This is a genomic window from Streptomyces deserti (assembly GCF_054782695.1).
Map to the genome: position 1 here is coordinate 57,061 of NZ_BAAGRZ010000004.1, position 56,883 is coordinate 113,943.

Below are 56,883 nucleotides of genomic sequence, written 5' to 3' on the forward strand. Positions count from 1 at the left end.
CAGTTCCTCCTTCAGGAAGGACTGGGAGGTGATCGCCGGGATGCCCGCCGCGATCAGCGTCTCCAGGTCGGCGAGGGAGCCGAGCCGGGTGACCACGCCCTGGAGGTCCTTGAAGGTGGCCGCGTAGGCGGCGTTGAACGGCCAGTTGCCGCAGCCGGCGTACTGGTAGTCGTAGGTGAACCGGGCCGCGTGGCACACCTGCGGGTCGGCGTACGCGGGGTTCACCCAGGCCAGCTGCTCCGGGGTGAGCCGCCGCCCCCAGTACTCGATGATCATCTGCGAGGAGGTGGGGCTGCACCAGGCCTCGCCGCCGTTGTCGTACTCCGGGTACTGCCCCTTGTGGATCTCCTGCGAGTAACGCGGGACGATCAGCTCCCTGGCGAGGCCGGGCGTGGAGGCCGGGACGGTGAAGCGGTCGGGGATGTCGGAGCCCATCGCGCCGAGCCGCCACACGGTGGGGGTGAGTTTCGTGCCCGGCCTGCGGTAGAGGGTCAGACGCAGGCGATACGAGGTGAGGCGCAGGCCCGTGGCCGGGTCGTCGACGGCGAGGGTGTCCGTCCAGACGGTGCTTCTGCCGTCGCTCTGGTCGCCGACCGAGGTCCGCCGGATGTCCTGGTCACCGGCCGCCCAGCGGCCCATCACGTACCAGGGCGTGGCCGTGCCGTCGGAGTACGTGCCCTTGAGTTCGACCTGGAGCCAGGTGCCGCCGGGGGTGCGCGCGTTCCAGGAGGCGATCACCTCCGTCGAGGGGACGGCGAGCCGGTGGACGGGGGACGTCCAGGTCGCGTACTCCCAGGTCGCGGTCTTCCCGGTGTGCGGGTCCCGGTACTCGGTGGTGCCGGCGGGAGCGTCGATCACGATGCCGGGACGGGCACCCGCGACGGCACGGGCGCCCTTGGCCGTACCACCGCGCCAGTCGCCGTACGAGATCCAGGCGCGGTAGTCGACGGGGCGGGCCGGGGCCCGGGCGGGGTCCACGGCATCGCTCCCCCTGTCGGCGGCGGCCGGGCCCGCGCCGCCGACCACGGCGGCCACAACTGCGGCGGCCAGAACGGTTCTGCGGGACGGCTGTTCGGCTCTGCTCATGGGCGGAAGACCCCCAGATGGTCGAGTCGGGGCAGGTCCAAGGGCACGCTCGGCTGCATGGATGTGCGCCACATATGAGCACAGCCGACCGGGACTGGCCAGCACCTCGGGCCGTGCCGCGGCCACCAATATTGGCCTCGACCAGTGGCACGACCTGCTGTGCGGTGGCACGCGCGCGTGCGGGCACTGGGCGCACGCGCGGGTGCAGCCGTGGAGCACGTGCGGGCGCAGCCGTGGAACACGTACGCGTGCGGGCCACTGGGAGCACGCGCGGGTGCAGCCAGCACGTGCGTGCGAGGCCGCGGGAGCACGTGCGGGTGCAGCCGTGGAACACGTGCGCGTGCAGCCGGTGCAGCACGCGCGTGCGCAGCCGTGCGGCACGCGCGTGCGCACCGCCGTTAGAGTGCTCGCGACACGCGCCCGCCCTTCCGCTCGCCTCGGGACCAGCCATTCACGACCTCGCCGCCCTGATCCGCCGCCTTCCCCCGTCCTGCGGCCCTGTCCGTCTGATCGGCATCGACGGTCACGCGGGCTCCGGAAAGTCCACGTTCGCGGGGCAGTTGGCCGCCGCGCTGGGCGGTGCTCCCGTGCTGCGCCTCGACGACATCGCCAGCCACGCCGACCTGTTCGGCTGGGCGGACCGGCTGCTGAGCCAGGTGATCGCACCGCTCGCCCGCGGCGAGATCGCGCACTACGCCCCCTATGACTGGCGGACCCGCCGCTTCGGACCGCCGCGCCCGCTGCCGCCCGCCCCGGTGGTCCTCGTGGAAGGGGTCGGCGCGGGCCGCCGGGCGCTGCGCCCGTATCTGGCGCTGCTGCTGTGGATGGAGATGCCGCAGGAGGAGGCGTGGGCCCGGGGGCGGTCGCGAGACGGGGCGGAACAGCGGGAGTTCTGGGACGCCTGGGTCCCGGCGGAACGCCGCCACTTCGCCGACGACCCCTCGCGGCCGTTCGCCGACCTTCTGGTACGGCAGTGCGAAAAGGGATATGAGGGGACAGCGGGGCCTGCGGGGAGCGTTGGACCGGACCAGCACTTCACGCTGGGTGACGGACCATCCGCAATGTGCTGAACTTGTGAAGAGGCTTGCGATTCAACTTCCGGGAGTGCTCCAACTCGGCTTGACCGGGGGGCCGTACAGGACTTACGTTCTCAATGTGCGGCCATTTGGAGCCGCCGCCTGACGCGAAGCCCCCGGTTGTTCCCCCGTGACCGGGGGCTTCGTTCTGCCCTCATCCGGTTTTCCGGGCGCCCCGAAGCGTGACGCGCTCACCCTCGGTCACCGGGCGGTCTGCGCCCCGTCTGCTCCCACCTCGCCAAACGGCCTGTGCGGCACCCTACGGGGGCGACGCCGCCGCAGGTACGATGCCCTCGGTGCGACCTACGGACGGCTGCTTCGCGCACCTTGCAACTCCGGTCCGCGGCACAGCGGTTCGACCAAGGCAGCCAGCGGGGGACGGCTCGTTGGCATACCGACGGGGGCACGGTTTGTGGGGGACGTGATGGACTTCGGCACGCAGGGCCCGCAGGCCCCGGCCGACCTCGCCTGGCTGCGAGGCGTGGACGCCTACACCATGGGCGCCTATCCGCAGGCGGAGGAGGAGTTCCGGGCCGCCGTACGCATGGACCCCGGGATGGCCGACGCCTGGCTGGGGCTGCATGCGCTGCGCGTCGACACCTCGACGGCGCTGCTGCGGATGTTCCGGCACCGGGACCGCTTCGGCGAACAGCGCGCCCGCCACCGCCGCACCCTCAACTCCTGGTACTGGCTGGGCTGGTGGGTGCAGCCCGTCCTGGAGAGCCCCCGCGACCTGCTGCTCGCGCACGCCTCCCACTGGCTGGACGGCCGCCACGTCCCCGAGCTCGACCGGGCCCTCGCGGGCCTTCCGCCAGTGGACACCGACCCGCAGGTCCGCTTCCTGCACGCCTGCCGCGCCTACCTGGTCAAGGACTGGGAACAGCTCGTACGGCACACCGATCCGCTGCTCGACGACCCCATGCTCGGCATCGAGGCGGGTCTGTTCGGCGGGATGGCCCGGGTCCGTCTGGAGATGTACGGGCAGGCCGAGCCCCTGTTGTCCGCCGCCCTGATGCGCTGCCGCAGCGAGCAGCCGCAGCGCAAGGAGCTGCGCTACTGGCTGGCCAGAGCCCACGAGGGGACGGGCCGCAGCGCCGCGGCGCTCCCGCTGTACCGGGCCGTGCACCGCGTCGACCCGGCGTTCATGGACACCTCGGCCCGGCTCGCCGCGATCGCCGAGGGCGACGGGTACGACGACTCGACCGACCTCGCAGCGATCACCCTCACCGGTGCCGGGCAGGACGCCGTGGACGGCCCCGACGCCCTCGACCCGCTCTACGGCACGGAGGGCCGCGACCTGAAGCTGTCCGACCCCGAGCCGCCGCCGTCCGCTCCCCTGCCGTCGATGGCGGGTCCCGCGTTCCGCGAGAAGGCCGGCGCCCCGGTGCCGTCCCTGCCCGCCGGGCCCACCGACCCGGCCTTGCTCGAGGAGGCACTCGCCGAACTCGAGCGCATGGTGGGCCTTGAGCCGGTGAAACGGCAGGTCAAAGCACTGTCGGCACAACTGAACATGGCCCGGCTGCGCGCCGGTCAGGGGCTGCCGGTCCAGCCGCCGAAACGCCACTTCGTCTTCTCCGGCCCCTCCGGCACGGGCAAGACCACCGTGGCCCGCATCCTGGGCCGCGTCTTCTACGCCCTCGGCCTGCTCGGCGGCGACCACCTCGTGGAGGCACAGCGGGCCGACCTGGTCGGCGAGTACCTGGGGCAGACCGCCGTGAAGGCCAACGAACTCATCGACTCCGCGCTCGGCGGTGTCCTCTTCGTCGACGAGGCGTACTCGCTGTCCAACTCCGGCTACGGCAAGGGCGACGCGTACGGAGACGAGGCGTTGCAGGTGCTGCTGAAGCGGGCGGAGGACAACCGGGACCACCTCGTGGTGATCCTGGCCGGCTATCCGGAAGGCATGGATCGCCTGCTGGCCGCCAACCCGGGGCTGTCCTCCCGCTTCACCACCCGCGTCGACTTCCCCTCCTACCGGCCCCTCGAACTCACCGAGATCGGCAAGGTGCTCGCCGCCGAGAACGGTGATGTGTGGGACGAGGAGGCGCTGGACGAGCTGCGGTCGATCGCCGGGCATGTCGTCGACCAGGGGTGGATCGACGAGCTGGGCAACGGGCGGTTCCTGCGGACGCTGTACGAGAAGAGCTGTGCGTACCGGGATCTGCGGTTGTCCACGTATCCCGGCACGCTGACGCGGGAGGATCTGGCGACGTTGCGGTTGCCGGACTTGATGCAGGCGTATGGGGAGGTGCTGTCGGGGAGAGGGCCGCAGGATCCGCCGGGGCTGTAGCGGGCGTAGCCCGCGGGCAGTCGTGTGACACCCGCCGGCGCGGTGAGCGATACCCACCCGGCCTCGGCTACGTCGCCAGTACCTCTTCCGTCGCCCCACTCACGCGCGGCTCCGTCAGCTTCACCTCCCGCACCTCCCTGTGCGCCGGATCCCGTACCTCGCCCACCAGCAGCTCCAGTACGTCCTCCAGCGCGACCAGCCCCAGCACCTTCCCGGACCCGTCGGCCACCTGCGCGAGGTGCGTCGCCGCACGGCGCATCACCGTCAGCGCGTCATCGAGCGGCAGCTCGGACCGCAGGGTCGTCATGGGCCGCCACAGCTGCTGCGGCACCGCCCGCTCGGAGTCCTCCAGGTCGAGGACGTCCTTCACATGCAGGTAGCCCATGAACGCGCCGTTCTCCGCGGCGACCGGGAAGCGGGAGTACCCGGTGCGGGCGGTGAGCTCGACGATCCGGCCCGGGGTGACCGAGGGGGGGACCGTCACCAAGGACTCGCGCTTCAACAGCACGTCCGTCACCGGGCGTGAGCCCAGTTCCAGGGCGTCCTCCAGGCGCTCGGCCTCCTCGGGGTCGAGCAGGCCCGCCTGGCCGGAGTCCTCCACCAGCCGGTTGAGCTGCTCGCTGGTGAAGACGGCCTCCACCTCGTCCTTGGGCTCCACGTGGAAGAGCCGCAGGATGCCCTGGGCGCAGGCACCGAGGGCGACGGTGATCGGCTTGCAGAGGCGGGCGAAGTAGACCAGGCCGGGGCTGAGCCACAGCGCGGCCTTCTCCGGTGCCGCCATCGCCAGGTTCTTCGGGACCATCTCGCCGATGACGAGGTGGAAGAAGACCACGGCGGCGAGGGCGATGACGTAGGTGAGCGGGTGGATCATGCCGTGCGGCAGGTGGATCCACTCGAAGACCGGCTCCAGCAGATGGGCGACCGTCGGTTCGGCGACCGCTCCGAGGGTCAGCGAGCAGACGGTGATGCCGAACTGGGCCGCGGCCATCATCTGCGGCAGCCGCTCCAGGCCGTACAGGACCTGCCGGGCACGGGCGGTGCCCAGCGGTTCGATCTGGCTGCGGCGGACGGACACGAGCGCGAACTCGGCTCCGACGAAGAAGCCGTTGGCGAGCACGAGCAGCGCGGCGAAGACCAGTTGGAGCATGCTCATCGGGCGGCCTCCAGGGCGGAGGCGGCCTCGACGACGGGAGCCGTCCGCACGATGCGCACCCGTTCGGCCCGGTAGTGGCCGACCTGGCGCACCGACAGCCGCCAGCCGGGCAGTTCGGCCTTGTCGCCGACGGCCGGGATGCGGCCGAGCAGGTCGGCGACCAGGCCGGCGACGGTCTCGTACGGCCCCTCCGGCACGTCCAGGCCTATGCGCTGCAGGGTGTCGACGCGGCAGCTGCCGTCGGCGTCCCAGGCGGGCCTGCCGTCCTCCGGCGCGGCGGTGGCGAGTTCGGGCAGGTCGTGACCGTCGTGCTCGTCGCGGACCTCGCCGACGATCTCCTCGACGATGTCCTCCAGTGTGACGACACCGGCCGTGCCGCCGTACTCGTCGACGACGACCGCGATGGGCTGCTCGCTGCGCAGGCGGGCGAGCAGCGGTCGTACCGGCAGGGTCTCGGGGACGAGCAGCGCCGGGCGGGCGATGCGGCCGACGGGAGTGCGCAGCCGGTCGTGCACGGGGACGGCCAGGGCGTCCTTGAGGTGGACCATGCCGACGATCTCGTCGATCTTCTCCCGGTAGACGGGGAAGCGGGACAGGCCGGTGGCGCGGGTCAGGTTGACGACGTCCTCGGCGGTGGCCGAAGACTGCAGGGCGCTGACTTTCACGCGCGGTGTCATGACGTGCTGCGCGGTGAGCTCGCCCAGGGACAGCGTCCGTACGAAGAGGTCGGCGGTGTCCTGTTCCAGGGCGCCGGCCCGCGCGGAGTGCCGGGCCAGCGAGACGAGTTCGTCGGGGGTGCGGGCGGAGGCCAGCTCCTCGGTGGGTTCGATGCCCAGGGCGCGCACGAGCCGGTTGGCGACCGCGTTCAGGCCGGCGATCACCGGGCGGAACAGCCGCGCGAAGACGTGCTGCGGGCCGGCGACGAAACGCGCGACCTGCATCGGCTTGGACACCGCCCAGTTCTTGGGCACGAGCTCGCCGATCACCATCTGCACGGCCGAGGCCAGCAGCATGCCGACGACGACCGTCACACCGGAGACGGCTCCCTCGGGGACGCCGATCGAGGTGAACGGGCCGTGCAGCAGCTCCGCGAGCGCCGGTTCGGCGAGCATGCCGACGACGAGGGAGGTGATGGTGATGCCGAGCTGGGTGCCGGAGAGCTGGAAGGACAGCTCCTTGAGGGACTCCACGACCCGGCGGGCCCGTCGGTCGCCCGCGGCGGCGGCCTGCTCGGCGTCCGGGCGCTCGACCGTCACCAGGCCGAACTCGGCCGCCACGAAGAATCCGTTGGCGAGAATCAGCAGGAAAGCGGCTGCCAGGAGCAGCAGGGGGATGGTCATGATGCCGCCGCCTCCGCACGGGCGCGGACCTGATGGGTGCGGTCCGCGCTATGTCGGCAGGGGGCGGCGCAGGTACTGCAGGACGATCCGTCCATCGCCGGAGGGGGTCACTCCTCGGGTAGCAGGAACCCCTGTGCACCGGGCGGGCAGCAGGGGCGGAGGCGCAACGGTTGCGCCTCCGGCAACAGATTAATCAAGACACGGGCCGCTGCGGCAGGGTGGACCGCCCTGAGGCGTCCCGGAGTCAGCCCTGACGCGTCTCGGGGTGCGCGGTGGCACGGGCCTCGACGAGGGCCCGCAGGGTGCGCGCGTCGGCGATGGCCCGCTGCTTGGCGATGCCCGGCTGGATGCCGAGCGCGGGCAGGCTGGTGCCGTCGCTGAGGTTGAGGAACACCCAGGGGTCGCCCGGACGGAGGTTCACCTGGAGGATCTCGGCCCACTCCAGGTGACGCCTGCTGGTGAGGTTGACGACGGTGACCCCGGACTCGTCGGCGACGACCTTCGGCCGGGACAGCAGGAGCAGCACCCCGGCCAGGAGGGCGGCCGTGAAGACGAAGCTGAGGCGCTCGCCCGGGCCGAGCTGCTTCAGCAGCATCGCGACCACGGTGATGACCACGAAGATCGCGACGGCCGCGGTGAGCAGGACCGCGCGGGTGCGGCCCGGCCGAAACGTGACGGGCAGGGCGGGCAGATCGGACATGCTGTACGGCTTCCCCGGAATCAGAGACGGCAGGCGTGGATGGCCGTGGTCAGGATGGCCCGGGCCCCGATGTCGTACAGGTCGTCCATGATCCGCTGCGCCTCCTTGGCCGGGACCATCGCGCGGACGGCGACCCAGCCCTCGTTGTGCAGCGGGGAGACGGTCGGGGACTCCAGGCCCGGGGTGAGCGCGACGGCCTTCTCCAGCTGCTCGACACGGCAGTCGTAGTCCATCATCACGTACGTCCGGGCCACCAGGACGCCCTGGAGGCGGCGCAGGAACTGCTGCACCTTGGGTTCCTCACCGTCCGTGCCGGTGCGGCGGATGACGACGGCCTCGGACTTCATGATCGGCTCGCCGACGACCTCCAGGCCCGCGTTGCGCAGCGAGGTGCCGGTCTCGACGACGTCCGCGATGACCTGGGCGACGCCGAGCTGGATGGCGGTCTCGACGGCGCCGTCGAGGTGGACGACGGAGGCGTCGATGCCGTGGTCGGCGAGGTGCCCCGCGACGATTCCCTCGTAGGAGGTGGCGACCGTCTTGCCGTTCAGGTCCGCCGGGCCGCTGACGGTGCCGGGCTTGGCGGCGTAGCGGAAGGTGGAGCGGGCGAAGCCGAGCGGGAGGATCTCCTCGGCGTCGGCGCCCGAGTCGATCAGCAGGTCGCGGCCGGTGATGCCGATGTCGAGCTGCCCGGAGGCGACGTAGATCGCGATGTCGCGGGGGCGGAGGTAGAAGAACTCGACGTCGTTCTCGGGGTCGACGATCCGCAGTTCCTTGGACTCGCGGCGCTGCTGGTAGCCGGCCTCATGCAGCATCTCCGCCGCAGGGCCGGACAGTGAACCCTTGTTGGGGACGGCGATGCGCAGCATGAGGTCGGCTTCCTTTGCGTGAAGGGGTGGGGTGTGGAGCTGGCGGGCTTTACAGGTGGGCGTAGACGTCGTCCAGCGTGATCCCGCGGGCGACCATCATCACCTGGACGTGGTACAGCAGCTGCGAGATCTCCTCGGCGGCCGCCTCCTTGCCCTCGTACTCGGCGGCCATCCAGACCTCGGCGGCCTCCTCGACGACCTTCTTGCCGATGGCGTGGACACCCTTTTCCACCAGTTCGGCGGTGCGGGAGGTGGCGGGGTCGCCCTGGGCGGCCTTCTGCTGGAGCTCGGTGAAGAGCTCCTCGAACGTCTTCTTGGACATGGTGGCGCCCACTTTACGCGGTGTGCCGGCCGACCTAACGCCACGGTTCGGATACTGAGCGGAGGGTGGCCGCGGTCGCCACCGCCGCCGTCACCGCCTCGTGCCCCTTGTCCTCGTTCGAGCCGGGCAGGCCCGCCCGGTCCAGGGCCTGCTCCTCGGTGTCGCAGGTCAGCACGCCGAAGCCGACGGGGACCCCGGTGTCGACCGAGACCTGGGTCAGGCCCTGGGTGACGCCTTGGCACACGTAGTCGAAGTGGGGGGTTCCGCCGCGGATGACGACGCCGAGGGCGACGATCGCGTCGTAGCCGCGCCCGGCGAGCACCTTGGCGACCACCGGGAGCTCCCAGCTGCCGGGGACCCGCAGCAGGGTCGGCTCGTCGATCCCCAGGTCGTGCAGGGCGCGCAGGGCGCCGTCCACCAGACCGTCCATCACCTTCTCGTGCCACTGCGCCGCGATGACGGCGACCCGCAGGTCCCCGACGTTGCGGACGGTCAGTTCCGGTGCACCCTTGCCGCTCACGTGCTCTCCTCGTGCTTTCTTACTGGTTGCCGCAGGCCGGCACGGTCGGCGTGTCCAGCCAGGGCAGGTCGTGGCCCATCCGGTCCCGCTTGGTGCGCAGGTAGCGGAGGTTGTGCTCGCCCGCCGTGACGGGCATCGGCTCGCGTCCGGTGACCTTCAGGCCGTGGCGGACGAGAGCGTCGGTCTTGTCGGGGTTGTTGGTCATCAGGCGCACGCTGCGCACGCCGAGGTCCCGGAGCATCTGCGCGCCGGCGCCGTAGTCCCGGGCGTCGGCGGGCAGGCCGAGTTCGAGGTTGGCGTCGAGGGTGTCGCGGCCGCGCTCCTGGAGCTCGTACGCCCGCAGCTTGGACATCAGGCCGATGCCGCGGCCCTCGTGTCCGCGCAGGTAGACCACCACTCCCCTGCCCTCGGCCTGGATACGGGCCAGGGAGGCCTCCAGCTGGGGGCCGCAGTCGCAGCGGGCGGAGCCGAAGACGTCGCCGGTGAGGCATTCGGAGTGGACGCGGGCGAGGACGTCCTCGCCGTCGCCGAGCTCGCCGTGGACGAGGGCGACGTGCTCGACGCCGTCGACGGTGGAGCGGTAGCCGTACGCGGTGAACTCGCCGTGGGCGGTGGGCAGCTGGACCTCGGCCTCGCGGCGGACGGTGGGTTCGGCGCTGCGGCGGTAGGCGATCAGGTCCTCGATGGAGATGATCGTCAGGCCGTGCTTGCGGGCGAAGGGGATCAGCTCGGGCAGGCGCAGCATCTGGCCGTCCTCGCCGGCGATCTCGACGATGGCGCCGGCCGGGCGCAGGCCAGCGAGGCGGGCGAGGTCGACGGCGGCCTCGGTGTGGCCGTTGCGGGTCAGGACCCCGCCGGGCTTGGCGCGCAGCGGGAAGATGTGGCCGGGGCGGACGAAGTCGCCGGCCTGCGCCGTGCCGCTCGCGAGCAGCTGGAGCGTGGTGGCGCGGTCGGAGGCCGAGATGCCGGTGGTCACACCGTGCGCGGCCGAGGCGTCCACGGACACCGTGAACGCGGTCTTCATCGACTCGGTGTTGTTCTCGACCATCTGCGGGAGCTGGAGCCGGTCCAGCTCGTCGCCCTCCATGGGGGCGCAGATCAGGCCGCGGCACTCGCTCATCATGAAGGCGACGATCTCGGGCGTCGCCTTCTCGGCGGCGATGACGAGGTCGCCCTCGTTCTCGCGGTCCTCGTCGTCGACGACCACGATCGGGCGGCCGGCCGCGATGTCGGCGATGGCCTGCTCGATGGGGTCGAGGGTGAGGTCCTCGAAGCCGTCGGTGCTGTACAGGATCGGTGCCGCGCTCATGCCGGCGCTCCTTCCAGGGCGGGCCGCGCCGCTTCGCGGGAACGCAGCCACCATTCGCGCATGCCCCACAGGACGAGCGCGCCGTAGATGACGTAGACCAAGCCGGAGAAGGCGTAGCCGTTGGCGAAGGTGAGGGGCACGCCGACCAGGTCGACGAGCAGCCAGGCGAACCAGAACTCGACCATGCCGCGCGCCTGGGCGTACATGGCGACGATGGTGCCGACGAAGATGTAGGCGTCCGGCCAGGGGTCCCAGGACAGGGTCGGGTAGGCCTTGAAGAGCAGGGCCACGGCGACCGTGCCCGCGGCGGCCGCGGCGGCCATCGCCGCGCGCTCGCGCCAGGTGGCGAACCGTACGGCGATCTGGCCGTCCTTGGCCTGTCCCCTGCCGCGGTTCCACTGCCACCAGCCGTACAGCGCGACGGCCATGACGACCGCCTGCTTGCCGGCGCTGCCGGTCAGGTGCCCGAAGAAGGCCGCGAAGAGGATGAGACCGGCGAGGAACTGCACCGGCCAGGTCCACAGGGACCGCCGCCAGCCGAGGGCGAGGGCGGCCAGGCCGAAGAGGTTGCCGACCATGTCCGACCACAGGATGTGCTGGCCGAACAGCGTGAACGCCTCGGAGTTGAGCCAGTTCACCGGGCCGCCCCCTGACCGGCCATCAGCCGCTCCACGTACTTGGCGATGACGTCCACCTCGAGGTTGACCGGGTCGCCGGGCTGCTTCACGCCCAGTGTCGTCAGGGCGAGGGTGGTGGGGATGAGGCTGACGGTGAAGTGGTCGGGGCCGGCGTCGACGACCGTGAGGCTGATGCCGTCGACTGTGATGGAGCCCTTCTCGACGACGTACCGGGACAGGTCGGCGGGGAGCGAGATCTTCACGATCTCCCAGTGCTCGGACGGCTTGCGCTCCAGGATCTCGCCGGTGCCGTCGACGTGGCCCTGCACGATGTGTCCGCCGAGGCGGTCGCCCACGGCCATGGGGCGTTCGAGGTTGACGCGGGAGCCGACGGTGAGGGCGCCCAGGCTGGAGCGGTTCAGGGTCTCGGCCATCACGTCGGCGGTGAACTCGTCGCCCTCGTGGTCGACGACCGTGAGGCAGACGCCGTTGACGGCGATCGAGTCGCCGTGTTTCGCGCCCTGGGTGACGAGGGGGCCGCGCAGCCGGAAGCGACAGGCGTCGTCGAGGGTCTCGACGGCGGTGATCTCGCCCAGCTCTTCGACGATTCCGGTGAACACTTCCCGGGTCCTCCTGCCTCTTCGGGCACGGACTCCGGGGCTGTCGATGACGACAGAAGGTACGGGCAACGGCACCGGGGGCGACGCCGGACGGAGCTCGCCACAGGGACGAACCGGTACGGCGGCGCGCACGTGTGCCCGCCCGCCGCGCACTGCCTCCCATCCGGACTTTAACCGTCGGTCCAGGAATTTCACCTGGTCAACCGGCCGCTGGAGGCGACCGGGTCGCGGACTGTAACCGCCGGTTCGGACTTTCACCGACCCCGGAGTGCGCTGCTACTGGTACAGGGCCAGTGTGCCACGCCTGATCGACGTCCATACGGGCGAGGGGTGTGGGCTGCCTCACAGGGCGTGTCGCTGGACTTACCGAGCGGACGGGAGGGCCGCAACTCCCGGGCGGGTACCCGCGCTTGAGGCCCCACGATTGGTCCATACCTATTGACGGTCTGGTCTAGTCCTCTTTAGGGTCTGCGCAACCCCGCAGACCGGCCCGGCGGCGGTGACGACGGCCCTTGCCCGCCGTCGGGCCTTCACGTCGGTCCGTCCAGTCGGTCCGTGCAGTCGGTCCGTGCAGTCGGGCCTTCACGTCGGGCCTTCGAGTCGGGCCTTCCAGCAGGCGCGGGGAGGCGGTCTGGCAGGGTGAGAAGCATGACGACCGCGACCGCCGACGAGTTCGAGACCCACCGTTCACGGCTGTTCGCCCTGGCCTACCGGATGCTGGGCTCGGCGGAGGAGGCCGAGGACACCGTCCAGGACGCGTACCTGCGTTTCAGCGGCGCGGACCGCACGGAGATCCAGCACCCGGGGGCCTGGCTCGCCAAGGTCGTCACCCACCTGTGCCTCACCCGGCTGACCTCCGCCCGCGCCCGGCGCGAGAGGTACGTCGGGACCTGGCTGCCGGAGCCCGTCGTCACCTCCGACGGCACGCTCGGCCCCCTGGAGTCGGCCGAGCAGCGCGACGCCGTGTCGCTGGCCATGCTGGTCCTGCTGGAGCGGCTCACGCCGACCGAGCGGGCCGTGTACGTGCTGCGGGAGGCCTTCGCGTACGGGCATCGAGAGATCGCCGAGGTGCTGGACCTGAGCGAGGCCAACTGCCGTCAGCTGTACCGGCGGGCGGTGCGGCGGGTGGGTGAGCCGCGGTCCCGTTTCGAGGCCGAACCCGAGCGTCAGGAGGAGCTGGTCACGTCGTTCCTGACGGCGGCCCGCGACGGTGACCTGGCGGGGCTGGAGAAGCTGCTCGCGGCCGACGCGACCTGGTTCAGCGACGGCGGCGGCAAGGTCACCGCGGCCCTGCGGCCGATCGAGGGGCGCGAGAAGATCGTCCGCCTGCTGGTGAACGGCGCCCCGAAGTTCACGGCGCAGTTCGGGGCGGCCCTGGACTTCACGGTGGCCGAGGTCAACGGCGCGACCGCGCTGGCCGCCTGGGCGGGCGACACGCTCATCGGGGTGGTGTCGTTCGAGCTGCGCGACGGGCTGATCGCGGGGGTGCGCGCCGTGGTCAATCCGGACAAGCTGGAGTTCGTACGACGCCAGCTCACACGGCCGTAAGTCCTCTGAGCGGTTTTTCTCCGCGCGTCTGTCACATTCGGCAGGGGCTGCTCCGTCTTCACTGACGAGGGGCGCTCCGGCCGGGAGCGCACGACGTCCGAAGGGGCTGAACTGCATGACCACGATCCTGGTGACCGGCGGCACCGGAACGCTCGGCCGGCTCGTCACCGAGCGGCTGCGCGCGGACGGGCACGAGGTCCGGGTGCTCAGCAGGCACGCCCAGCCGTACGCCGTCGACCTGCGGGAGGGCGGCCCCGGTCTGGACGCGGCCGTGGCGGGCGTGGACACGATCGTGCACTGCGCGAGTTCGCCGCGCGGCGGTGACGAGCAGGCGGCCACGCACCTGATCGCGGCGGCACGCCGGGCGGGTGTGGGGCACCTCGTCTACATCTCGATCGTCGGCGTCGACCGGGTGCCGTTCGGCTACTACAAGAGCAAGCTCGCGGTGGAGAAGCTCGTCGAGGAGTCGGGGCTGGGCTGGACCGTGCTGCGGACCACGCAGTTCCACGACCTGTTGTTCATGCTGTTCCAGGGGCTGTCGAAGCTGCCGGTCCTGCTGCTGCCGGCGGGGGTGCGGGACCAGCCGGTCGAGGTGGCGGAGGTCGCGGACCGTCTGGCCGAGCTGGCCCCGGGCGCGCCCGCGGGCCGGGTCGCGGACATGGGCGGGCCGGAGGTACGGACGCTGGAGTCGCTGGCCCGTGCGTATCTGCGGGCGACGGGCCGGCGCCGGGCGGTGGTGAACGTTCCGCTGTGGGGCGCGGCGTACCGGGCCTTCCGCGGTGGCGGCCACCTCACGCCGGAGCGGGCGGTCGGCAAGGGGACGTTCGAGGCGTACCTGGCGGCGCGGTTCGGCGGTGCGCCGCGCGGATGAGCAGGCGCCGGTGGCCGCGGGCGGGGCCGGGGCTGCTCGCCGGCGCGCAGGTGCTGCTCGGTCTGTGGACGCTGCTGCCGGAAGTTGTTCCGTCGCGGCGATGGACCGGCGGCTGGGGCTGACCGCGCCGGCGGCTCGCCCCAGCGGCGCCGGCAGCCCCGCGCCGCTCGCGGCCGGCGACGGCTCCACCCAGCGCTGCCGGCCGTACGGCTGTGGCCGGCGGCGGATCCGTCGGCGTACGCCCTGTCGAGCTACCGCCCGGGCGCGAAGAGCTCGTCCTGAGCGCGGTCCCGGGCGGTCAGCAGCGCGCCGCGCAGGACCGCGCCGCCGCCCAGGGTGCTCGGCCGTACCTCGGTGGGCAGCGGGGACATCCGGGCGACGCGTTCCTGTACACGGGCGGCGAGGGCCTCGCCACCGGCCTGCCCGATCTCACCGCCGAGCACCACGCAGCCGGGGTCCAGGACCGCGACGACCGAGGCGACGCCGACGGCGACGCGGTCGGCGAGGGAGTCGAGAAAGCGAGACGCCACCGACACAGGCGCCTCCGCCGAACCGCCCCCCGGCGCCCCCGCCGCCGCCCGTACCAGCCCCGCCACCGACGGTTCGCCCCCCGGTCCCGCCGATATCCCGCACTCCCCCGCAAGCTGGGCGATCGCCGCCGCTCCCGCCAGGGAGTGGAAGCCCCCCGCGCAGTCCGTCGCCGACGGCAGCGTGTCCGTGCCCGGTACCGGCAGGAAGCCGATCTCTCCCGTGCCGCCGGACGCCCCGCGGCGCAGCGTGCCGTCGAGGACCACGGCCGCGCCCGTGCCCTGGCCCAGCCACAGCAGGACGAACGTGTCCCGGTGCCGGGCGGCGCCGTCGCGCTGCTCCGCGAGCGCGGCGAGGTTGGTCTCGTTCTCGACGCTGACGCGTGCCTCGGGAAGCCGCTCCTGCAGGGCGGCGACCAGGCGGCGATGCCACTGCGGCAGGCCGCTGGAGACGCGGAGTTCGCCGGTGGCCGGGTCGATCAGACCGGGTGCGCCGATCCCGACGGTGTGCAGCCGGTCGGCCCCGGCCTCCTTCACCACCCGCTCGACCAGCGCGACGGCCTGCTCCACGGCCGGGCCCGTTCCCGTTGCGCCGTCGACGGGGCCCGAGGCCTCGGCGAGCACCCGGCCGACGAGGTCGGAGACGACCACGGCGACGCCCTCGGTGCGCACGTCCAGCGCGGCCAGGTGGGCCCGGTCGGCGACGATGCCGTACAGCTTCGCGTTGGGGCCGCGCCGCTGCTCGCCGGCCTCCCCGACGACCGCGATCAGCCCGGAGGCGGTGAGGCGTTCGACGAGGTCGGCGACGGTCGGCCGGGACAGGCCGGTCAGCTGCTTCAACTGCCCTGCCGTCAACGGGCCCTCCTGCTGGAGCAGGCGCAGGGCGAGCCGGTCGTTGATGGCCCGGGCGGTGCTCGGGGATGCGGGCATGCCGGGATCCTCCCAGATCGGCGGGCCGCGGGGCGCGCCTGCCCTCCCCTATCTATCAGGCAGGGTCCCTGATAGTTTACGCGGCGGCAGCGGGCCGGACAGCCGGGAGGGCGGGAGAAAATGGGTGCAGTGGTCTACACGGAACGGGAAGTGAGGCGGGCCCGGTACGCCGTGGCCGCCGTGTTCGCCGTGCACGGCGCCGTCACCGGCTCGTTCGCCACCCGGGTGCCGTGGATCCAGGACCACGCCGGGGTGAGCGCCGGTCAGCTGGGGCTCGCGCTCGCGTTCCCCGCGCTCGGCGCGTCCGTCGCGATGCCGCTGGCGGGCAGCATCAGCCACCGCTTCGGCGCCCGGAACGCCCTGCGCGGCCTGATGGCCCTGTGGACGCTGTCGCTGGTCCTGCCGTCCCTCGCGCCGAACCTCCTCACCCTCTGCCTGGGCCTGTTCGTCTACGGCGCCACGGCCGGCATGGCGGACGTCGCGATGAACGCGCTCGGCGTGGAGGTCGAGAACCGCCTCGGCCGGTCGATCATGTCCGGTCTGCACGGCATGTGGAGCGCGGGCGCCCTGATCGGCTCGGCGGCCGGCACGCTCGCCGCGCACCTCGGCTCGGACGCCCGGCTGCACCACGTGCTGGCCGCCGCCGTCCTCACGGTGGTCGGCGTGGCCGCCTGCGCGTGGGTGCTCGATCTGCAGCCCGCCGAGGACGAGGAGCCGCCGCCCCGGTTCGCGCTGCCGCCGCGCTCGGCGCTGCTCATCGGCGCCATCGGGTTCTGCGCGGTGTTCGCGGAGGGCGCGAGCCTGGACTGGTCGGCGGTCTACCTGCGGGACCAGCTGGAGGCGTCCGCCGGTCTCGCGGCCGCCTGCACGACGGGCTTCACCCTCACCATGGCCGTCGCCCGGATCGCCGGGGACAGGGTGGTGGACCGGTACGGCGCCGTACGGACGGTCCGCGCGAGCGGCGTGCTCGCCGTGCTGGGCGGGGTGCTCATCGTCGTGGCGAGCCATCCGGCGGCGGCGATGGCCGGGTTCGCGCTGATGGGCCTGGGCATCGCGGTGGTCGTACCGCTGTGCTTCGCGGCGGCGGGCCGCAGCGGCCCGAACCCCAGCCAGGCCATCGCGGGCGTCGCGACCATCACGTACACCTCGGGCCTGATCGCGCCGAGCGCGATCGGCACGCTGGCGCAGGTGACGAGTCTGGTCGTGTCGTTCGGCCTGGTGACGCTGCTGTCCTGCGGGCTCGCGGCCTTCGCGGGCGTCCTGCGCCCCGGCGACCGCGACCGCCCGAAGGTCGGCCGGCCGGAGGCAGCGGTTCCCGACCCACGGCCCTGAAGGCGTCGCTCGGCGCAGCGTCCCGGCGACGCCGGCGTGTGCGAAGCACCCCACAGCGTCCCGGCGACGCTCACGTGTGCGAAGCGCCACGCAGTATCCCGGCGACGCTCACGTGTGCGAAGCACGTCCCGGCAGCCCCGACAATGGTCCGGACGTAGCTGCACGTACGACGAAAGCGACACCCCATGGATCTCGGCGTCCGCTGGACACTGCACGGCGACGGACGCACCCCGGCGCCCGGCGCGGTGGTCCGCCCCGACGAACGGCTCTCGTGGCCACGCACGGTCGGGCTCGGCGCCCAGCACGTGGTGGCGATGTTCGGGGCGTCGTTCGTCGCCCCGGTCCTCATGGGCCTGGACCCGAACCTGGCGATCATGATGTCGGGCGTCGCGACCGTCGTCTTCCTGCTCGCGACCCGGGGCCGGGTGCCCAGCTACCTGGGCTGCTCGCTGTCCTTCGTGGGCGTCGCCGCGGTGATCCGCGCCCAGGGCGGCAGCAGCGCCACCGTCACCGGCGCGGTCTTCGTCGTCGGCGTCGCGCTGTTCCTGATCGGGCTCGTGGTGCGGCGCTTCGGCGCCCGGATCATCCACGCCGTGATGCCGCCGATCGTGACCGGCGCGGTCGTGATGCTGATCGGCTTCAACCTGGCGCCCGTGACGGCCTCGACGTACTGGCCGCAGGACCAGTGGACCGCCCTGCTGGTGATGCTGTTCACCGGGCTGGCGGTGGTGTGCCTGCGCGGTTTCTGGTCCCGGATCGCGATCTTCCTGGGGCTGGTCTTCGGGTACGGCATCTCCTGGGCGTTCGACCGGATCTTCGGCAAGATCCACTCGGCGGACGGGAGCGGCAAGGTCACCGACCACTGGCGGCTCGACCTGTCCGGCGTGGGCAGGGCGGACTGGATCGGTCTGCCGGACCTGCACGGCCCGTCGTTCCAGTGGTCGGCGATCCTGGTCGCGCTGCCCGTCGTCATCGCGCTGGTCGCGGAGAACGCCGGGCACGTCAAGGCGGTCGGCGAGATGACCGGCGACCCGGTGGACGACAAGCTGGGGACGGCGATCTCGGCCGACGGCGTCGGCTCGATGCTGTCCACCGCGGTCGGCGGCCCGCCCAACACCACGTACTCCGAGAACATCGGCGTGATGGCGGCGACCCGGGTCTACTCGACGGCCGCCTACTGGGCCGCCGCCGGTTTCGCCCTCCTCTTCGGCCTCTGCCCGAAGTTCGGCGCGGTCGTGGCCGCGATCCCGGGCGGGGTGCTCGGCGGCATCACCGTCATCCTGTACGGCATGATCGGCCTGCTCGGCGCCCAGATCTGGCTCAACGCCAAGGTGGACCTGCGCAATCCGCTCAACCTCGTACCGGCCGCGGCAGGCATCATCATCGGCGTCGGCAACGTCACGATGAAGTTCACCGACACCTTCTCGCTGAGCGGCATCGCGCTGGGCACCCTGGTCGTCATCACCGGCTACCACGCGCTGCGTGCCTTCGCGCCCGCCCACCTCAAGACGCAGGAGCCCCTGCTGGACGAGGGCACCTCCTCGTACGACGAAGCCGCTCAGCGCGCCAGGTCGTAGGCGTACGACGGCGTGAACGTGCCCGGCGCCCCCTTGCAGCCGTCCGACTCCCCGGGCAGCTTCACCCACAGGTAGGCGTCGATCCGGGCCTCGCCGGTGCTGAGGGTGGGGGTCCGGCCGAGCTTGCGGCCCGCCGGGTCGCACCAGGCGCCGCCGGGCGGGGCGCCGTTGCCGTTGCGGCTGGTGTCGATGACGGCGCCCAGGGTCGACGGGCCCCCGAGGGCGTCGAGGACCTGCCGGTCGTAGGTGATCTCGTCGTCCGTGGCGTGGAAGTTGGAGACGTTGCTGAAGATGCCGTCGGAGGAGTCGGCCGAGGCGGCACCGGCCTGCCTCAGCCACGCCGCCTGCTTCGCGGGCGCGTTCCAGCCGGAGTGGCCCGCGTCGAAGTAGACCCGGGCCCGGGCGTTGGCGTCCTTCAGCACCCGGCCCGCGCGGGCCAGCGAGGCGAAGCGGTCGGCGCGTCGGCCCGCCGAGAGGCACTCGGACTGGGCGACCGAGTCCGGCTCCAGGACCACGATGACCTCACCCGAGCCCAGCCCGGCCGCGAACCGGTCGATCCAGGCGTCGTACGCGTCCAGGTCGGGCGCCCCGCCCTGCGAGTGCCCGCCGCAGTCCCGGTCGGGGATCGCGTACGGCACGAGGACGGGGACACGGCCCTGCGCCGCGGCGCCCGAGGTGACGGCCCGCACCCGCCCCGTGATGGTCGCCGGTGTGAAGTCGGCGAACCACACCGCGGCCGGCTGGTCGGCGATCCGTGACTCTATGACCGGCCGGCGCGGATCGCCGGGGTTGGCCTCCACCCAGTCCAGCACGTTGGAATCGGGGTGGCGGTAGAGCCGGGCCGAGGTCACGGTCGCCCGCTGCTTCTTCCGCTCGGTCCTGGTCGGTGAGGGCGTGGGGCTCGCCTCGCTCTTCGTCGAAGTGGGTGACGGGGAAGCGGACTCGGTGGCCGACGGTGATGCCGCTGATGCCGTCGGCCGGGCGGGCAGGGGTGCCAGGCGGGGTGACGCGGTCACCTCGGGCCTGGCCTCGTCCGAGCCGCCCCGGTCGTCGAAGGCCGACATCATGCCGGTCGCGGTGCCCACCGCGACCACCACTGACGCCGCCGCCACCACCATGGCGCCGCGCCAGGCGGCACGCCTGCGCGCGGCCCGGCGCGCGGCCAGGCGCTGGGCACGTTGGCCTGCCACGCTGCTGCTCCCCCCGTCGTGCGGCCGTTCCCCCACGGCTCGCGCTCCCCCACGGCGGGCGCGTTCCCCCGTTCTGGGGAAGCGCCCGGCCCGCCGACACTCCCGTCAGCCTAAAGCTGCGACTCTGCCCTCATGGCGCAATGCGAACAAATCAGCACCGCGGTCGATCACGTCAGCACTCCCGTCGACGCCGTCATCTCCCGTATGCGCGCCCTGGACGCGGCCCTGCCCGCCCGGGACGGGGTGGCGGTGTTCAACCGCGTCTACCTCGCCGTCACCGAGGCGGTGGACCGGTGCATCGACGCCGGTCGGTTCGCGGACGCGCGGGCCGCGATCACGCTGGACGTGCGGTTCGCGGAGCGCTACCTGGCCGCCGTCGAGGCGGCGTCCGACGAGCGGCACCCGCCGGCCTGCTGGCGGCCGCTGTTCCAGTTCCGCCGGCATCCCGGAGTACGGCCGTTGCAGTTCGCGCTGGCCGGCATCAATGCGCACATCGGGCACGATCTCGCGCTCGCCGTCGTGGACACCTGTCGTACGCTCGGCTGCGAACCCGCCGACCTGGAGGACGAGTTCGACCGGGTGGGCGATCTCCTCGTCTCGCTGGAGGAGCGCATCCGCGAAGAGCTGATGCCGGGCCCCGACCTCCTCCAGATCGCCGACCCACTCACCCATCTGCTCGGCGCGTGGAGCCTGGAGCGCGCCCGGGACGCCACCTGGACGGCGGCCCGCGCGCTGTGGGCGCTGCGCCGGCTGCCGGACGTGGCCGAGGAGTTCACCCAGCGCCTGGACACGGCGGTGGGCTTCGCGGGACGCATGCTGCTCACGCCACTACCGGACCGATCCGGCCACTGATCGGCTCTGCCGGGCCGGTCCTCTCCTGAACTCCCGCGTGAACGTTGTACGTTCGGCGGGACCGCATCTCTTGCAAAGGAGCACAGGGCATGGCGACACGGCTCGGACTCAGCCTCCCGCAGAACCGGCAGTACGACCTCGGGCGGGATGTGCCCGATGTGGCGCGGGCCGCCGAGGAGACCGGCTACGAGAGCCTGTGGGTGTACGAACGCGCTCTGTTCCCCGAGCCCGCCACCCAGGGCCTGTACGGCATCGAGGGACTCCCCTGGCCGGACGCCTACCGGGGCGTGGCCGACCCCCTGGTCACCCTCACCCTGGCCGCCGCGGCCACCGAGCGGGCCCGGCTGGGCACCAGCGTGCTGGTGGCACCGCTGCATGTGCCGTTCCAGCTCGCCAAGGCCCTCGCCACCCTGGACGCGGCGAGCGGCGGCCGGGTCGTCGCCGGGTTCGGCACCGGCTGGTCCCTCGACGAGTACGCGGCCGCGTCGGTACGGCCGTTCGAGGAGCGCGGCCAGGTGCTGGACGAGCTGATCGAGGTGTGCCGGGCGGTGTGGGGCCCGGACCCGGTCCGGTACGACGGCCGCCTCACGAAGATCGCCTCGGCCGTGGTCGGCCCGAAGCCCGCCCGGCCGATCCCCATCCTGCTGGCCGCGAGCAGCCCGAAGGCGCAGCGCCGCCTCGTCGACCACGCCGACGGCTGGATGCCGGTGGGCATGGGCGCGGAGACGGTCGCCGCGCAGTGGCGTCAGCTGCAGGACCTGGCGGCCGAACGCGGACGCACCGAGCCGATCCAGACGGTCCTGCGCGTGAACCCGGAGTACACGGCCGGCACGTACGACGGCTCCGACCGCCGCCCCTTCCAGGGCAGTGTCGACCAGATCGTCGAGGACCTGGTCGCGCACGCCGAGATCGGCCTGGAGGAGATCCTCCTGGACCTGCAGGGCACCGTGCGGGACGCCCAGGAGCTCAAGGACGTCGCCGCGCAGGTGTACGAGAAGGCGCGGGCGGCAGGGGTCTAGTCCTCCGGCAGCTCGACGGGCGCGATCTCGTCGTAGACGTCACCGGGGCCCGGGTTCGCCGGGTCGGTCTCCCCGCCGAAGTGGTGCATGACGCCCCAGACCGCGTTCAGCGCGGTCTGGACGGCGCCCTCGGCCCAGCCCGCCGTCCAGGAGATGTCGTCGCCGGCGAGGAAGATGCCCCGCTTGTCCTCGGGCAGCCGGTCCTGCATGAAGTGCGTGAACAGGCGCCGCTGGTAGCGGTAGTGGCCCGGCAGGTTGGCCTTGAACGCGCCCATGAAGTAGGGCTCGTTCTCCCACGAGACGGTCACCGGGTTGCCGATGATGTGCTTGCGGATGTCGACCTTGGGATAGATCTCGCCGAGCGACTTCAGCATGACCTCCATCCGCTCGTTCGCGGACAGCGGCAGCCACTTCAGGCTGTCGTCGCACCAGGTGTAGGACAGGCAGATCACGGCGGGCTTGTCGGGGCCGTTGTCGAGCAGGTAGGTACCGCGGGTCATGCGGTCCGTCAGCGTCATCGACATGACGTCCCGGCCGGTCTCCTCGTCCTTGTCCAGCCAGAACGGCCGGTCGACGGGCACGAAGAGCTTGGAGCTCTCCATGTAGTGGGTGCGCTCGATCGCGGTCCAGTGGTCGATCGGGAACAGCGAGTCGTCGCAGTCGATCTTCGACAGCAGCATCCAGGACTGGGCGGTGAAGACGGCCGCCTGGTAGGTGCGGATGTCGCCGTTCGCGTCCGTCACGGTGATCCGGTTGCCCGCGGTGCGGTGCAGCCGGGTCACGGCCGGGCGGGGCTCGCCGTTCACGTGCAGGGACTTCAGGGAGGTCCCGTACGGCCAGTGCACGATCTTCTCCGGCTCGCGCTCCCAGAGCCTGAGCGGCAGTTGCTGGGAGCCGCCGACGATGCCGCGGTGGTGGTCGTCGGCCTCGGTGTAAACGACGCGCAGGATCTCCAGGATGGAGTTCGGGAAGTCGGTGTCCCAGCCTCCGGTGCCGAAGCCGACCTGGCCGAAGATCTCGCGGTGCCGGAAGGACTTGAAGGGCTCGGAGTCGCACAGGAAGCCGTAGAAGGTCTGGTTGTCGAGCTTCTCGACGAGCTTCGACCAGATCTCCCGGATGCGCTTGACGTCCCGCTCGCGCATGGCGCGGTTCATGTCGGAGAAGTCGGCGCCCTCTTCGAGGCACTTGTTCCAGGCGTCGGCGACGTCCCGGTACACCTGGGGCAGGTCGTCGATCGTCTCGGCGTAGTGGCTCTCGCCCTTGAGATCGACGACCGTCGAAGGCGTCGCCTCCGCAAGGGGGTTGGGGAACGGCCTGGTCTCCAGCCCGACCAGGTCGATGTAGTGCTGGAGCGCCGTGGAGGACGGCGGGAAGCGCATGGCGCCCATCTCGGCGGTCAGCGACGGGTCGCAGCCCTCGAAGCCCACCGTCCGCAGCCGGCCGCCGATCTGGTCGGCCTCGTACACGACCGGCTTGAGGCCCATCTTCATCAGCTCGTACGCGGCGACGATGCCGGACAGACCGCCACCGATGATCGCGACCTCGGTGCCGTGCTCGGTCGCGGGTATCTGGCCGAGTCCCGCCGGGTGGGCGAGGAAGTCGTCGTACGCGTACGGGAAGTCCGGGCCGAACATGGTGATCGGCGGCTGCTGCTCGTCTGCGTGCTCGACGGCGTTGGGCACCGTGGACGTCATGGGGTACGGACTCCTTGCACGAAAAGCTGAGGGGAGGCTGGGAGGTTCAGATGAGGGACCCGTACAGACCGGGACGCCGGTCCTTCAGATACGGGTTGGCCTCGCGGGAGGCGGCGAGGAAGGCGGGGTCGACGTCGGCGAGGACGAGTTCCTCGGCGCGGCCGGCCCGGGTGCGGGCGATGCCGTCCGGCCCGGCGAGGGTGGACAGCCCCACGAACTCGAACTCGCCCTCCTGGCCGACCCGGTTGACGTACGCCACGTACATCTGGTTCTCGAAGGCCCGCACGGGCACAAGGGACTCGGCGACGAACTGGAACGGGTGCATCTGCGCGGTCGGCACCAGCAGCAGGTCGGTGCCGGCCAGGGCGTGGGCGCGGACGTTCTCCGGGAACTCGACGTCGTAGCAGATCATGAGCCCGATCCGGAGGCCGTCCAACTCCGCCTGCACCACCGGCTGCTCTCCCGGCGTGAAGTGGTCCCGCTCGAAGCAGCCGAAGAGGTGGGTCTTGCGGTAGTTCGCGAGACGGGTGCCGTCGGCGGAGATCAGCTGGGCGGAGTTGTACACCGTCTCCCCGGCGCGCTCCGGGTAGCCGTAGGCGATCGCGAGCCCGTGCCGGGTGGCGGTCTCGGCGATCGCGTCGGCCGAGTCGCCGTCCGCGGGCTCGGCGAGCCGGGCGATGCCGTCGCCGATCGCGTACCCGGTCAGGAACATCTCGGGCGCGACGAGCAGCCCGGCGCCCGCGGCGGCGGCCCGGCCCGCGGCCTCGTCGAGGACCTTCAGGTTCTCGGCGATCGAGCCGGGTCGGCCGGAGCTCTGGAGCAGTGCGGTGCGCATGCGTGTTCCTCACCGGTACGCAGGGGTTTCGGGGGCCAGATAGACGGTACGGTCGGCGGGCTCGGCCGGACAAGAAGCAGCCGTTGCGCGCCGGTGAGCGGATCATTGCGTGCGCCGGGGGCCCGGCGGCGATTCGTTGCACACCCTGCGTCGTACCTCGGCTCCTCGCTGGAGCGCGGGTCGGAGGCGGTGTCCCCGCCGCACGGCGGAGGCGGGTTCCCGCCTCCGGTGCGATGTGGCGCGGGCATGGCGCCGCAACAGTGGTGACCGTCCGATTCACCTGCGGAAAGGACTTCCCAATCGTGGTGTCAAGCCGCTGTCGTGACGGGAGGTGAACCTTGGTAGCACTGTCCGTCACGGATCATTGCCCACAGCACGTTGAGCCTGCGGCGGGCGAGAGCAAGCAGGGCCTGCTTGTGTCCCTTCCCCTCGCTTCGCTTTCGCTGGTAGTACGCCTTGGAGGCGGGACAGACCGTGGTACTGACCATCGCCGACAGGTACATGCTCCGCAGCAGCCCGCGGTGGTAGCGCCTGGGTCTGCGCAGGTTGCCGCTGACGCGGCCGGAGTCGCGGGGCCTGGGGGCCAGGCCGGCGAAGCCGGCCAGGCGGTCGGCACTGCCGAAGGCGTCCATGTCGCCACCGGTCGCGGCGATGAACTCGGCACCGAGTTTCGTGCCCATGCCGGGCAGGCTGCGGATCACCTCGGCGTGCGGATGCTCGCGAAACTTGGCCTCGATCAGGGCGTCGAGCTCGGCGATCTCCTCATCGAGGGCCATCACCCCCTTCGCGAGGCGGGCCACCATGGTGGCAGCCAGCTTCTCGCCGGGCAGCGCGGTGTGCTGGGCCTGCGCGGCCTCCACCGCTGTCTTGGCCAGCGCGGCGGCGCCGCGGACCTTGCGGTTCTTCAGCCAGGTCTCGATCCTTTTGGCGCCCGCGCGGCGGATGGCGGCCGGGGTCTGGTAGCCGGTCAGCATGCGTACCGGCCGGCGGCACCGAGCCGGTCGAGTTCGTCGTAGACGAGCGCCTCCAGCGCGCCGGAACCGAGGGCCTCCCCGACGCCCCACAGGACGAAGCCGAGGGCGAACGCCTCGTACGACGGGGCCAGCACCCACAGGGCGAAGGCGGCGGCGCTGAGGAGCGGGCCGAGGCACAGCAGCAACCGCCGGGAGACGGCGTCGGCCCAGGCGCCGGAGGGGACCTCCACCACCAGGCTGGTCAGCGACCACAGGGCGAAGAGCGAGGAGATCTGCCAGACCGGCAGTCCGGTGTCGGCGAACAGCAGCGCGTACACCGGGTAGAGCAGGACGAGGTCGTGGAGGAACGCGTAGCCGTACAGCGTGGCCGTCAGCCGTCGGACACCGACAGCGGGCGCACGCGGGGGTGAGAGAGTCATGAGGCCTTCCCGCAGGGACGAATCGGACACCGGATGTACGGCGTCCGAGGCGGCCCTCGGGCGGCACGGCTGCGGGATCAATGTCGCCAGGTCATGACACCGATGCTAGACCGGAAAGGCGGACCAGGCCCGCGATTATGTGGGCGACCCCGACGAGAAGCGCCGCAGCAGCGGCGACAGCACGAGCACGGACTTGGTCCGCTCCACGAACGGCTCCCCCGCGATCCGCTCCAGGACCCGTTCGAAGTGCCGCATGTCGGAGGCGAAGACCTGGGCGATCGCGTCCGCGTCCCCGGTGACGGTGGACGCGGCCACGACCTCCTGGTAGCGCTCCAGACCTCGCTGGATGGTCTCCGGCGAGGTGTTGCGCCGGCAGTAGATCTCGACGAACCCCTCGGTCTCCCAGCCGAGCGCCGCGGGGTCGACCCGGACGGTGAAGCCGGTGATGGCTCCGGTGGCGCGCAGCCGGTCCACGCGCCGTTTCACGGCGGGCGCGGACAGGCCGACGAGCTGGCCGATGTCCGCGTAGGAGCGGCGGGCGTCCTCGGCGAGGGCGTGCACGATGCGTTCGTCGAGATCGTTCAGCACGGTGGGTCGATCACTTCTCAGATGGTGCCAGTTGGGAACGGCGATAGCCGTAGAGGAAGTAGAACACGAGACCGGCTGCCATCCAGAACCCGAAGACCACCCAGGTCACGGTGTCGAGGCTGAACATGTTGTAGGCGCAGAACAGGAAGCCGAGGACCGGCAGCACCGGGCCGAACGGCACCTTGAACGTGCGCTCCAGCTCCGGCCGCCTGTAGCGCAGGATGACGACCGCGATGTTGACCAGGGCGAAGGCGAACAGCGTGCCGATGCTGGTGGCGTCGACGAGCTTGCCGAGCGGGATGAGGGCGGCGAGCACGCCGCAGAACAGGGAGACGATCACCGTGTTGAGGCGGGGGGCGCCGGTCTTCGGGTGGACCTTGCCGAGCGCCTTGGGCACCAGGCCGTCGCGGGACATCGCGAACAGGATGCGGGTCTGGCCGTAGAGCACGGTGAGCACCACGCTCGCGATGGAGATGACCGCGCCGAGCGCGAGCAGGGTGCCCCAGAACGTCTGGCCGCTGACATCGTTCATGATCGCGGCGAGGGAGGCGTCGGAGCCCTCGAACTTGGTCCAGTGCCAGGCGCCGACGGCGACGCCCGCGACGAGCACGTACAGCGCGGTGACGATGATCAGCGACAGCATGATCGCCCGCGGCAGGTCCTTCTTGGGGTTCGTCGCCTCCTCACCGGCGGTGGAGGCGGCGTCGAAGCCGATGTACGAGAAGAACAGCGTGGCCCCGGCGGCGCTGACCCCGGCCATGCCGAGCGGCATGAAGTCGGCGTAGTTGCCGGACTTGAAGCCCATGAAGCCGACCGCGCAGAACAGCACCAGTGCGGCGACCTTGACCGCGACCATGACGGTGTTGGCCCGGGCCGACTCCCGCACGCCGCCCAGCAGGAACACCATCGCCAGCAGGACGACGATCAGGGCGGGCAGGTTGACGATGCCGCCCTCACCGGGCGCCGAGGACAGCGCGGCCGGGATGGTGACCCCGATCGTGCCGTCCAGCAGCTCGTTGAGGTACTCGCCCCAGCCGACGGCGACGGCGGCCACCGACACGCCGTACTCCAGCACCAGGCACCAGCCGCAGACCCAGGCGACGAGCTCGCCCATCGTTGCGTACGCATACGAGTACGAGGAGCCGGCGACCGGGATGCTGCCCGCCAGCTCGGCGTACGACAGGGCCGAGAACAGGGCCGTGAGACCGGCGATCACAAAGGCCAGGGTGACCGCGGGGCCGGCCTCGGGAACGGCGTCGCCGAGCACCACGAAGATGCCGGTGCCCAGCGTGGCACCGATGCTGATCATGGTGAGCTGCCACAGCCCGAGGGAGCGCCGCAGAGACCCGCCCTCGCCCTGGCCGCCCTCCGCGACCAGGCGTTCCACGGGCTTGCGACGCATGAGGCGCGCACCGACCCCCGGGGACGGCGGGGCGGTCGGACTGTTGCTGTGCGGGGGTGCGCCTTGGTCGAGCACGCGCTGACTCCTTCGTCGCTGCCGGTCGGCGGGCGGGGACCGGCGGCGACCCGGCGGAAGCCGGGACCCACCGAGCGGGGTCCCCGCCACGCCACGTACAGCGCAGAACCTTACGAGGAGGAGCGTTGCCGCTGTAATGCAGCAACCTTGCGCGTCCGGGCAAGATCGTTGCGTTCCTCGCGCCGCGGCGGGTGTTCGTTGCGCGAGGGGTTTCGACCGTTGCACAGGGGCCTGCCCGGAGGGCACGCGCACGAAAGCGGCCCCCGGTTTTCACCGGGGGCCGCACGTGGGCGAGGTCCGTCAGTTCCAGCTGGCGTGCAGCGGCTTGCCCTCCGCGTAACCGGCGGCGCTCTGGATGCCGACGATGGCCTTCTCGGCGAACTCCTCCAGGGAGGCGGCACCGGCGTAGGTGCAGGAGGAGCGGACACCCGCGATGATCGAGTCGATCAGGTCCTCGACGCCCGGGCGGGCCGGGTCGAGGAACATGCGGGAGGTGGAGATGCCCTCCTCGAACAGCCCCTTGCGGGCCCGGTCGTAGGCCGACTCCTCCGAGGTGCGGTTGCGCACGGCACGCGCGGACGCCATGCCGAAGGACTCCTTGTACGGGCGGCCTTGGGCGTCGTGCTGAAGGTCGCCCGGCGACTCGTACGTGCCCGCGAACCACGAGCCGATCATCACGTTGGACGCACCGGCCGCCAGGGCCATGGCCACGTCACGCGGGTGGCGGACACCGCCGTCGGCCCACACGTGCTTGCCGTACTTCTTCGCCTCGGCGGCGCACTCCAGGACGGCGGAGAACTGCGGCCGGCCGACGCCGGTCATCATGCGGGTCGTGCACATCGCGCCGGGGCCGACACCGACCTTGACGATGTCCGCGCCCGCCTCGATCAGGTCGCGCACACCGGCGGCGGCGACGACGTTGCCCGCGACGATCGGCACCTGCGGGTCGAGGTCGCGGACCAGCTTCAGGGCGCTGATCATCGACTCCTGGTGGCCGTGCGCGGTGTCGATGACGAGCGTGTCGATCCCGGCCTCCAGCAACTGCTGCGCCTTGCCCGCGACATCGCCGTTGATGCCGACGGCGGCGGCGATGCGCAGCCGGCCCTGCGCGTCGGTGGCGGGCTGGTACAGCGTGGCGCGCAGGGCGCCCTTGCGGGTGAGGATGCCGGCGAGGCGGCCGTCCTCGGTGACGGCGGGGGCGTAGCGCCGGTTGGCGTGGTCGAGGGCGTTGAAGGCTTCGCGCGGGTCCAGGTCCGCGTCGATGAGCAGCAGGTCCCGGGACATGACCTCGGCGAGCTGCGTGAAGCGGTCCACGCCGGACAGGTCGGAGTCGGTGACCACGCCGATCGGCTTGTGGTTCTCGTCGACGACGACACCGGCGTTGTGCGCGCGCTTGGGCAGCAGGGAGAGCGCGTCGGCGACGGTCTGGTGGGGGGCCAGGATGATCGGCGTGTCGAGCACCAGGTGGCGGCTCTTCACCCAGGAGATGACGTCGGTGACGACATCGATCGGGATGTCCTGCGGTATGACCACGAGGCCGCCGCGCCGGGCCACCGTCTCGGCCATGCGCCGCCCGGCGATGGCGGTCATGTTGGCGACGACGAGCGGAATGGTGGTGCCCGTGCCGTCCGGGGAGCTGAGGTCCACGCCCTGACGCGATCCGACCGCGGAGCGGCTCGGCACCATGAAGACGTCGTCGTACGTCAGGTCGTACGCGGGCTGGATGTCATTGAGGAAACGCACGTGCTGCACATCCCAGTCGATCAAAGGTGGCCCCCGGACAGGTCAGCCAGGGGGAAAGAGCACGTACTTCATTGTCCCATGCCGGATGTGCGGACGTCCCCCAGCAGATCATCCAGGCTGGTCAGGGGCCTGTTCGGAGGATCCTCCAGGGCCGAGGGCGACGAAGAGGCCCGGGCCGCGGTCCGTCGCCTCGGCGAACACCTCCTCCGCGACCTGCCACTCGTCGGGCCGCGTCTGTGCGTACGCCCGCCAGCCCCGGACGACGACCAGCAGCCCCCGCTCCACGGCGCCCTCGGGCCAGAGGGAGGGGTCGGCCAGGCAGTCGGCGAGGGCGTCCCAGTTGCGGCCGAACCACTCGGGCAGGTCCAGGGCGCGGGCGCAGCGGTCCATGAGGCCCGCCTTGTCCGTGACCCCGCCGAGGTCCAGGGTGACCACGATCCGGCCCGCCGGGTCGTCGGCCACCCCGTACGCTTCCCTGACCATCCGTCAGACCCCGTCCGGGTCGGCCCGGTTGAGGGCGGGGCGCGGCGTCGGCCCGGCCGTCATCAGGTAGTCGGCGGCCGATGTGTCCGTCACCAGGCTGGTGACGAGCCCGGACCGCAGCACCGCGTCGATGGCGGGTCCCTTGCGCTGCCCGCCCGCGATCGCCACGACCTCCGGGATACGGCGGAGCTGGTCGGCCTTGACGGTGATGCACCGCTCCCCCAGGTCCCGGCCGACCCGGCGGCCCTCGGCGTCGAAGAGGTGCGCGGACATCTCGGCGGCGACCCCGAGGGAGGCGTAGTGCGCGCGCTCCTCCTCGGTGAGCATGTCGTGCACCGTCGAGATGCCGGGCTCCCAGGAGCCGATGGAGACGCACGCGACCGTGACCTTGTCGAAGTACTCGAAGGCCCGGGCGATGCCCGTCTGGTGGCGCAGCGCCTGCGCGGTGGCCGCGTCCGGCAGCAGCATCGGCGCGTAGATGGGGTGCGCGTCCCCGCCCGACACCTGGGCGGCGCGCCGGACGGCCTCCACCGAGCCGCGCTCGGCGGTGCCGGCGTCGTACACGCCCGTCAGCTGCACCACCGTGCACGGCGGCAGCTTGTCCAGGGCCGCCGCCATGTGGATGGTGGAGCGGCCCCAGGCCAGGCCCAGCACATCCCCTTCGTTGACCAGCTCGCCGAGCAGGTCGGCGGCCACCTCTCCCAGGTTCTCGGGGTCGGGCGTCTCCTGGGCCTCGGCCGGGGACTCGACCACGACGGCGTGCCTGAGGCCGTAGCGGGCGCGGAGCGCGTCGGAGCGCTCGGCGTCCAGTTCGGCCGGCACACGGATCTCGATGCGTACGAGGTCCCGTTCGAGGGCGGTCTCCAGGACCCGGGCCACCTTGAAGCGGCTGACGCCGAACTCCTCGGCGATCTGGATCTTGGACTTGCCCTCGAGGTAGAAGCGGCGGGCCATGGCCGCCGCCTGGACCAGCTCAGCGGGTCCCATCCGCATGGCTGACCGGCCCGCCGACATACCCGACACGGCGATCTCCTCACTACTGTTCACACTCTGGATTCGCCGTTCATCCTTGCAGATCCGGCGCGGTTGATCAGCCCTGATGGGAGCCGTTCACGTTCCTGACGCTCAGTGGTCGCACGCCCACGACGCCTTCGCGGTCGCCGCCTCGGCCTGGGTGCGTAGTGCACGTACCGCCTCGGCCGGGTCCGATGCCCCGTACACGGCCGAACCGGCCACGAAGACATCGGCGCCCGCGTCGGCGCACTGCTCGATGGTGGAGGCCGAGACCCCGCCGTCGACCTGGAGCCACAGCTGAAGACCGTGCTTGCTGATCAACTCGCGGGTCCGGCGGATCTTGGGGAGCATGATGTCGAGGAAGGCCTGCCCCCCGAAGCCCGGCTCCACCGTCATGATCAGCAGCATGTCGAGCTCGGGAAGCAGGTCCTCGTACGGCTCGATGGGCGTCGCCGGCTTCAGCGCCATGGAGGCGCGGGCGCCCTTGGCCCGGATCTCCCGGGCGAGCCGGACCGGTGCGGCCGCCGCCTCCACATGGAAGGTGACGGAACCGGCCCCCGCTTCCACGTACTGCGGCGCCCACCGATCGGGGGCCTCGATCATCAGATGGCAGTCCAGCGGGGTGTCCGTCGCACGGGCGAGCGACTCTACGACCGGCACGCCGAGCGTGAGGTTGGGGACGAAATGGTTGTCCATGACGTCGACGTGGAGCCAGTCGGCTCCTTCCACGGCCTTCGCCTCGTCCGCGAGGCGGGCGAAGTCGGCGGACAGGATGCTGGGGTTGATCTGCGCGGCCATGACCTAAGCGTGCCATGCCCTCCGGTGGTTGCGGGCACCGGTCCCGGGTGGTCAGGGTGGTTCGCCGGCCGCGGGCCGTCTGTGGCTGGTCGCGCCCACGCGGCGGAGCCGCATGATGTGACGCGCCGGGCTCCTTGTGGGGCGCTGGCGTGGGGGTGGCCATGACCGAGAAGCGGGGCGTCGCGCACCTGGTCTGTGGGCGGCGTGCGAAGTGGCTGGTGCTTCGCGCTGTGGCTGGTGGTGCTGTTTCTGACGGCGCCGTTCGCGCAGAAACTGGCCGACGCGCAGGACAACGACGCGGCCTCCTGGCTGCCGGGATCGGCGGAGTCCACCCAAGTCCTCGACATCTCGGAGGACTTCCGGCCGGAGCAGATCCCCGCGATCGTCGTCTACGCCCGGGACAGCGTTCTGACGGTCCAGGACAGGGCACGGATCACCGAGGACGTCCAGGAGCTCGAGCAGCTGCGCGACCACGGCATTCGGGGTGCCGAGACGCGGGGCCCGGTCTTCGACCGGCAGGCCGATCCGCGCGCGGCACAGGTCTTCGTACCGATCACGATGGACGAGAAGGGGTGGGAGCGGATCGCGCCCGCGGTCGACGCCATCCGGGACGATGTCGGCGACGGCGGCGGTCTGGCCGTGCACATCACCGGCCCGGGCGGCACGTCCGCGGACTTCGCGGAGGCCTTAGAGGGCATCGACTCGACGCTGCTGCTGTCGGCGATGGCCGTCGTCATCGTGATGCTGCTGCTCACCTACCGCAGCCCGACCCTGCTGCTGGTCCCGCTGCTGGCGGTGATCTGCGCGCTGTTCACGTCCCAGGCCCTGATCTACCTGCTGGCCGAGCACGCGGGCCTGACGGTCAACGGCCAGAGCGCCGGCATCCTCACGGTGCTGGTCTTCGGCGCGGGCACGGACTACGCCCTGCTCCTGGTCGCCCGCTACCGCGAGGAGCTGTGCCGTCACGAGGACCGGCACGAGGCGATGGCGCTGGCGCTGCGCCGCGCGGGCCCGGCGGTGCTCGCCTCCGGGGCGACGGTCGTGCTGAGCATGCTGGTGCTGCTGGCCGCCGAGATGAACTCCACGCGCGGCCTCGGCCCGGTCGCCGCGATCGGCGTCGCGGTCGCCCTGCTGGCGATGCTGACCCTGTTCCCCGCCCTGCTGGTGGTCTTCGGCCGGTGGATCTTCTGGCCGGGTGATCCCGCACTACGGCGCCCCGGACCCCACCGAGCGGGGCGTCTGGGCCCGTATGGGCCGCCGGATCGCCCGCCGCCCGCGCATGATCTGGGGTGTCACGGCCGTGGTCCTGGCCGTCTGTTCGCTCGGCCTGCTCCAGTTGCGCGCCGAGGGCATCAGCAACGCGGACGCGTTCACCGGGAAGCCGGACTCGATCACCGGGCAGGAGGTCTCCGCACGCTACTTCCCGGCGGGCAGCGGCGATCCGCTCGTGATCCTCAGCAACCAGGCGCAGGCCGACCAGGTGGGCCGCGCGGTCGCCGGCACACCGGGCGTGGTCCCCGAGTCGCTGGGACTGCCACCGGGCGCGAAACCGTCCTTCGAGGGCAGGGTGCTGTTCGAGGCGACCCTGACCGCCCCGTCCGACAGCGAGGCCGCGCAGCAGACCGTGGAGCGGGTCCGGGACGCGGTGCACGCGGTGCCGGACGCCGACGCCAAGGTGGGCGGCGGTACGGCGGCCCTGCTGGACATGGACGAGGCGACCACGCACGACAACGTGCTGATCATCCCGCTGGTGCTGGCCGTCGTCCTGCTGATCCTCTGCGTCCTGCTGCGCGCCCTGATCGCCCCGCTGCTGCTGATCGGCACGGTGATCCTGTCGTTCACGGCGGCCCTCGGCCTCAGCGCGCTCGCCTTCCGGCACGTCTTCGACTACGCGGGCGAGTCGACGGACTTCCCCCTCTTCGTCTTCGTGTTCCTGGTGGCGCTCGGCATCGACTACAACATCTTCCTCACCACCCGCATCCACGAGGAGGCCCGCCGCCAGGGCACCCGCCCGGGGTGATCACGGGGCTCGCCGCGACCGGCGCGGTCATCACCTCCGCCGGCCTGGTCCTGGCGGGCACGTTCGCCGCCCTCGGCACGTTCCCGATGGTGGCCTTCGCCGAGATCGGCTTCGCGGTCGCCCTCGGCGTGCTCCTGGACACGTTCATCGTGCGGTCGGTGCTGGTGACGTCCCTGTTCCTGGACGTCGGCCCGAAGGTGTGGTGGCCGCACCGGCTGGCCCGGGAGGACGGCGGTGCGACGATCCCCGACACGGTCGGGTCAGGGGTCAGCCGGTCCGCCGGATGAGCGCCAGATACATGGCATCGGTCCCGTGCAGATGCGGCCACAGCTGTACGTCGGGCCCCTCGCCCAGGTCCGGTACGCCGGGCAGCAGCGGCCGGGCGTCGAGGAGGTCGGCGTCCGGGAACTGCTTGAGCACGTCGGCGACCACGGCCCGGGTCTCGGCGAGGTGCGGCGAGCAGGTCGCGTAGCCGACGACCCCGCCGACCCGCACCGACTCGAGCGCCGTACGCAGCAGCCCGCGCTGCAGCGGGGCGAAGCCGTCCAGGTCCTCGGGCCGGCGCCGCCAGCGCGCCTCGGGCCGCCGACGCAGCGCCCCGAGCCCGGTGCACGGCACGTCGACCAGCACCCGGTCGAAACTGCCGGGCCGCCAGGCCGGCCGCGTCCCGTCGGCGGCGATGACCTGGTACGGCCCGGGGTTCCCCGCCAGCGCCTGGGCGACGAGCCCGGCCCGGTGGGTCTGCTTCTCGGAGGCGACGAGGAGGGCGCCCCGCTGCGCCGCGAGAGCACCGAGCAGCGCGGCCTTGCCCCCCGGCCCGGCGCACCCGTCCAGCCAGCGCCCGTCGGGCCCCTCCAGCGGCGCGTTGGCGAGGGCCAGCGCGACAAGCTGGCTGCCCTCGTCCTGCACCCCCGCACGCCCTTCCCGTACGGCCGTGACGGCGCCCGGCTCACCGCCCTCGGTCAGTCGCACGGCGTACGGCGACCAGCGCCCCGGCATGGCGGCGTCCTCGCCGAGCAGTTCCTCGGTCGTGGCCCGCCCGGGCCGGGCGACCAGGGTCACCTCGGGCCGCTCGTTGTCGGCCCGCAGCAGCTCCTCGATCCCGGCCCGCCCGCCACCGAGCGAGTCCCACAGCGCGGAGACGACCCAGCGGGGGTGCGAGTGCACGACCGCGAGGTGCTCCTCCGGGTCCTCGTCGTACGGCGGCGCCACCCGCTCCAGCCACCCGTCGAGATCGTCCTGCGCGACCTTCCGCAGCACGGCGTTGACGAACTTGGCCCGCCCGTCACCGAGCACGACCCGGGCGAGTTCGACGGTGGCGGACACGGCGGCATGCGAGGGGATCCGCGTACTGAGCAGCTGATGCGCGCCGAGGCTCAGCACGTCCAGCACCGGCGGGTCGACCTCCCGCAGCGGCCGGTCGACACAGGCGGCGATGATCGCGTCGTACGTCCCCTGCCACCGCAGCGTCCCGTACACCAGCTCCGTCGCGAGCGCCGCGTCCCGGGCGTCGAACTTCTCCGGGCCCTCCTTCTCCCGCGCCTTGCGCAGCAGCGGCGGCAGGACGAGGTTGGCGTACGCGTCCCGCTCGTCCACGGCACGCAGCGCCTCGAAGGCGAGGATGCGGACCGGGTCCTTCTTGGGCCGACGGTAGGGCTTGCGGGGCCGACGGGGCTGGTCGCTCACGAAAAAGGTGCTCCGGTGGTGAGGTGAAGTGCGCCCTCAAGCCTACGTCGTCGGGGCGAGGCCCGACCGCCCGGTGTCAGGCGCCGAGCCGCTCGCCCTCGGCGATCCGCACCCCGCGCGCCCAGTCCGCCGCCTTCATCGGCTTCTTGCCCTGCGCCTGCACCCAGAGCAGCTCGACGGCGTACGAGCCGGTGCCGACGTACACGTTGTTCTTGCCGGCGGACAGCTGCCCGGGGGCGAGATCCGTCCGCTCGGGCACGGGCACGACCTGGATGAGCTTGAGCCGCTCGCCGCGGAAGGTCGTCCAGGCGCCCGGGGCCGGGGTGCATCCCCGCACCACCCGGTCGACGCGCAGCGCAGGGGCGTTCCAGTCGACGTGGGCGTCCTCGACGGTGACCTTGGGCGCGAGGCTGACGCCCTCGGCCGGCTGCGGTACGGCCTTCAGCGTCCCGTCCTCGATCCCGTCCATGGTCGCCGCGAGCAGCCCGGCGCCGGCGAAGGCGAGCCGGGTCAGCAGGTCGCCGCTGGTGTCGGTGGGCCGGATCTCCTCCGTCACGGTCCCGTACACGGGCCCGGAGTCGAGCCCTTCCTCGATCAGGAAGGTGGAGGCACCGGTGATCTCGTCGCCCGCCATGATGGCGTGCTGCACGGGCGCGGCCCCGCGCCAGGCGGGCAGCAGCGAGAAGTGCAGGTTGACCCAGCCGTGCGTGGGGATGTCGAGGGCGGCCCTGGGCAGCAGGGCGCCGTAGGCGACGACGGGGCAGCAGTCCGGGGCGATCTCCCGCAGCCGCTCCAGGAACGCCGGATCCTTCGGCTTCACGGGCTTCAGCACCTCGATCCCGGCCTCCTCGGCCCGCTCGGCCACCGGAGACGCGACCAGCCTGCGCCCCCGCCCGGCCGGCGCGTCGGGCCGTGTGACGACGGCGGCCACCTCGTGCCGCCCGGAGGCGAGAAGAGCGTCCAGAGCGGGAACGGCGACCTCGGGGGTACCGGCGAAGACGAGCTTCATGGGGTGGTTCGGGCCTCTCGGGCGGGGTGGTTGCGGGCAACGCCCAAGTCTATGGCGGCCCGAGGCGGAGAGCCGCCAAGGGCGAGCAAGCCCCACAGCGTGGGTGGTGCGCTGGTGGGAAACCATCCGGGGCCGAAGGCCGAGGCGCACACCCCTCGCGCAGGAGCGCACAAATATGACCCCACGCCCCCACACCGTGACCCGCGGAGCGAATCCGCGTTGGTCAAGAAAGAGTTGACCACAGCGGGCCGCACCAGGCGGCCCATTCCTTTCAACGCCGGTTCGAGAGGCTTGTTCATGGCCGACCACGCAACCCACGACGCCCAGGCTCGGGCCAGCCTGCACTTGCTGGTGCGGGACATCGAGCGGGTCCGCCGGCAGGTGGACGCACTGCGCACGCTCACCGCCCAGTTGGGCAACGTCTACCGCCCGCGCCGCTCCGGCCCCTCCACGGGCTTCGTCGTCTACGGACGCGCCCCCGCCCCGACGGTCCGTCTCGCCCAGGAACTGCGGGACAGTGTCGAGACCCTGGTCACGGCCGCCGTGGACTTCGACCGCTCACTGGGCTTCTCGTGGGACGCGGTGGGCTCCGCACTCGGAGTCACCAAGCAGGCGGTCCACCGCCGTTACGGTGCCCGCCGCGGCGCCGCCCGGACGGCCGCCCCCGAGGCCGAACGCACGCCGGAGCCGTCGGGCACCCGCACGGTCAACGTGGGCACCGGCATCCCCGTGGTGCCGACGGTCCCCGCGGCCCGTTCCATGCCGACCCAGCCGACGGCGGGCAGCCCGGCCCTGCGCGACGAGGCGAGGCCGACGGCCTTCCCCGGCCCGCGCAACGGCTGACATCTGCTGTCCGACGGCACGTTCCCCCTGCCCTCCTGGTGCGCATCCGGGAGGGCAGCGGCATGCACCCCGATGCCAGACGGCCTCACCCGATGTCCGACGGATCGATCCGCACCCACACCGCTTCACCACCACGAGCCATCCGCGCCGCCTGCGCGGCCTTCAACGCACCGGCCAGCGCGGCCCCCCGGCCCGGCGGCACCCGGATCAACGCCCGCTCCCAGTGCTCCCCGGGAGGCGGCGCCCCCACCCGCCGAGGCCGTCCCGGTGCCGTGACCGGCAACGGCACGGGCCCCAACACCTCCGCTTCCTCCGGAAGTTCGACCGTACGGAGAAAGTCGGCGACCACTTCCGTCGGCCCCGACACGGCCGCCATTCGCGACACCGGCGGAAACCCGAGCTCGGCCCGCTCGGCGAGCTCCCGCACCGCATGCCCGACGGGATCCCACCGCACCAGCGCCTGCACGGGCCTGAGCGTCGGCTCGGCGACCACGACCACGGTCCCGCCGGCGCCCTGCGGCCGTACCAGGGCAGAGGCCCCGATCCAGCGCCTCAGCGCGTCCTCCCCGGCCCGCAGGTCGGGCCGCCCGAGCATGGCCCACCCGTCCAGCAGCAGCGCCGCCGCGTAGCCGCCCTCGGCGACGGGCTCGGCGCCGGGCGTACTCACGATCAGCGCCGGCGTCCCCGGCACGGTGTCGAGCACATGCTCACGCCCCGAGGTCCGCACCGGTACGGCGGGGAAGGCCCGCCCCAGTTCCTCGGCGGTCCGCCGCGCCCCCACGACCTGGGCACGCAACCGGAACCCGCCGCACTCCGGGCAGTGCCAGGCCTCCTCCTCACGCCCGCACCACCTGCACCGCGGGGCGGCTGCCGAACCCTGCGCCTCCAACGGCCCGGAACAGTGCCGGCACCGAGCGGGCGCCCGGCAGGTCGCACACGTCATCCGCGGCACGTAGCCGCGCCGAGGCACCTGTACCAGGACGGGTCCGTGCCGCAGCCCGTCCCTGACGACCTGCCAGGCGAGGGTCGGCAGCCGCGCGGCCCGGGCGGCCTCGTCCCGTGCGAGGTCGTGGTCCCCCACGGTCCGTACGAGCGGGGCGGTGGCCCGCACCTGTTCCCGCCCGGCGACGAGCGGCCGGGCCCAGCCGGTCTCCACGAGCTGCGCGGCCTCCACTGTGCAGCTCCAGCTGCCCAGCAGGAAACCGCACTTGTCCTGGGCGGCCCGCAGCAGCAGCACCTCGCGCGCATGGGGCTGCGGCGCATGCTGCTCACTGTGGCTGTCGTCCCCGTCGTCCCACAGGGCGACCAGCCCGAGGTCCCGCACCGGCGCGAACATGGCGGCCCGGGTCCCGACGACGGCCCGTACAGAACCGCGCCGCACCGCGAGCCACTGCGCGTACCGCTTCTCGGGCCCGGCGTCGGCGGTGAGCACCGCGTGCCGCCCCTCCCCCAGCAGCGACGTCAACGCGGCATCGAGCCGCGCGACCGCCCGCCCGTCGGGCAGCACGACGAGCGCCCCGCGCCCGGAGGCCAGCGTCGCCACGACGGCCCGCGCCAGCTCCTCGCTCCACTCGGGGCCGGGCAACGCGTTCCACACGGCCCGCGGCGCACCTCCCGAGGCCAGCGACTCCACAAAGGCCGCCCCCCGCTCGTACCGGACCCAGGACCCGGGCTCCGGCGCCGCCGGCGGCGGAAGCGGCGCGGGCGAGGGCCGCTGCTCGGCCCGCGCGTTGCGCGGCGGCACGGCGAGCTGGAGCACGTCGGCGAGACTCCCGGCATACCGATCGGCGACGGCCCGCGCCAGCCCGAGCAGCTCCTGACTCAGCACGGGCTCGGGCGACACGACCTGGGCCAGCGCGGCCAACGGCCCGGAGTAGTCCGACTCGGCCAGCCGCTCGACGAGAAACCCGCCGATCAGCCCTCCGCCCTCACGCCGCCCTTCCCGCACCCGATGCCGCCCGGCCCCGAACCGCACCCGCACCCGCACCCCCGGCTGCGCGTCGGCGTCCAGCTCCTCCGGGACGGCGTAGTCGAAGTACCGATCAAGATGGAGCACGCCCTTGTCGACCAGCACCCGCGCCACGGGCAGCTCCTTGGCCAGCTCGGCCCCCCGCCAGGTCCGCGGCTTGGCCCGCGGCGCCTTGGCCTTCCGCACACTCTCCCGAATGAGCGCGAGCTGCTCGGGCGGCGCACCCTCCGCCCCGCCGCCGGCCTGTTCGTTCTCGCTGCTCACGCTTGCATTCTTACCAAACCCCACTGACAACCGACGGTGGCCGGCGGCGGGATGCGAACCCGTGGGGGCTCCCCGAGCCCCCACGCCGTTTCCGACGGAGCGTCCTGGCTGAAACCACTTTCTCGACAGAGCCGACCAGGTCGGTTTCCCTCCGGAGGAGGAAACGGGAAACGCCCGTTGCGCCTTGTTCGGCCCAGCCAGGTGCCGCACGCTGAATCGCGGCACTCGTCGGCTGCCGGCCGGTGAGTGACGGAGGTTGAAGTGCTGGAGCAGTCGCACGTTTTCGGGCGGGAACTGCGTCGCAGGCGCCTGACGGCACGTCTTTCCCTGCAGCAGCTGGGACAGCGCGTGCACTACAGCAAGAGCCAGCTCAGCAAAGTGGAACGGGGTCTGAAACGCCCCACGCCCGAACTGGCCCGCCTGTGCGACACCGAACTCAAAGCCGGCGGAGCGCTGGCTCGGCTCGTTCCTCTCCAGCCCTCCCAGCCGCCTCTGCCTGCCCCTGGTAGCGACGACGAGGTGTGGTTGATGCAGTTACGCAAGGATGGTTCGAGTTCGTTCCAGAGGGTGACCCGCCGTGGTCTGATCGCGGCCGGAGCCGCCTCCGTGCTGACCATGCGCACCGGCGACCCGCACTCCCCCTCCCCCGTCCACGAAGGCGCCGAGACGCTCGTGGATGCCTCCCGCATGCTGTTCGACCAGTACCGCCGCCTGGGTCAGGCCTCGGGCCCGGCCAACGTGCTGCCTCCGCTCATCGCTCAGACCCACAGCCTGGAACAGCTCGCACAGCGTGCCGACGGCCGGGGAAGGCAGGCGCTGCTTCTTCTTGCCTCCCGGTACGCCGAGTACGCCGGGTGGATGGCCCAGGAATGCGGGGACGACGCGGCGGCGGTCTGGTGGACGGACCGCGCCGTGCAGTTGGCGGCCGCCGGCTCGGACTCCGCGCTGGCCACCTACGCGCAGGTTCGCCGCTCGTTGATCAGCCTGTATCGCGGTGACGCCTCCGGGGCCGCCGAGCTGGCTTCGTGCGCCCTGGAAAGCAAGGCACCGCTACGCATCCGCGGACTGGCCGCCCAGCATCTGGCACAGGCGAGAGCGGTCGAGGGGGACTACGACTCGTGCATGCGGAGCCTGGACCACGCCCGGGAGCTACTCGCCCAGGACAGCTCCGATCCTGCTGAGCCGGTCCTCGGAGCATCCCACGTACCCGATGTGGTCTCGATGTTCACTGGCTGGTGCCTGTACGACCTCGGCCGGCCGCAGCGCGCGGCCGCACTTCTCGACGAGGAGACGGCTCGCATCCCCGCACATGCCTTCCGCACCCGGGCCAGGTACGGCGTACGGCGCGCACTGGCCCATGCGGCCGCGGGTGAGATCGATCATGCCTGCCGGATCGCCACCGATCTCCTGCCGGCCGTGCGGCTCATCCATTCCTCGACGGTCGCCGCTGACCTGCGCCGACTTTCGCACACGCTCGGCAGGCATGCCCGCAGTTCCTCGGTACGGGCCCTCCTGCCGGACCTGTCCGGCTCCCTCACCCGCTCCGCCTCATAGAAGGAACAGCATCGTGCATGAGATCTTCATCAACTACCGGACCAAGGGTGGCAAGGAAGTCGCCTACATGTGCGACCGGGCACTGTCGGCCAGGTTCGGCCAGGACAGCGTCTTCCTCGCCCGGAAGTCGATCGACCCGGGACGCAACTACATCGACGTCCTCGTACAGGCCGCTCGACGCAGCCAGGTCCTGCTCGCGCTGATCGACGCGGAATGGCTGGAGGCCCCCGACCGGGGGAGGCCCGGCAGGAGGGCCCTCGACAACCCCGACGACTGGGTGCGTCGCGAAATCGAGGAGGCACTGGAGTCCGGCGCGCTGGTCGTGCCGGTGTTCGTCGGCCGCAAGGTGGAGCAGTTGGATCCCCGGCGCTTACCCAGGTCGATCGCCGAACTCGCCGAGTGCCAGTACACGCGCGTGGAGCTGCACAGCTTCGACGCGGACCTGGAACGGCTCGGAGACCGTCTCGTACGGCGGATTCCCGCGCTCGCGGCTCTGGACAGCCGTCACCCCACCGGGACGGCCGACGCGCCCGAGGGGAACGACGCGGCTGTCCGTACCGATCAGCAGAGCGGGGGCATCGGCAATGTCGCCGGTTCGGTGGGCACCTTCGTCAACACGGCCAACGGTCCTGTCCACAGCGGGCGAGGCGACCAGTACAACGGACCCCGTATCACCGGAGACGGCACCAACTACATCGCCGGGGACAACCACGGCGGAATACGCCAGGGGTTCGGCTCGCGGACGCCACGCGGCGGTGACGAGCGGTGACGGAGACGTACGGCTCGTTCGTCCACCAGGCGCACGGCTCGGTTCACAGCGGTGAGGGGAATCAGTACAACCTCTACTACATGCAGGCCGCCGAGTCCCGGCTGCGCCGGCAGGCGGCCCGGCGCCCGCAGTCCATCGCCGAGGAGGACCGCCGACACGTCGCCGAACGCTTCGTGCCTCCTACGGGACTGCAGCAGGCCCGCGCGCGGCTGCGGGATGCGCACACGGTCCTCATCGACGGTCTGCCAGGCAGTGGCCGACGTACCGCGGCGCTGATGCTCCTGCATGAGCTGCCCGAGACCCACGGCAGTCTGCACGAGCTGCCCGACACCTCGGACGACAGGAGGGCGTCACCGCTCGACGAGAGTGACGTCAACGACGGCGACCGGCTTCTGCTGGATCTCTCCGAGGTTGAGGAATCGAGGTATGTGGCCGTCCAGAACGCGCTCTCCGACTTCCGCCACACCGTCATCGAGCGCGGGGCCCGCCTCGTGGTCGTGCTGCCCCATCATCTCGGTTATCTGCGCAGAGACGAGCTGAGACGTCTCACGGTCGAGCTGGGCCGTCCGTCGGCGAAGCGTGTCCTCACCGTGCACCTGAAGCGTGAGAACATCATGCCCTCGCCCGAGGAGCTCGGCGCCTCGGATCTCACCGCCTTTCTGGCGCAGGCGCCGATGCGGGACGTGGCAGCGCTGGCCGACCGCATCCGGCGCTGCCGGGACGTATCACCCGCCGACCGGGGCTTTCCGGACTGGCTGGCCGACTCACTGGACGACCAGCATGATCAGACCGCCCGAGTCGCGGCCGACCTCTCGGCCGGTCGCAGCGGCCGCGAAAGAGCGCTGCTGCTGTCCCTGGCGATGTTCCACGAGGCGACCCCGGACGTGGTGCTCCAAGCCGCGAACGCCCTGTTGGGAACCCTCAGCCATCCGCCGGACACCACACCCCGCCTGGACCGGGTCGACCTGCATACGGAGCTCTCGGCGATCGGCGCCGACACCGGACCCGATGACCGCGTTCGCTTTCGAGTCGCCGGGTACGACCGTGCCGTACGCGCCCACTTCTGGACCTTCCTCCCGGACATTCGCCGCCAGCTGCGCGACTGGTTCAGGGACTGCCTGCCCGATCGGGCCATCAGCTCCTCGGTCCGTGAGGCGGCCGTGGCCAGGTTCGCCGCCGAGAGTCTGCGCACCGACCGCCCCGAGGACCTCACCTGGCTCGCCGAGCGGTGGATGTCGGGGAGTGGCTGGGCCCGTCTGGTCCCGGAAGCCGCCCAGACGCTCGCCGAGGGGCTGAACGACGACCGGCATGGGCGCTTCTTCCGGCAGCGGATCTACGACTGGGCCACGTCCGTGGAGACGAGCGACCGGCTCCGGCAGGTCCTCATCGTGGTGTGCTCACAGACGATGGCCCGCTCGCACCCCGACCAGGCGCTCGTGCGCCTGCATCATCTGGCCCGGCGGTCGAACGGCTCGGTGGGGACGAAAGCCCGCCAAGCACTGCTGGATCTGACGAGGTCCGACGATCGGCTCTACCGGCAGATGCTCGACCGACTGGGTGCCGGGATCGGCCAGGGCCAGTGGGAGGCGGACCGCTCACTGTTCCTGGAGCTGGCGGATCCGGCGCGTCTCATCGGCTACCGAGGTGTCCGGGAGCCGCTGGCCGTCTGCTGGGCCGGTGTGCTCCGCCGTCCTGTCTCGTCCTGGACCGTGCCGGTGAAGAGGTGGTTCACCGCCTGCGAGGACATGCGGTACCGCGACCTCGTCCTTCGGGTGCTGGCCACCGCATGTGCTTCGGACACGCGCGTCTCCGGCCGCTTGTACCGCGTGGGCATCGAGTGGCTGCACACCAAACCCAACGTCGACCGTACCGACACGGTTTCCCTCCTGCTACGGAAGATCAACGCCGCCCAGGGCATCGAGCCCTACGAGTACGCCGTCTGACAGCGAAAGAGCAAGAATTCGGGGGCCCTCATGAGTTCTGGCCACAGGACGATGACACTCTTCGTCACCGTCATCCTGGGACTGATCCTCGTCATCCTCGGCCTGAGCGCCGACTGGCCGCTGTGGGCCTGGCCCACCATGGCCGCGTCGCTGCTGGTCATCGCCGCGGTGACCCGCAGAGTCCTGGCACCGGAGCGAGATCCGATCCCTCGCGAATTCCTCTCGGAACCCGACCTGCCGCTGCCGGAACAGCAGCGCCAGGAACAGCGAGTCAGGGACGTCGCCCTGCCCAGTTCCGTCGCGGACTACGACTTCTCGTTCTCCGCCACGGTGCGGTGGCTGGTGCTGGACGCCCCCGAGGACGCGCCCTATATCAACCCAGCCGGCTTGGCGGTCGATGCCGTACTTCAGCGCGCTCGCGCGGTGACGGCTCAGCAGCCACCCCACCGCAGCGCCTTCACTCAGCATCAACTCGACGGAGCCCTGGCGACCATGCGGGCCGACTCCACCGGCCGGGTCATGGCCATGGCGCAGGACGTCTCCCTGAGCCTTCCGGAACACGACCGTGATCGCCTCGCCAAACTCTCCAACGTCCGTAAGGACGAAGACGTCTGGGAGCACGAGAGGAACTATGAACGCAGCAAGCGGGCGTATCTCGGTGACGACGTCCTGAAGGACCCGGGCAGTGCTGTCGTGTGGTGGCTGTCCCGAAACGAAGAGGAGGTCGAGGGAGCGGTCGACCGGATCGGTTTGCTGGCGCAGCTGTCCGCCGTGGCCAACAACGAGACAGTCGCGCCGCAGTTCGAGCACCTGCTGTCCCCGCCGAGGACCTGGGACAGCGACGGAGCGCCGGACGGGCGTGCGACGCCCGAATGGCCGGAGGAGTACGACCTCGGTGATGTCCCGTCCGCCAATGGGACTGAGCCGAATCGGTCCGTCGACTCACTCCTGGCATGGTTCGGTTTCTCCGCCGATGATCCGGATCTCGACCTGTTCGCCCAACGGCTCATCCAGGTCGCGCAGGTGCACGGCAAGGCCGAGGCGGTCGAGGAGATACGGCGCCGCTTCGGCCATGGCCGAGCGGAACGAGGGGACGCCGACCGGGCTGACGAGCCTGCACGGCCGCAGGACGACGAGCCGGGTCCGTGACACGCCGAGGCCCGGCATCCCCAAGGACACCGGGCCTCACAAAGCGCCGTACAACCGTGAGCCTTACAGCCCCGCCGCCTCCCGCAGCGCGTCCACGCGGTCCGTGCGCTCCCACGTGAAGTCGGGCAGCTCGCGGCCGAAGTGGCCGTACGCCGCGGTCTGGGCGTAGATCGGGCGGAGCAGGTCGAGGTCGCGGATGATGGCGGCCGGGCGGAGGTCGAAGACCTCGTCGATGGCCTTCTCGATCTTCTCGGGCTCGATCTTGTGGGTGCCGAACGTCTCGATGAAGAGGCCGACCGGCTCGGCCTTGCCGATGGCGTAGGCGACCTGGACCTCGCAGCGGGAGGCGAGGCCCGCGGCGACGACGTTCTTGGCGACCCAGCGCATGGCGTAGGCGGCGGAGCGGTCCACCTTGGACGGGTCCTTGCCGGAGAAGGCGCCGCCGCCGTGGCGGGCCATGCCGCCGTAGGTGTCGATGATGATCTTGCGGCCGGTCAGGCCGGCGTCGCCCATCGGGCCGCCGATCTCGAAGCGGCCGGTGGGGTTGACCAGCAGGCGGTAGTTCTCGGTGTCCAGCTTGATGCCTTCGTCGAGGAGCGCCTTGAGCTCCGGCTCCACGACGAACTCCTTGATGTCGGGAGCGAGGAGGGAGTCGAGGTCGATGTCGGAGGCGTGCTGGGAGGAGACGACGACCGTGTCGAGGCGGACGGCCTTGTCGCCGTCGTACTCGATGGTGACCTGCGTCTTGCCGTCGGGGCGCAGGTAGGGGATCGTGCCGTTCTTGCGCACGTCCGACAGGCGCTTCGACAGGCGGTGGGCGAGGAAGATCGGCAGCGGCATCAGCGTCGGCGTCTCGTCCGTCGCGTAGCCGAACATCAGGCCCTGGTCACCGGCGCCCTGCCGGTCCAGTTCGTCGTCGTCGCCCTCGACCCGCGCCTCGTAGGCCGCGTCGACACCCTGAGCGATGTCCGGCGACTGCGCGCCGATGGACACCGACACGCCGCAGGAGGCGCCGTCGAAGCCCTTCTTCGAGGAGTCGTAACCGATCTCGAGGATCTTGCTGCGGACCAGCGTCGCGATGTCCGCGTAGGTCTTGGTCGTGACCTCGCCGGCCACGTGCACCAGGCCGGTCGTGATCAAGGTCTCGACGGCGACCCGGGAGGTCGGGTCCTCGCGCAGCAGCGCGTCGAGAATGGTGTCGCTGATCTGGTCAGCGATCTTGTCGGGGTGGCCCTCGGTCACGGACTCCGAGGTGAACAGGCGACGGGACACAACGCTCCCTGGGGTTGCAGCGGCTGCTGGCTGATCATTGGCGGACGGCGGGGGCTGCACCCGACGCCGTCCGTGGAACAGTTTATCGGTCACGCTTCGGCCACGGGCCCCCTGTCTCGCCTCTCGGGAGTGCTGTGACCTGCGGCACGGGCATTCTGCCCAATCCGGAGCGGCGTTGGCCAGAGGCGCCACGCCCCGATGGGCGAGGTTTCGCAGGTCCGTACAGCGCATGAAACCCTCATAGCAGGCGCTCGACCACCAGGTCCCACACCGTTTCGGCCAGGGCTTCCTTGGGGCCGTGCGCGACGGGGGTCTCGCTGCCGCCGGCGCCCAGCACCACGGCCTCGTTCTCCTCCGAGCCGAACGTCTTGCGCTCCCCCACCTCGTTCACCACCAGCAGATCGCAGCCCTTGCGCTTCAGCTTGGCGCGGCCGTTGGCGAGCACGTCGTCGGTCTCGGCGGCGAAGCCGACGATCACCTGTCCGGGGCGAGCCCGTTCGGTGGAGATCTCCGCGAGGATGTCCGGATTCCGTATGAGGGCGATGGGCTCGGGCTCCTGGTCGTCCTTCTTCTTGATCTTTCCGGCCGCGTACGTCGCCGGGCGGAAATCGGCGACCGCCGCGGCCATGACGATCGCGTCGGCGTCGGCGGCCGCCTTCAGCACCGCCTCACGCAGTTGTACGGCCGTCTCGACGGAGACGACGTCGACGCCCGCCGGGTCCGGCAGAGCGGTGTTCGCCGCGATGAGGGTGACGCGGGCGCCGCGGGCGGCGGCGGTGCGGGCGAGGGCGTAGCCCTGCTTGCCGGAGGAGCGGTTGCCGAGGAAGCGGACCGGGTCGAGGGGTTCGCGGGTGCCGCCGGCGCTGACGACGACGTGCCGGCCCTTCAGGTCGGGCTCGGTCACGCCCCGGGCCAGGACCCGGCGGCACACCTCGAAGATCTCCGACGGCTCGGGCAGGCGGCCCTTGCCGGTGTCGACGCCGGTGAGGCGGCCTACGGCCGGTTCGATGACGACCGCGCCGCGGCGGCGCAGCGTCGCCACGTTCTCCTGGGTGGCCGGGTGCTCCCACATCTCGGTGTGCATGGCGGGGGCGAAGACGACCGGGCAGCGGGCGGTGAGGAGGGTGTTGGTGAGGAGGTCGTCGGCGAGGCCGTGGGCCGCCTTCGCCAGCATGTCGGCCGTGGCCGGGGCGACGACGACCAGGTCGGCGTGCTGCCCGATGCGGACGTGGGGGACCTCGTGGACGTCGTCCCACACCTCGGTCGAGACGGGGTTCCCGGAGAGCGCGGACCAGGTGGCGGCGCCGACGAAGTGCAGCGCGGAGGCGGTGGGGACCACACGGACGTCGTGCCCCGACTCCGTCAGCCGCCTGAGCAGCTCACAGGCCTTGTACGCGGCGATGCCGCCGCTGACCCCCAGAACGACCTTCGGCTTGTCCACCGTCTCTCCCCGGACCTAGGAAACGTACACGTCCCATGACACACCACAGGCCCGGCAGACGTGCTGCCGGGCCTGTGGAAAAGTCAGCCGCAAGCTGCAAATAGTACTTACTGCCCCGGGCCCTCGATGGCCTCGGACGTCAGCAGCCCCGCGTTGATCTCGCGGAGGGCGATCGAGAGCGGCTTCTCGTGGACATGGGTGTCGACGAGCGGACCGACGTACTCGAGGAGACCCTCGCCGAGCTGCGAGTAGTACGCGTTGATCTGGCGGGCCCGCTTGGCCGCGTAGATCACGAGGCTGTACTTCGAGTCGGTGGCCTCGAGGAGCTCGTCGATCGGCGGGTTGATGATGCCCTCGGGCGCGGAGATGGAAGAGGACACGCTCTACCTTCCGATGGATGGGAAAGAATCAGTCGCGGTGAGTCGGGGTGGTCGGTCCCTGAGGACGGCCAGTCTCGATCACACAACGTCCATCAAGGCTAGCAGCTCGCGCGCCACGTCCTCGACGGAGGTGTTGACCAGGGTCACGTCGAACTCGGGCTCGGCCGCCAGCTCGATCTTCGCCGCGTCGAGACGGCGCTCGATCACCTCGGGCGGCTCGGTGCCGCGGCCGGTGAGCCTGCGCACGAGCTCCTCCCAGGAGGGAGGGGCCAGGAACACCAGCTGGGCCTCGGGCATGGACTCGCGGACCAGACGGGCACCCTGCAGGTCGATCTCGAGGAGGACCGGCTCACCGGCCTCCAGGCGCTGCTGCACGGCTGCACGCGGCGTGCCGTAGCGGTTGCCGGCGAACTCGGCCCACTCCAGCAGCTCGCCGTTGGCGATCAGCTTGTCCATCTCCTCGTCGGTGACGAAGAAGTAGTGGACTCCGTGCTGCTCGCCGGGGCGGGGCTTGCGGGTCGTCGCCGACACCGAGAGCCAGACCTCGGGGTGTTCCTTGCGCAGATGGGCGACGACCGTGCTCTTGCCGACCCCGGAGGGGCCGGAGAGCACGGTCAGCCGCGGACGTTCACTCATGCAGCGATTATTCCAGCAATCCCGGAGTGCCCGGGACTCCTGTCCGGAGTGCCCGGGTTCAGGAGCCGGTGCTGCCGAACTCGCGCTCCAGGGAGGCGATCTGGTTGGAACCGAGGCCGCGCACGCGGCGGCTCTCGGAGATGCCGAGTCGCTCCATGATCTGCTTGGCGCGGACCTTGCCCACGCCCGGCAGGGACTCAAGAAGGGCGGAGACCTTCATCTTGCCGATGACGTCGTTCTCCTGGCCCTGCTTGATGACCTCGTGGAGGGAGGCGCCGGAGTGCTTGAGTCGATTCTTGACCTCGGCCCGCTCCCGGCGAGCCGCGGCGGCCTTTTCGAGCGCGGCTGCGCGCTGTTCAGGGGTAAGGGGCGGAAGAGCCACGCCTACGTCACCTCGGATGTCGAACTGTCGGATACGGACCGGTGAGGAACCTAGTCGCCCCACACCTGGGGAGCCACGAGCAACACGCTTGCCCGTTCACTCTCGTCGGAGACTAGCGGGCAAGTCCGCCAGAGTCAGCGAGAACAGCGGAAAAGTCCTGGTCAGCCTCCGTCAGGACGGACATTGAGGACATAATGCCCCGGATTTGAGGATGTATTCAGACTCAAGTGGGCCCCGAGTCACTCGTCGGAGGACTCGGGGAGTGCTCAGGCGGAGGTCACCGCGGCCCGGATGTCGTCGGCGAAGCGTTCCGCGGCGTCACGCAGCGCGACGACGTCGGGACCGTGGCGTAGCACACCCCGGCTGACGTTCGGCACGACATTGCGTACGGCCGGCCCGAAGACCCTGGGAAGATCGGCCGGCGTGGCCCCCTGGGCGCCGATGCCGGGGGCGAGCAGCGGGCCGTTGATGTCCACCAGGTCGTACGACGACAGATCACCGAGCGTGGCGCCGACCACCGCGCCGAAGGAGCCCAGCGGCTCCTCCCCGGCGTTCTCGGCGGCCAGGTGGGCCAGCATGGTCGCTCCGACGGTGCGCCCGTCGGCCCGGACGGCGTGCTGGACCTCGCCGCCCTCCGGGTTGGAGGTCAGCGCCAGCACGAACAGCCCGGCGCCGCTCTCGCGCGCCAGCGCGACGGCCGGGCCCAGGGAGCCGTAGCCGAGGTACGGCGAGACGGTCAGCGCGTCCGAGAACAGCGGGGCGTCCTTGTGCAGGAAGGACTCGGCGTACGCGGCCATGGTCGAGCCGATGTCGCCGCGCTTGGCGTCCATCACGACCAGCGCACCGGCCGCCCTAGCCTCCGCCACCGACTGCTCCAGCACGGCGATGCCGCGCGAGCCGAAGCGCTCGAAGAACGCGCTCTGCGGCTTGAGGACGGCCACCCGGTCGGCGACCGCCTCGACGACCGTGCGGCTGAACCGCTCCAGGCCCGCCACGTCGTCGTTCAGGCCCCACTCGGCGAGCAGGGAGGCATGCGGGTCGATGCCGACGCACAGCGGGCCGCGCTCGTCCATGGCCCGGCGCAGGCGCGCGCCGAAGGGTTCGAGACCGGTCATGCCGTCTTCCTCACGTCGGCGCCCACCGCGTCGGCGAGCGTGGCGTACGGGCTCGTGCGCAGGCGTGCGGCGAGCCCCTTGTGGAGGTCGCGAGCGTAGAAGGGCCCCTCGTAGATGAACGCGCTGTACCCCTGCACCAGCGTGGCACCGGCCAGGATGCGCTGCCAGGCGTCCTCGGCGGTCTCCACGCCCCCGACGCCCACCAGGGTGATCCGGTCGCCCACGCGCGCGTACAGGCGGCGCAGCACCTCCAGGGAGCGCGCCTTCAGGGGTGCCCCGGACAGGCCGCCGGTCTCCTTGACCAGGGAGGGGTCGGACTTCAGGCCGAGGCCCTCGCGCGCGATGGTGGTGTTCGTGGCGATGATGCCGTCCAGGCCGAGCTCGACGGCCAGGTCGGCGACGGCGTCGATGTCCTCGTCGGCGAGGTCCGGGGCGATCTTCACCAGCAGGGGCACTCGCCGCGCGGGCACCGTCCGGTCGGCGGCCTCGCGGACCGCGCTCAGCAGCGGGCGCAGCGCCTCGGTGGCCTGCAGGTTACGCAGGCCGGGCGTGTTCGGGGAGGAGACGTTGACCACCAGGTAGTCGGCGTACGGCGCCAGCCGCTCGGCCGACTTCACGTAGTCCGCGACGGCCTCGGACTCGGGCACGACCTTCGTCTTGCCGATGTTGACGCCCACGACCGTCCTGAACACGGGCGTACGGGAGGCGAGGCGCGCGGCGACGCGCAGCGAGCCGTCGTTGTTGAAGCCCATGCGGTTGATCAGCGCCCGGTCCCTGACCAGCCGGAACAGCCGCTTCTTGGGGTTGCCGGGCTGCGGCTCGCCGGTCACCGTGCCGATCTCGACGTGGTCGAAGCCCAGCATCGCCATGCCGTCGATGCCGACGGCGTTCTTGTCGAAGCCCGCGGCGAGCCCGAAGGGGCCGTGCATGCGCAGCCCGAAGGCCTCGGTCCGCAGCTCCTTGTAGCGGGGCGCGAGCGCGGCCGCGAGGAACGTGCGCAGCACGGGGATGCCGGCGGCGCGGCGGATCCAGCGGAAGGCCAGGTGGTGGGCTTGCTCCGGATCCATCCGTTTGAAAACCAGACGGAAGAAAAGCTCGTACATCAGTCAGTGTCCTCACGACGAGGGGGACACCGTTTCCGGTGTCCCCCTCGGGGCTACTAGTCGCGGGCCGCGGTCAGGAATTCCGCGTGTTCCTGGAGCGATCGGACGCCCACGTCTCCGCGGTTGAGGGCGTCGATGCCCTGGACCGCAGCGGCGAGCGCCTGGACCGTCGTCAGGCACGGCACGGACCGCGCCACGGCCGCCGTACGGATGTCGTAGCCGTCGAGGCGGCCGCCGGTGCCGTACGGGGTGTTGACGATGAGGTCGACCTCGCCGTCGTGGATGAGCTGGACGATGGTCTTCTCGCCGTTCGGGCCCGTGCCCTCGGACTGCTTGCGCACGACCGTGGCGTTGATGCCGTTGCGCTTGAGGACCTCGGCCGTGCCGGACGTGGCGAGCAGCTCGAAGCCGTGCGCGACCAGCTCGCGGGCCGGGAAGATCATCGAGCGCTTGTCGCGGTTGGCGACCGAGATGAAGGCGCGACCCTTGGTCGGCAGCGGCCCGTAGGCGCCCGCCTGCGACTTGGCGTACGCCGTGCCGAAGACGGAGTCGATGCCCATGACCTCGCCCGTGGAGCGCATCTCCGGGCCGAGGACCGTGTCGACGCCGCGGCCGTGGATGTCGCGGAAGCGCGACCACGGCATCACGGCCTCCTTGACGGAGATCGGCGCGTCGAGCGGGAGCTCGCCGCCGTCGCCGTTGGCCGGGAGCAGGCCCTCGGCGCGCAGCTCGGCGATGGTCGCGCCCAGGGAGATCCGGGCGGCGGCCTTCGCCAGCGGCACCGCGGTCGCCTTCGAGGTGAAGGGGACGGTGCGCGAGGCGCGCGGGTTGGCCTCCAGGACGTACAGGATGTCGCCGGCCAGCGCGAACTGGATGTTGATCAGTCCGCGCACCCCGACGCCGCGCGCGATGGCCTCCGTGGAGGCCCGCAGCCGCTTGATGTCGAAGCCGCCCAGCGTGATCGGGGGCAGGGCGCACGCCGAGTCGCCGGAGTGGATGCCGGCCTCCTCGATGTGCTCCATGACACCGCCGAGGTACAGCTCCTCGCCGTCGTACAGCGCGTCGACGTCGATCTCGATGGCGTCGTCCAGGAAGCGGTCCACGAGGACCGGGCGGGACGGGCTGATCTCGGTCGACTCGGCGATGTACGACTCCAGGCGGGCCTCGTCGTACACGATCTCCATGCCGCGCCCGCCGAGGACGTACGACGGCCGCACGAGCACCGGGTAGCCGATCTCGTCGGCGATGGCCTTGGCCTCGGCGAAGGTCGTGGCCGTGCCGTGCTTGGGGGCGGGCAGGCCGGCCTCCTTCAGGACGCGGCCGAAGGCGCCGCGGTCCTCGGCGGCGTGGATGGCCTCCGGGGAGGTGCCGACGATCGGCACGCCGTTGTCCTTGAGCGCCTGCGACAGGCCCAGCGGGGTCTGGCCGCCGAGCTGGACGACGACGCCCGCGACCGGGCCGGCCTGCTGCTCGGCGTGGACGATCTCCAGCACGTCCTCGAGCGTCAGCGGCTCGAAGTACAGGCGGTCGGAGGTGTCGTAGTCCGTGGAGACGGTCTCGGGGTTGCAGTTGACCATCACGGTCTCGTACCCGGCGTCGCTGAGCGCGAAGGAGGCGTGGACGCAGGAGTAGTCGAACTCGATGCCCTGGCCGATGCGGTTCGGGCCGGAGCCGAGGATGATCACGGCCGGCTTCTCGCGCGGGGCGACCTCGGTCTCCTCGTCGTAGGACGAGTAGAAGTACGGCGTCTTCGCGGCGAACTCGGCGGCGCAGGTGTCGACCGTCTTGTAGACCGGGCGGATGCCCAGCGCGTGCCGGACCTCGCGGACGACGTCCTCGCGCAGGCCGCGGATCTCGGCGATCTGCTGGTCGGAGAAGCCGTGCCGCTTGGCGTCGGCGAGCAGGTCGGGGGTGAGCTCGGGCGCGGCGGCCAGGTCGTCGGCGATCTCCTTGATGAGGAAGAGCTGGTCGACGAACCACGGGTCGATCTTCGTGAACTCGAAGACCTCCTCCGGCGTGGCGCCCGCGCGGATGGCCTGCATGACGGTGTTGATACGGCCGTCGGTGGGGCGGACGGCCTCGCGCAGCAGCTCGTCCTTGTCGCCGGGCTCGCCGACGAACGTGAACTGGCTGCCCTTCTTCTCCAGCGAGCGCAGTGCCTTCTGGAAGGCCTCGGTGAAGTTGCGGCCGATGGCCATGGCCTCGCCGACCGACTTCATGGTGGTGGTGAGGGTGGAGTCGGCCTGCGGGAACTTCTCGAAGGCGAACCGCGGTGCCTTGACGACCACGTAGTCGAGGGTCGGCTCGAAGGAGGCCGGGGTCTCCTGCGTGATGTCGTTGGGGATCTCGTCGAGGGTGTAGCCGACGGCGAGCTTGGCCGCGATCTTCGCGATCGGGAAGCCGGTCGCCTTGGAGGCGAGCGCCGACGAGCGCGAGACGCGCGGGTTCATCTCGATGACGATCACGCGGCCGTCGACCGGGTTCACGGCGAACTGGATGTTGCAGCCGCCGGTGTCGACGCCGACCTCGCGGATCACGGCGATGCCGATGTCGCGCAGGATCTGGTACTCGCGGTCGGTGAGGGTCATCGCCGGGGCGACCGTGATCGAGTCACCCGTGTGCACGCCCATGGGGTCGAAGTTCTCGATGGTGCAGACGACCACGACGTTGTCGTGCTTGTCGCGCATCAGCTCCAGCTCGTACTCCTTCCAGCCGAGGATGGACTCCTCCAGGAGCACCTCGGTGGTCGGCGAGAGCGCGAGGCCGGTGCCCGCGATGCGGCGCAGCTCCTCCTCGTCGTGCGCGAAGCCGGAACCGGCGCCGCCCATGGTGAAGGAGGGGCGGACGACGACCGGGTAGCCGCCGAGCTCGTCGACGCCGGCGAGGACCTCGTCCATGGAGTGGCAGATGACCGAGCGGGCGGACTCGCCGTGCCCGATCTTCTTGCGGACCTCCTCCACGACGTCCTTGAACTGGTCGCGGTCCTCGCCCTTGTGGATGGCCTCGACGTTGGCGCCGATCAGCTCGACGCCGTACTTGTCCAGGACCCCGTTCTCGTGCAGCGAGATCGCGGTGTTCAGGGCCGTCTGGCCGCCCAGGGTGGGCAGCAGGGCGTCCGGCCGCTCCTTGGCGATGATCTTCTCGACGAACTCGGGCGTGATCGGCTCGACGTAGGTGGCGTCGGCGATCTCCGGGTCGGTCATGATCGTCGCCGGGTTGGAGTTGACGAGGATGACGCGCAGGCCTTCGGCCTTCAGCACGCGGCACGCCTGTGTGCCGGAGTAGTCGAACTCGGCGGCCTGGCCGATGACGATCGGGCCGGAGCCGATGACCAGGACGGACTGGATATCGGTGCGCTTAGGCACGCTGGCCCTCCATCAGGGAAACGAAGCGGTCGAACAGGTAGGCGGCGTCGTGCGGGCCGGCTGCCGCTTCGGGGTGGTACTGGACGCTGAAGGCCGGCTTGTCGAGGAGCTGGAGGCCCTCCACGACGTTGTCGTTGAGGCAGACGTGGGAGACCTCGGCGCGGCCGTAGGGGGTGTCGGAAACCTTGTCGAGCGGGGCGTCGACGGCGAAGCCGTGGTTGTGCGCGGTGACCTCGACCTTGCCGGTCGTACGGTCCTGCACCGGCTGGTTGATGCCGCGGTGGCCGTACTTCAGCTTGTAGGTGCCGAAGCCGAGCGCGCGGCCCAGGATCTGGTTGCCGAAGCAGATGCCGAACAGCGGCGTGCCGCGCTCCAGGACGCCCTGCATCAGGGCGACGGGGTGGTCGGCGGTGGCGGGGTCGCCCGGGCCGTTGGAGAAGAACACCCCGTCGGGGTTCACGGCGTACACGTCCTCCACGGTCGCCGTGGCGGGCAGTACGTGCACCTCGATGCCGCGCTCGGCCATGCGGTGCGGGGTCATGCCCTTGATGCCGAGGTCGACGGCGGCCACGGTGAACTTCTTCTCACCGATGGCGGGGACGACGTACGGCTCGGTGGTGGCGACCTCGGCGGAGAGGTCGGCGCCCTTCATCGGGGGGACTTCCTGCACGCGCGCGAGGAGCGTGGCGTCGTCCTTGATGGCGTCTCCGGAGAAGATGCCGACGCGCATGGCGCCGCGTTCGCGCAGGTGCCGGGTGAGGGCGCGGGTGTCGATGCCGGAGATCCCGACGACACCCTGGGCGGCCAGCTCCTCGTCCAGCGTGCGCTTGGCGCGCCAGCTGGACGGCACGCGCGCGGGGTCGCGCACGACGTATCCGGCGACCCAGATGCGCTTGGACTCGGGGTCCTCGTCGTTGACGCCGGTGTTGCCGACGTGCGGGGCGGTCATCACGACGACCTGGCGGTGGTACGACGGGTCGGTCAGGGTCTCCTGGTAGCCGGTCATGCCGGTGGAGAAGACCGCTTCGCCGAAGGTCTCCCCCACGGCCCCGTAGGCACGGCCGCGGAAGATCCGGCCGTCCTCCAGGACGAGTACGGCGGGAGTCTTGGCAGCTCCCCTGGTGGAGGTCGTCATCGTTCGGCGCCTTCCGTCGTGGTGGTCATCTGGTTCAGGGTGTCGACCCATTCGTTGTGCTCGGCCGCGCGGTCGGAGCGGAAGCCGGAGTCGATCAGCTTGTCGCCGTGTGCCCAGGTCACGACGAGCAGACCGCCCTCGGTGAGCACCTTTCCGGCGATGCCCTTGTCGAGCCGGGCCTCGCGCAGCGCGCCCGCCGGGATGAAGAAGTCGGTCGCACCGGGGCGTACGACGTCCAGTCCCGCGTCCGTCAGGGTGAGCTCCACCCGGCTGCGGGTGCCCAGGCCGTGCGCGACGATCCGGTCGAGCCACTGCCCGGCGGTGGTGGAGCCGTGGTAGCGGCCGCTCATGGTCAGTCTGGCCGGGCCGGGGTCGGCCGGTGCGCCGGGCAGCGGGGGCAGGTCGCCCTGGAGGGTGCCGCGCCACTTCCAGCCCTCGCGCATCAGCCAGTAGACGAGTGCGACGAAGAGGGCGAGGCCGACGACCCAGCCGAGGCGGGCGGCCCAGTCGGTGACCGGTGCCGACTTCTCTCCGGCGGCGATCAGGATTGCAGGTGTCACGTGAGCTTCCCGTCGACGAGCGTGGCCTTGCCCCGGAGCCACGTGTGCGTGACACGGCCCGGCAGCTCGCGGCCCTCGTACGGGGTGTTGCGGCTGCGCGAGGCGAAGCCCGCGGGGTCCACAGGGCCACGGTATGCCGTGTCGACGAGGGTGAGGTTGGCGGGCTCACCTGCCGAGACGGGACGGCCGTGTCCCTGGGCCTGTCCGATCTGCGCGGGCTTGAAGGACATCCGGTCGGCGACGCCGGCCCAGTCCAGCAGGCCCGTGTCGACCATGGTCTCCTGGACCACTGACAACGCGGTCTCCAGGCCCACCATGCCCATGGCGGCCGCGGCCCACTCGCAGTCCTTGTCCTCGTGCGGGTGCGGGGCGTGGTCGGTGGCGACGATGTCGATCGTGCCGTCGGCGAGCGCCTCGCGCAGCGCCATCACGTCGCGCTCGGTGCGCAGCGGCGGGTTCACCTTGTAGACCGGGTTGTACGTCCGCACCAGCTCGTCGGTGAGGAGCAGGTGGTG

Annotated in this window: 48 protein-coding genes, 3 pseudogenes and 1 riboswitch (2 of these 52 cut by a window edge); of the genes and pseudogenes, 15 read left to right on the plus strand and 36 right to left on the minus strand. The window is 71.5% G+C overall.

Annotation, left to right across the window (positions count from 1 at the left end):
- Positions 1–1,086, minus strand: the 5' portion of a protein-coding gene (locus ACYVMZ_RS10445; protein WP_461077953.1) for a peptidase C39 family protein. It extends 276 nt beyond the left edge of the window; the window shows 1,086 of its 1,362 coding nt (coding positions 1–1,086); it begins with the start codon at positions 1,084–1,086; its stop codon lies beyond the left edge, outside the window.
- Positions 1,087–1,535: 449 nt separating this feature from the next.
- Here ACYVMZ_RS10445 and ACYVMZ_RS10450 point away from each other — a divergent pair, with 449 nt between their 5' ends.
- Together ACYVMZ_RS10450 and ACYVMZ_RS10455 are read left to right on the plus strand one after the other, a co-directional pair.
- The gene (locus tag ACYVMZ_RS10450; RefSeq protein WP_461078520.1) at positions 1,536–2,156 is read left to right on the plus strand and encodes a uridine kinase family protein; all 621 of its coding nucleotides are present in this window, start codon (positions 1,536–1,538) and stop codon (positions 2,154–2,156) included.
- 430 nt (positions 2,157–2,586) lie between these two features.
- Positions 2,587–4,452 carry an AAA family ATPase gene (locus ACYVMZ_RS10455; protein ID WP_461077955.1) on the plus strand — a complete coding sequence of 622 codons (1,866 nt, stop codon included), beginning with the start codon at positions 2,587–2,589 and terminating at the stop codon, positions 4,450–4,452.
- A gap of 67 nt (positions 4,453–4,519) precedes the next feature.
- Here the strand turns inward: ACYVMZ_RS10455 and ACYVMZ_RS10460 are convergent, their stop codons facing one another.
- The 9 genes from ACYVMZ_RS10460 to ACYVMZ_RS10500 all read right to left on the minus strand — a co-directional run bounded on the left by ACYVMZ_RS10460 (position 4,520) and on the right by ACYVMZ_RS10500 (position 11,902).
- A complete protein-coding gene (locus ACYVMZ_RS10460) occupies positions 4,520–5,605 on the minus strand; it encodes a hemolysin family protein (protein WP_461077957.1) in 1,086 nt (361 codons plus the stop codon).
- Positions 5,602–6,945, minus strand: coding sequence for a hemolysin family protein (locus ACYVMZ_RS10465; protein WP_461077959.1), 1,344 nt, complete (start codon positions 6,943–6,945; stop codon positions 5,602–5,604). The genes ACYVMZ_RS10460 and ACYVMZ_RS10465 overlap by 4 nt, the downstream gene beginning before the upstream one ends.
- 244 nt (positions 6,946–7,189) lie before the next feature.
- Positions 7,190–7,645: a PH domain-containing protein gene (locus ACYVMZ_RS10470; protein ID WP_461077961.1), complete on the minus strand. Its 456-nt coding sequence runs from the start codon at positions 7,643–7,645 to the stop codon at positions 7,190–7,192.
- 20 nt (positions 7,646–7,665) lie between these two features.
- Complete coding sequence (gene hisG / locus ACYVMZ_RS10475; protein WP_461077964.1) at positions 7,666–8,514, minus strand: ATP phosphoribosyltransferase; 849 nt, start codon at positions 8,512–8,514, stop codon at positions 7,666–7,668.
- 49 nt (positions 8,515–8,563) lie between these two features.
- Positions 8,564–8,836, minus strand: coding sequence for a phosphoribosyl-ATP diphosphatase (locus ACYVMZ_RS10480; protein WP_461077966.1), 273 nt, complete (start codon positions 8,834–8,836; stop codon positions 8,564–8,566).
- Positions 8,837–8,870: 34 nt separating this feature from the next.
- On the minus strand, positions 8,871–9,356 hold the full coding sequence (gene ribH, locus ACYVMZ_RS10485) for a 6,7-dimethyl-8-ribityllumazine synthase (RefSeq protein WP_289935946.1): 486 nt from the start codon (positions 9,354–9,356) through the stop codon (positions 8,871–8,873).
- Between the two features lie 19 nt (positions 9,357–9,375).
- Positions 9,376–10,665: a bifunctional 3,4-dihydroxy-2-butanone-4-phosphate synthase/GTP cyclohydrolase II gene (locus tag ACYVMZ_RS10490; RefSeq protein ID WP_461077969.1), complete on the minus strand. Its 1,290-nt coding sequence runs from the start codon at positions 10,663–10,665 to the stop codon at positions 9,376–9,378.
- A complete protein-coding gene (locus ACYVMZ_RS10495; protein WP_461077971.1) occupies positions 10,662–11,303 on the minus strand; it encodes a nicotinamide mononucleotide transporter family protein in 642 nt (213 codons plus the stop codon). Before ACYVMZ_RS10495 ends, ACYVMZ_RS10490 begins: the two co-directional genes overlap by 4 nt.
- Positions 11,300–11,902, minus strand: coding sequence for a riboflavin synthase (locus ACYVMZ_RS10500; RefSeq protein ID WP_461077973.1), 603 nt, complete (start codon positions 11,900–11,902; stop codon positions 11,300–11,302). Before ACYVMZ_RS10500 ends, ACYVMZ_RS10495 begins: the two co-directional genes overlap by 4 nt.
- Before the next feature lie 145 nt (positions 11,903–12,047).
- A riboswitch (FMN riboswitch) is annotated at positions 12,048–12,178 on the minus strand.
- Between the two features lie 372 nt (positions 12,179–12,550).
- On the opposite strand from ACYVMZ_RS10500, the gene ACYVMZ_RS10505 reads away from it, so the two are divergent.
- From ACYVMZ_RS10505 to ACYVMZ_RS10515, 3 genes are all read left to right on the plus strand, one after another.
- Positions 12,551–13,450, plus strand: coding sequence for an RNA polymerase sigma-70 factor (locus ACYVMZ_RS10505; protein ID WP_461077975.1), 900 nt, complete (start codon positions 12,551–12,553; stop codon positions 13,448–13,450).
- Positions 13,451–13,565: 115 nt separating this feature from the next.
- Entirely contained in the window at positions 13,566–14,321 is a 756-nt protein-coding gene (locus ACYVMZ_RS10510; RefSeq protein ID WP_461077977.1) for an SDR family oxidoreductase, read from the plus strand.
- A complete protein-coding gene (locus ACYVMZ_RS10515; RefSeq protein ID WP_461077979.1) occupies positions 14,318–14,443 on the plus strand; it encodes a hypothetical protein in 126 nt (41 codons plus the stop codon). The genes ACYVMZ_RS10510 and ACYVMZ_RS10515 overlap by 4 nt, the downstream gene beginning before the upstream one ends.
- Before the next feature lie 129 nt (positions 14,444–14,572).
- Here ACYVMZ_RS10515 and ACYVMZ_RS10520 read toward each other — a convergent pair whose 3' ends face one another.
- A complete protein-coding gene (locus tag ACYVMZ_RS10520; protein WP_461077981.1) occupies positions 14,573–15,778 on the minus strand; it encodes an ROK family transcriptional regulator in 1,206 nt (401 codons plus the stop codon).
- Between the two features lie 120 nt (positions 15,779–15,898).
- Between ACYVMZ_RS10520 and ACYVMZ_RS10525 the strand changes: the two genes are divergently transcribed.
- Both ACYVMZ_RS10525 and ACYVMZ_RS10530 read left to right on the plus strand, forming a co-directional pair.
- Positions 15,899–17,110: an MFS transporter gene (locus ACYVMZ_RS10525; RefSeq protein WP_461077983.1), complete on the plus strand. Its 1,212-nt coding sequence runs from the start codon at positions 15,899–15,901 to the stop codon at positions 17,108–17,110.
- A gap of 185 nt (positions 17,111–17,295) precedes the next feature.
- On the plus strand, positions 17,296–18,687 hold the full coding sequence (locus ACYVMZ_RS10530; RefSeq protein ID WP_461077985.1) for a uracil-xanthine permease family protein: 1,392 nt from the start codon (positions 17,296–17,298) through the stop codon (positions 18,685–18,687).
- Here ACYVMZ_RS10530 and ACYVMZ_RS10535 read toward each other — a convergent pair.
- Positions 18,669–19,802 (minus strand): glycoside hydrolase family 6 protein, encoded by a 1,134-nt coding sequence (locus ACYVMZ_RS10535; protein ID WP_461078522.1) that lies wholly within the window; start codon positions 19,800–19,802, stop codon positions 18,669–18,671. The genes ACYVMZ_RS10530 and ACYVMZ_RS10535 overlap by 19 nt on opposite strands.
- A gap of 207 nt (positions 19,803–20,009) precedes the next feature.
- On the opposite strand from ACYVMZ_RS10535, the gene ACYVMZ_RS10540 reads away from it, so the two are divergent.
- Together ACYVMZ_RS10540 and ACYVMZ_RS10545 are read left to right on the plus strand one after the other, a co-directional pair.
- Positions 20,010–20,729, plus strand: coding sequence for a DUF5995 family protein (locus ACYVMZ_RS10540; protein WP_461077987.1), 720 nt, complete (start codon positions 20,010–20,012; stop codon positions 20,727–20,729).
- 89 nt (positions 20,730–20,818) lie between these two features.
- Positions 20,819–21,748, plus strand: coding sequence for an LLM class F420-dependent oxidoreductase (locus ACYVMZ_RS10545; RefSeq protein WP_461077989.1), 930 nt, complete (start codon positions 20,819–20,821; stop codon positions 21,746–21,748).
- Here the strand turns inward: ACYVMZ_RS10545 and ACYVMZ_RS10550 are convergent.
- From ACYVMZ_RS10550 to rpe, 10 genes and pseudogenes are all read right to left on the minus strand, one after another.
- Positions 21,745–23,442, minus strand: a complete 1,698-nt coding sequence (locus ACYVMZ_RS10550; protein WP_461077991.1) for a flavin monoamine oxidase family protein — start codon at positions 23,440–23,442, stop codon at positions 21,745–21,747. The two genes, ACYVMZ_RS10545 and ACYVMZ_RS10550, sit on opposite strands and share 4 nt — an antisense overlap.
- Positions 23,443–23,488: 46 nt before the next feature.
- A complete protein-coding gene (locus ACYVMZ_RS10555; RefSeq protein ID WP_461077993.1) occupies positions 23,489–24,277 on the minus strand; it encodes a carbon-nitrogen hydrolase family protein in 789 nt (262 codons plus the stop codon).
- A gap of 308 nt (positions 24,278–24,585) precedes the next feature.
- Positions 24,586–25,272, minus strand: a pseudogene (locus tag ACYVMZ_RS10560) (transposase); the annotation flags it as partial.
- Positions 25,251–25,670, minus strand: a pseudogene (locus ACYVMZ_RS10565) (MFS transporter); the annotation flags it as partial. The pseudogenes ACYVMZ_RS10560 and ACYVMZ_RS10565, both read right to left, overlap by 22 nt.
- 135 nt (positions 25,671–25,805) lie before the next feature.
- The gene (locus tag ACYVMZ_RS10570) at positions 25,806–26,258 is read right to left on the minus strand and encodes an Lrp/AsnC family transcriptional regulator (protein ID WP_461077995.1); all 453 of its coding nucleotides are present in this window, start codon (positions 26,256–26,258) and stop codon (positions 25,806–25,808) included.
- A gap of 10 nt (positions 26,259–26,268) precedes the next feature.
- Positions 26,269–27,735 carry an amino acid permease gene (locus tag ACYVMZ_RS10575; RefSeq protein ID WP_461077997.1) on the minus strand — a complete coding sequence of 489 codons (1,467 nt, stop codon included), beginning with the start codon at positions 27,733–27,735 and terminating at the stop codon, positions 26,269–26,271.
- Positions 27,736–28,035: 300 nt separating this feature from the next.
- Positions 28,036–29,478, minus strand: coding sequence for a GuaB1 family IMP dehydrogenase-related protein (locus ACYVMZ_RS10580; RefSeq protein ID WP_461077999.1), 1,443 nt, complete (start codon positions 29,476–29,478; stop codon positions 28,036–28,038).
- A 108-nt stretch (positions 29,479–29,586) separates the two neighbouring features.
- On the minus strand, positions 29,587–29,961 hold the full coding sequence (locus ACYVMZ_RS10585; RefSeq protein ID WP_461078001.1) for a barstar family protein: 375 nt from the start codon (positions 29,959–29,961) through the stop codon (positions 29,587–29,589).
- Between the two features lie 3 nt (positions 29,962–29,964).
- On the minus strand, positions 29,965–31,008 hold the full coding sequence (locus tag ACYVMZ_RS10590) for a sugar-binding transcriptional regulator (protein ID WP_461078003.1): 1,044 nt from the start codon (positions 31,006–31,008) through the stop codon (positions 29,965–29,967).
- Between the two features lie 78 nt (positions 31,009–31,086).
- Entirely contained in the window at positions 31,087–31,773 is a 687-nt protein-coding gene (gene rpe, locus ACYVMZ_RS10595; protein WP_461078005.1) for a ribulose-phosphate 3-epimerase, read from the minus strand.
- 161 nt (positions 31,774–31,934) lie between these two features.
- Between rpe and ACYVMZ_RS10600 the strand changes: the two are divergent.
- Positions 31,935–34,080, plus strand: a pseudogene (locus ACYVMZ_RS10600) (MMPL family transporter).
- On the opposite strand, the gene ACYVMZ_RS10605 reads toward ACYVMZ_RS10600, so the two are convergent.
- Both ACYVMZ_RS10605 and fmt read right to left on the minus strand, forming a co-directional pair.
- Complete coding sequence (locus tag ACYVMZ_RS10605) at positions 34,061–35,479, minus strand: RsmB/NOP family class I SAM-dependent RNA methyltransferase (RefSeq protein WP_461078007.1); 1,419 nt, start codon at positions 35,477–35,479, stop codon at positions 34,061–34,063. The pseudogene ACYVMZ_RS10600 and the gene ACYVMZ_RS10605 sit on opposite strands and share 20 nt — an antisense overlap.
- 76 nt (positions 35,480–35,555) lie before the next feature.
- Positions 35,556–36,488, minus strand: coding sequence for a methionyl-tRNA formyltransferase (gene fmt / locus ACYVMZ_RS10610; protein ID WP_461078009.1), 933 nt, complete (start codon positions 36,486–36,488; stop codon positions 35,556–35,558).
- Positions 36,489–36,785: 297 nt separating this feature from the next.
- Between fmt and ACYVMZ_RS10615 the strand changes: the two genes are divergently transcribed.
- Entirely contained in the window at positions 36,786–37,331 is a 546-nt protein-coding gene (locus tag ACYVMZ_RS10615) for a hypothetical protein (protein WP_461078011.1), read from the plus strand.
- An 85-nt stretch (positions 37,332–37,416) separates the two neighbouring features.
- On the opposite strand, the gene ACYVMZ_RS10620 is transcribed toward ACYVMZ_RS10615, so the two are convergent.
- A complete protein-coding gene (locus tag ACYVMZ_RS10620; protein WP_461078013.1) occupies positions 37,417–39,564 on the minus strand; it encodes a primosomal protein N' in 2,148 nt (715 codons plus the stop codon).
- 261 nt (positions 39,565–39,825) lie between these two features.
- Here ACYVMZ_RS10620 and ACYVMZ_RS10625 point away from each other — a divergent pair, with 261 nt between their 5' ends.
- Genes ACYVMZ_RS10625 through ACYVMZ_RS10640 form a run of 4 tightly spaced genes read left to right on the plus strand, consistent with a single transcriptional unit; the run spans position 39,826 to position 44,979 of the window.
- On the plus strand, positions 39,826–41,118 hold the full coding sequence (locus tag ACYVMZ_RS10625; protein WP_461078015.1) for a helix-turn-helix domain-containing protein: 1,293 nt from the start codon (positions 39,826–39,828) through the stop codon (positions 41,116–41,118).
- Positions 41,119–41,131: 13 nt separating this feature from the next.
- A complete protein-coding gene (locus ACYVMZ_RS10630; RefSeq protein ID WP_461078017.1) occupies positions 41,132–41,887 on the plus strand; it encodes a TIR domain-containing protein in 756 nt (251 codons plus the stop codon).
- Positions 41,884–43,830, plus strand: a complete 1,947-nt coding sequence (locus ACYVMZ_RS10635; RefSeq protein ID WP_461078019.1) for an ABC transporter substrate-binding protein — start codon at positions 41,884–41,886, stop codon at positions 43,828–43,830. Before ACYVMZ_RS10630 ends, ACYVMZ_RS10635 begins: the two co-directional genes overlap by 4 nt.
- Before the next feature lie 51 nt (positions 43,831–43,881).
- Positions 43,882–44,979: a hypothetical protein gene (locus ACYVMZ_RS10640; RefSeq protein WP_461078021.1), complete on the plus strand. Its 1,098-nt coding sequence runs from the start codon at positions 43,882–43,884 to the stop codon at positions 44,977–44,979.
- 63 nt (positions 44,980–45,042) lie between these two features.
- Here the strand turns inward: ACYVMZ_RS10640 and metK are convergent, their stop codons facing one another.
- The 11 genes from metK to ACYVMZ_RS10695 form a co-directional block, all read right to left on the minus strand.
- Positions 45,043–46,251, minus strand: coding sequence for a methionine adenosyltransferase (gene metK / locus ACYVMZ_RS10645; RefSeq protein WP_461078023.1), 1,209 nt, complete (start codon positions 46,249–46,251; stop codon positions 45,043–45,045).
- A 238-nt stretch (positions 46,252–46,489) separates the two neighbouring features.
- Positions 46,490–47,692 carry a bifunctional phosphopantothenoylcysteine decarboxylase/phosphopantothenate--cysteine ligase CoaBC gene (coaBC, locus tag ACYVMZ_RS10650; protein WP_461078025.1) on the minus strand — a complete coding sequence of 401 codons (1,203 nt, stop codon included), beginning with the start codon at positions 47,690–47,692 and terminating at the stop codon, positions 46,490–46,492.
- Positions 47,693–47,799: 107 nt separating this feature from the next.
- Entirely contained in the window at positions 47,800–48,072 is a 273-nt protein-coding gene (gene rpoZ, locus ACYVMZ_RS10655) for a DNA-directed RNA polymerase subunit omega (RefSeq protein WP_030577387.1), read from the minus strand.
- A gap of 78 nt (positions 48,073–48,150) precedes the next feature.
- A complete protein-coding gene (gmk, locus tag ACYVMZ_RS10660; protein WP_461078028.1) occupies positions 48,151–48,708 on the minus strand; it encodes a guanylate kinase in 558 nt (185 codons plus the stop codon).
- Positions 48,709–48,766: 58 nt separating this feature from the next.
- Complete coding sequence (locus ACYVMZ_RS10665; RefSeq protein ID WP_003977346.1) at positions 48,767–49,090, minus strand: integration host factor; 324 nt, start codon at positions 49,088–49,090, stop codon at positions 48,767–48,769.
- Between the two features lie 266 nt (positions 49,091–49,356).
- On the minus strand, positions 49,357–50,205 hold the full coding sequence (gene pyrF, locus ACYVMZ_RS10670) for an orotidine-5'-phosphate decarboxylase (protein WP_461078030.1): 849 nt from the start codon (positions 50,203–50,205) through the stop codon (positions 49,357–49,359).
- Positions 50,202–51,308, minus strand: a complete 1,107-nt coding sequence (locus ACYVMZ_RS10675; protein WP_461078032.1) for a quinone-dependent dihydroorotate dehydrogenase — start codon at positions 51,306–51,308, stop codon at positions 50,202–50,204. Before ACYVMZ_RS10675 ends, pyrF begins: the two co-directional genes overlap by 4 nt.
- A gap of 56 nt (positions 51,309–51,364) precedes the next feature.
- Positions 51,365–54,673, minus strand: coding sequence for a carbamoyl-phosphate synthase large subunit (carB, locus tag ACYVMZ_RS10680; RefSeq protein WP_461078034.1), 3,309 nt, complete (start codon positions 54,671–54,673; stop codon positions 51,365–51,367).
- On the minus strand, positions 54,666–55,808 hold the full coding sequence (carA, locus tag ACYVMZ_RS10685) for a glutamine-hydrolyzing carbamoyl-phosphate synthase small subunit (protein ID WP_461078036.1): 1,143 nt from the start codon (positions 55,806–55,808) through the stop codon (positions 54,666–54,668). Before carA ends, carB begins: the two co-directional genes overlap by 8 nt.
- On the minus strand, positions 55,805–56,368 hold the full coding sequence (locus tag ACYVMZ_RS10690; protein WP_461078038.1) for a PH-like domain-containing protein: 564 nt from the start codon (positions 56,366–56,368) through the stop codon (positions 55,805–55,807). The genes carA and ACYVMZ_RS10690 overlap by 4 nt, the downstream gene beginning before the upstream one ends.
- Positions 56,365–56,883: the final stretch of a dihydroorotase gene (locus ACYVMZ_RS10695; RefSeq protein WP_461078040.1), read on the minus strand. It continues 768 nt past the right edge of the window; 519 of the gene's 1,287 nt are visible here — the last part of the coding sequence; the start codon falls outside the window, past its right edge; it ends in the stop codon at positions 56,365–56,367. Before ACYVMZ_RS10695 ends, ACYVMZ_RS10690 begins: the two co-directional genes overlap by 4 nt.

Excerpts from the sequence above, each read along its gene's own strand:
- ACYVMZ_RS10455 (WP_461077955.1), top strand. The coding sequence starts at position 2,587 with ATGGACTTCGGCACGCAGGGCCCGCAGGCCCCGGCCGACCTCGCCTGG.
- ACYVMZ_RS10460 (WP_461077957.1), bottom strand. The coding sequence starts at position 5,605 with ATGAGCATGCTCCAACTGGTCTTCGCCGCGCTGCTCGTGCTCGCCAAC.
- ACYVMZ_RS10465 (WP_461077959.1), bottom strand. The coding sequence starts at position 6,945 with ATGACCATCCCCCTGCTGCTCCTGGCAGCCGCTTTCCTGCTGATTCTC.
- ACYVMZ_RS10470 (WP_461077961.1), bottom strand. The coding sequence starts at position 7,645 with ATGTCCGATCTGCCCGCCCTGCCCGTCACGTTTCGGCCGGGCCGCACC.
- hisG (WP_461077964.1), bottom strand. The coding sequence starts at position 8,514 with ATGCTGCGCATCGCCGTCCCCAACAAGGGTTCACTGTCCGGCCCTGCG.
- ACYVMZ_RS10480 (WP_461077966.1), bottom strand. The coding sequence starts at position 8,836 with ATGTCCAAGAAGACGTTCGAGGAGCTCTTCACCGAGCTCCAGCAGAAG.
- ACYVMZ_RS10490 (WP_461077969.1), bottom strand. The coding sequence starts at position 10,665 with ATGAGCGCGGCACCGATCCTGTACAGCACCGACGGCTTCGAGGACCTC.
- ACYVMZ_RS10505 (WP_461077975.1), top strand. The coding sequence starts at position 12,551 with ATGACGACCGCGACCGCCGACGAGTTCGAGACCCACCGTTCACGGCTG.
- ACYVMZ_RS10510 (WP_461077977.1), top strand. The coding sequence starts at position 13,566 with ATGACCACGATCCTGGTGACCGGCGGCACCGGAACGCTCGGCCGGCTC.
- ACYVMZ_RS10515 (WP_461077979.1), top strand. The coding sequence starts at position 14,318 with ATGAGCAGGCGCCGGTGGCCGCGGGCGGGGCCGGGGCTGCTCGCCGGC.
- ACYVMZ_RS10520 (WP_461077981.1), bottom strand. The coding sequence starts at position 15,778 with ATGCCCGCATCCCCGAGCACCGCCCGGGCCATCAACGACCGGCTCGCC.
- ACYVMZ_RS10525 (WP_461077983.1), top strand. The coding sequence starts at position 15,899 with ATGGGTGCAGTGGTCTACACGGAACGGGAAGTGAGGCGGGCCCGGTAC.
- ACYVMZ_RS10530 (WP_461077985.1), top strand. The coding sequence starts at position 17,296 with ATGGATCTCGGCGTCCGCTGGACACTGCACGGCGACGGACGCACCCCG.
- ACYVMZ_RS10540 (WP_461077987.1), top strand. The coding sequence starts at position 20,010 with ATGGCGCAATGCGAACAAATCAGCACCGCGGTCGATCACGTCAGCACT.
- ACYVMZ_RS10545 (WP_461077989.1), top strand. The coding sequence starts at position 20,819 with ATGGCGACACGGCTCGGACTCAGCCTCCCGCAGAACCGGCAGTACGAC.
- ACYVMZ_RS10550 (WP_461077991.1), bottom strand. The coding sequence starts at position 23,442 with ATGACGTCCACGGTGCCCAACGCCGTCGAGCACGCAGACGAGCAGCAG.
- ACYVMZ_RS10555 (WP_461077993.1), bottom strand. The coding sequence starts at position 24,277 with ATGCGCACCGCACTGCTCCAGAGCTCCGGCCGACCCGGCTCGATCGCC.
- ACYVMZ_RS10585 (WP_461078001.1), bottom strand. The coding sequence starts at position 29,961 with ATGGTCAGGGAAGCGTACGGGGTGGCCGACGACCCGGCGGGCCGGATC.
- rpe (WP_461078005.1), bottom strand. The coding sequence starts at position 31,773 with ATGGCCGCGCAGATCAACCCCAGCATCCTGTCCGCCGACTTCGCCCGC.
- fmt (WP_461078009.1), bottom strand. The coding sequence starts at position 36,488 with ATGAAGCTCGTCTTCGCCGGTACCCCCGAGGTCGCCGTTCCCGCTCTG.
- ACYVMZ_RS10615 (WP_461078011.1), top strand. The coding sequence starts at position 36,786 with ATGGCCGACCACGCAACCCACGACGCCCAGGCTCGGGCCAGCCTGCAC.
- ACYVMZ_RS10640 (WP_461078021.1), top strand. The coding sequence starts at position 43,882 with ATGACACTCTTCGTCACCGTCATCCTGGGACTGATCCTCGTCATCCTC.
- gmk (WP_461078028.1), bottom strand. The coding sequence starts at position 48,708 with ATGAGTGAACGTCCGCGGCTGACCGTGCTCTCCGGCCCCTCCGGGGTC.
- pyrF (WP_461078030.1), bottom strand. The coding sequence starts at position 50,205 with ATGACCGGTCTCGAACCCTTCGGCGCGCGCCTGCGCCGGGCCATGGAC.
- ACYVMZ_RS10675 (WP_461078032.1), bottom strand. The coding sequence starts at position 51,308 with ATGTACGAGCTTTTCTTCCGTCTGGTTTTCAAACGGATGGATCCGGAG.
- carA (WP_461078036.1), bottom strand. The coding sequence starts at position 55,808 with ATGACGACCTCCACCAGGGGAGCTGCCAAGACTCCCGCCGTACTCGTC.